Below are 54,855 nucleotides of genomic sequence, written 5' to 3'. Positions count from 1 at the left end.
CCGGAGTCCCCGGAGTCCCCGGTATCGGCCAGCGGTTCGACCGTCACCTGCGCCCACAGGGAGTGGCCGTCGGCCCGCTTCAGCCGTCGGGTGCAGCGCAGCCGGGACCGGTGGCCGCGCAGCACCTCGCGGTAGGCGTGCCAGGTGCCGGCGTCGGAGGCGAGGTCGACGAGGTCGGCCGCCACGCCGCCGGCCAGTGCGGCCGGGTCGGTGCCGAGCAGGGTGCCCAGCGAGTCGTTGGCGCTGACGACCAGGCCCTCGGCGTCGACGACGGCCATGGCGAGCGGGGCCGTGGCGAACACCGACCGGTAGGCCGGGGGCCCCGTACGACCGGTGGACCCGGTACGAGGAGCCAGGTCGTCGTCACTCTCTGTGACCGCCGGGCCGAGGTCTGCCGCGGGCGCCGGCCCTTCGGAGGTTCCGTTCACCGCTCGCTCCCGCAGTGCCTCGATCTCTGTTCGTGCTCTGTTCGTGCAGGAAAGTGTGCCGATCATAGAGGCTGACACCGGGCCCTTCCAGCCGCCGTTCCGCGTTCGGGACCGAGCGACCCCTGAGGCAGATCGTTTCTGCTCACACCTGGACGGGTCCGTTACGCCTCCGACCAGTTGTGACGTTCCGTGAGTGTCTTCGCGATGTCGCCCGGGAGAACTCCGGCGAAATCCCGGCCGGCTCACCCATCCGGTGCAGGCGAACAGGGCGCAATACGACAATCATGCACAAGCTGGGTGCGGTGTCCCGTCGACCGCGTCCGGAGGTTCATGTGCCGCGCCAGCTCCCCCTGAGGCGACTTCCCCGGGAGGCCCTCGCGGGGCTCGGCGCGGGCCGCCGGGCGGCGGGCACGGCTCGGGCGACCCGGACCAGGCTGCGCAGCACCGCCGCGGTGTGCACCACGATGTCGGCGCTCGCCGCGACGTCCCTGATCACCGCGCCCTCGGTCGCCGAGCCCTTCTCCCCGGAGCCCTGCGCGCTCCAGCGCACCGACGTGCACCACTCCGAGGGCGTGGACACCTGGAACGCCGCCTATCCGCGGCCCGCCCGCGCCCTGGACGCGGTGATGGTCTTCCTGTCCTTCCCCGACTCCCAGCCGCTGACGGCCCCGGCCGAACTGGCCGCCGACCACTTCCCCGCCACCGGGGACTTCTTCCGGCGCGCCTCCTACGGCGCCTTCACGCTCCGCCCGCACCCGCTGCGGGACTGGATCCGGATGCCGAGCCCGTCGACGTCGTACGCCATACGGCGCGACTGGAGCCCGGAGCACCGGGCCGCCTATCTGCGCGACGCGCTGGCCGCGGCCGACCGGCACGTCGACTTCTCCCGGTACGACGTCGTCTACTTCGTCGCGGACCCGGACGCGCCCGGGGTGGACTCCGACGCCACGAAGGTCGTCAACCTGGACACCCCCATGCGGGCGGACGGCACCGACATCCGGCGGGTCGTCACGGTCTTCGAGAACCATCCGCCGGACCGGCTGGTCCTGGCCCACGAGACGGGGCACGTCTTCGACCTGCCCGACCTGTACCACCGGCCGGTGGACGACGACGGCGACTGGGACACGCACGTCGGCGACTGGGACCTGATGGGCAGCCAGTTCGGACTCGCCCCCGACCTGTTCGCCTGGCACAAGTGGAAGCTGGGCTGGCTGCACCCCCGGCAGGTGGCCTGCGTGCGGGGCAGCGAGCCGACCCGGCTGACGCTGGAGCCGCTGGGGGCGGGGCCCGGGGTGGTGGTGACGGGCGCCGCCGGCGCACCGGCCTTCGGCCTCGGGCGGGGCACGAAGCTGGCGGTGGTGCGCACCGGCGCGGGCAGCGCACTCGCCTTCGAGGTGCGTACGCCGGTCGGCAACGACGTCACCTCCTGCCGGGCGGGGGTGCTGGTGTACCGGGTGCACACCGGGGCGGAGTCGGGCGGCGGGCCGATCGAGGTGATCGACGCCCACCCGGACACCGAGGCCTGCTGGGCCGACTCGGTCTACCCCCCGCTCGCCGACGCCCCGGTGGCCCTGGGCGAGAGCTTCACGGTGCCCGGCGACCACGTACGGGTGGAGGTGGAGAACCGCACGGAGTCGGGCGCCTGGACGGTAAGAATCAACCCCGGCTGAGCCCCCCACCCGGGGCCACCCAGACATCCCCGCCCACACTGACAACGGGCCACCAGATACCCCCGGCCCGCACCGGCAACGGGCGACCCTGGCATCCCCGGCCCACCACGCATGGGGGTGTGGGTGGCGAAGCCCCCACAACGCGCGGCGAAGCCGCGCAAAAACAACGATGGCGAGGAGGTTCGCGTTTTCCGCGAACACGCCTCGCCATCGCCAACGTGCGCCGCCAGGGACTCGAACCCCGGACCCGCTGATTAAGAGTCAGCTGCTCTAACCAACTGAGCTAGCGGCGCCTGCTGACGTCGTAGACCTTAGCACCCTGGTCGGCGGGAGGAAAAATCGAAATCCGCACCGCCGCGCGGGCCGCCCGTACCGCCGCCCAGAGCATGATCTCCGGGCCGGGCAGCCACGGCTGGCGGGTGTCCGGGGCCACCAGCCAGCGGGACCCGGAGCGCGCGGGCGCACCCGCGGGGGCCGGTACGGTCACCGCGTCCCCGGCGCCGTGGCACAGCAGCGGCGGCACCTCGTCCGCACGGCCGCCCTCCCGGCCGCGGGCGCTCCACTCCTCCCAGTCCAGCAGCGACGGCAGCCGCTGGGCGGTGCCCGGTGCGGCGAACAGCAGCATCCGGCCGCGGAACTCCGCCACCGGGCCCGAACCCGGGCCGTCGTCCCACAGCCGGTCCAGCATCCGGCGGCCGAAGATCGCGGGGGCGCTCACCACGTCGAAGGCGGACCCGCAGGGCAGGACGACCGGGGCGTCGGGGCGCTCCTCCCAGAGCGAGAGCGTGCTGCGCGGGTACGCGCCCGCCGAGGCCAGCCAGGCGGCGCCGTCCGAGGTGACGTCCGAGACGTGGGGCGTGGCGTTGCGTGTGCTGCTCATACCGCACAGGTCTACCGGGCGTGAGGATCCCGCTCCGCCGGGTTACCGGAAACCGGGACACGACGGCGGAGGGGCGAGTATCTTGTCCACCCCCCTGGCATATGCGCCCCGGCTACTCGGCCCGGCCGGTCGGCCCGGCCGGTCGGCCCGGCCGCTCGGCCGCCGGCTCAGTCGCCGGTTCAGTCGGCCGGTTCGCCGCGCATCAGGTCCCGGCCGAACTCCACCATCTTCTTGGCGTAGTCCTCGGTCCACTCGGCACGCTCGGCGATGTCGGCGGTCGTCAGCCGGTCGAACCGCCGCGGATCGGCCAGCTGCGCCGCGGCGACCGCCTGGAACTCCATGGCCCGGTCCGCCGCGGCGCGGAACGCGTGGGTCAGCTCGGTGGCCCGCTCCAGCAGGGCGCGGGGGTCGTCGATCGACTCGAGGTCGAAGAAATGCTCGGGATCGGCGGCCGCCTCCGCCGGCTCGAAGAGCAGGGGCGCGGGGCGTAGCCGCGGTTCGTGCCGACGCGGCGTGGGCTCCGCCATGTCTTCTCCTCCTCGTACGGGACGACGGCCCGTCCCCGGGTGCGGGGGCACTCCGGTGGAGTGGGCCACCGTCCATTGTCCCGCGCCCGCGCAAGAGGGCGGGGTGTGCCCGGAGCCGCGATCCGGTCACACCCCGCCCGCCGGGGCGCGTCAGCCCGCGTATGTCTCGAACTCGGCGATCTTCGGGGTGCCCGAGGCGCCGGTGATCTCGAAGGTGATCTTCTCCAGCGAGACCGGGGAGAAGCCGATCACGCCCGCTCCGCTGCCGGAGGCCAGGACGGCGCCGGTGCCGTGGTCGACGACGCGGTAGGAGCCGACGGTGCCCTCGGAGCCGGCCGCCTCCCGGATGGTGACCTTGGCGACGGTGGTGGCGGAGGACCACTTGACGGAGATGGAGCCGGTCGTACCGGCCGGGGACCAGTACGTGCCGAGGTCACCGTCGCGCACGTTGCCGTAGCTGGTGCCGCTCGCCTTGGACGAGCCGTCGGAGCCGGCGCCGAGGCTCAGGTTGGTCCCGCTCGGCGGATCGGTCGGGTCGGGGTCCGTCGGGTCCGGGTCGGTCGGGTCCGGATCGGTCGGGTCCGGGTCCGTCGGGTCCGGGCTCTGCGGCGTGCAGCTGCCGTCCGACACCTTCAGGCCCTTGTCGGCGCCCGCGGTGGCGCTCACCACGGACGGCACGCAGGAGGCGTCGTCGGGGGTGAAGGAGTACGGGACGGACACCGTGGTGGTGGACCGCGGGTCGGGGCCGGCCGGGTTGTTGTCCTCGCCGGGCTCGGACCAGCTGACGTTGTCGTAGATGTTGCCGCTGACCTGCCAGGTGCCGGCCTGGTCGGTGTAGAAGGTGCCGAGGACGTCCTTGGAGTCCTCGAAGTAGTTGTTGTCCACCTTGGCCTTGGCGCCGGCCCGGGAGTTGATGCCGGACTCGTTCAGGCTCTTGTAGTGGTTGTTGTACATGTGGGCGATTCCGCCGCGCAGCAGGGGCGCCCGGGAGTCGATGTTCTCGTACAGGTTGTGGTGGAAGGTGACGTAGCCGTTGGAGCGGTCGGACTCGCTGGAGCCGATCAGGCCGCCGCGGCCGGAGTTGCGCAGGGTGCTGTAGGACAGGGTCACGTACTGGGTGTTGTCCTTCATGTCGAAGAGGCCGTCGTAGCCCTCCGACTCCCCGCCCGAGGCCTCCAGGGTGGTGTGGTCGACCCAGACGTTGCGGACGTCGCTCTCCATGCCGATGGCGTCGCCGCCGTTGGAGGTGGGCGAGCCGGACTTCTTGACGTTCCGTACGGTCACGTTCTGGATGACGATGTTGCTGGACTCCCGGATGTGGATGCCCAGCTGGTCGAAGACGGCACCGCCGCCGACCCCGACGATCGTGATGTTGCTGACCTGCTTCAGCTCGATCTTGTCGGCCGCGGTGCTGCAACTGTCGCCGGACACCTTGGTGGTGTTGCCGTGGTTGATGGTGCCCTCGACCTCGATGGTGATCGGGGTGCTGCTGCTGGCCCGGCCGCACAGGGCCTGGTGGATCGCGGTTCCGGTGGTGGCCCGCACGGTCTGCCCGCCCGCGCCGCCGGTCGTGCCGCCGTTCTGGGTCGCGTAGCCGGTGGCACCGCCGGCCGCTGCCGCCGCCTCGGGCATCGCCAGCACCACACCGGCCGCGGCCGCGAGGGCCAGCGTGCCCAGTGCCGCTTGGAGTCGCAGCGCGACTGGTCGTCTCATCCTCGGTCTCCCCATTCGCCTTCACATGCCGGAACGGAAAGCCATGTCGTGATCATGTCAATCACACCATGGCGGAAAGCGCTTTCTCGGCGTGAGAATAGGGGGGCGGTCGAGAGCTGACAAGGGTTCAGACGCGTCGTCCGATGTTCAGTATCACGATCGACGTCCATCTACATGGACAGGTGGCGCTCGATGTGCGTCCCGCCCGGACCTGCGGTACGATCATCTTGCCTGATCACGGGGGCCAACTCCCCGCAGCGGGCACTGCGTTGGTGGTCCAAGGAAAGACGCCCCACTTCCCGTGGGGAAATGCAGGTGCAAGGCCTGCCCAGCGCTCGACGAGAACCCCGGTTCCGCTCACGCGGGACCGGGGTTCTTCCGTGTCGCGGGTCTGCCACGACCCGGCGCGGACCTGCCTCAGGCCTGCACCACGGGCTCCCGCGTGAACAGCGCGCCCAGCTCCGGCGCGTTGACCCGGCGGTCGGCCAGGCGCAGGCCCTCCCAGACGGTGACCTGGTTCGCGGTGAGGACCGGCTTGCCCAGTTCCTTCTCCAGGGCCGGGAGGTGGGCCGCCGTGTGCAGCGCCGTGTCCGGCAGGAGCACCGCCTCGGCGTCCGGGCGGTCGGCCGCGCGGGCCAGCGCCAGCACCTCCTCCTCGCTCCAGGTGCCGACCTCCGCCGCCGTGATGATGCCCGAGCTGACGACGTCGGCCACCTCGATGCCGGCGGCGCCGAGGAAGTCCGCGAAGAGCCGCGCCACGTCGTCCGGGTAGGTCGCGCCGATCGACACCCGCCGCACCCCGATCTCCTTCGCCGCGTGCACGAAGGCGAAGGAGGTGGACGAGGCCGGCAGGCCCGCCGCCTGGGCCAGGGCGCGCACCTGTTCGTGGGCGCCGTCCCAGCCGTGCACGAAGCTGCCGCTGGTGCAGGCCCACACCACGGCGTCGGCGCCGGCCAGCCGCAGCTCGGCCACGCCCGCCTCCAGCCGCCGCGGCGAGCCCATCTCGAGGAGCGCGTCCACCCGGTGGGCGTCCTCGCCGATGTCCGTGTGCACCAGGTCCACCCGGATGTCGCTGCCCAGGAGCTGCTCGATGCGTGGGTAGTCGTCCTCGCCGGAGTGGCCCGGGTACAGGAATCCCAGTGCTGTCATGTCCACCCTTCCTGCTGCTGTTCCGTGTCCGGGCCGTCAGCGACGCCCGGCATGTCCGCGGCCGCGGGACCGACCGGGCCCGCCACCGCGGGGTCGACGGGACCGGCCGGTCCCACCACCGCGGGACCGGCCGCACCCGCCGCCGCGGGGCCGAGGCGCGCGGCCGGATCGGTCAGCGCCTGGTACGGCCCCACCGCAGGGGTACCCAGTCGGCGCAGGGCCGCCCACATCGTCACTTGGTTGGCCGAGATCACCGGGATCCGCAGCTCGGCCTCCAGCTGCGGGATGACGTCGTAGGTGGGGAGGTTGGTGCAGGAGATGAACAGGGCGTCCGCGGCTCCCGGCGCGGGCACGGCCTGGCGGGCCATGCCCGCCACGTCGCGGTAGGGGACCTTCCAGATGTGCCGGGTCAGCCCCATGAAGGCGCAGCCGGTGACGGCGACCCCGGCCTCGGCGACGTACGCCTCCAGCGCCCGGGTCACGGACACGGTGTACGGCGTCACCAGCGCGACCCGGCGTACGCCCAGCTCGGTCAGCGCGTCGAGCAGTGCGCCGGAGGTGGTGACGGACGGGACCGCGCCCGCCCAGGTCATCGCCTCGCACATGGCGCGCTCCCCGGCGATCCCGCCGACGAAGCTGCCCGAGGTGCAGGCGTAGGCGACGACCTCGGGCGCGATGGCGTTGAGGGTGCGCACCGCCTCGCCGAGGGTCTCGTGCTCGCTGACCATCCGGGCGAGGTCCAGACTGACCTCGACGGGCACGAAGGGGGTCCGTGTCATGTGCAGTGACACGTCGTCGGGCACCCATCGCCACAGCTCGCGATCGAGTGCGAAGTCGAACGGGGCGACCACGCCGACCCCGCGTTGCGGAGCTGGTCCGCCGAGAAAGGAGATGTCCATGGCACGCACCGGCCTCACACTGAGGAAGGAGAGGGCAACGCACCGTTATGAACGGCCGTGTTGACGAAGGTAGGTTCCGGTGCGAGCGTGGTCAATCCGCTCGCATCACTCCCAGGTCAACAGCCGGTTAACTTCCGCGTCAACACCTGAACCGCCCCCGCTTCCACCGACCGGAGACAGGCCGCCGATGACCACGTCCCCGCCCCCGTCCGCGCCCGCTGCCACGCCCGCGCCGACCTCCCTGCCGACCCTCCTCGTCCTGGACGCCGAGCCGCTCCCCCGGCTGGGCCGGCTGACCGGCCGGGCCAGGATCGAGCACGCTGACGCGGCGACGCTGGCCGAGCGGCTGCCGCACGCCGACGTCCTGCTGGTGTGGGACTTCGCCTCGCACGCGGTGCGCGAGGCATGGCCGGGCGGCGGCCCGCGCCCGCGCTGGGTACACACGGCGAGCGCCGGGGTGGACCATCTGATGTGCCCGGAGCTGGCCGAGTCGGACACGGTGGTGACCAACGCCCGCGGTGTCTTCGACCGGCCGATCGCCGAGTACGTCGCCGCGCTCGTGCTGGCGATGGCCAAGGACCTGCCCACGACGCTGCGCCTCCAGGGCGAGCGGACCTGGCGGCACCGCGAGTCGATGCGGGTGGCCGGAACCCGCGCCTGCGTGGTGGGCTCCGGCCCGATCGGCCGGGCGGTCGTGAGCACCCTGGAGGCGCTCGGCATCACCACCGCGCTGGTCGGCCGCGCCGCGCGCCCCGGAGTGCACGGCCCACAGGACCTGGACCGGCTGCTGGCCGGGGCCGACTGGGTGGTGGCGGCGGCGCCGCTCACCGACGACACCCGCGGCATGTTCGACGCCCGGCGGTTCGCCCTGATGAGGCCCTCCGCCCGGTTCGTGAACGTGGGGCGGGGGCCGCTGGTCGTCGAGGACGACCTGGTCGAGGCACTGACCGCGCGCCGGATCGCGGGCGCCGCCCTGGACGTGCTGAGCCACGAGCCCCTGGCGCCGGACAGCGCCCTGTGGGAGGTGCCGGAGCTGATCGTCTCGCCGCACATGAGCGGGGACACGATCGGCTGGCGGGACGAACTGGGCGCGCAGTTCGTGGAGTTGTTCGAGAGCTGGGCGGCGGGCGGACCGCTGGCCAACGTGGTCGACAAAGAGCGTGGATACGTGCCCGGACACTGACGTCGCCGACGTCACCGACCCGCGGGAGGGTGCCGCATGACCGACCTCACCGAGCTGACCGCCGTACAGCTCGTCGACGGCTACCGCAAGGGCGTGTTCAGCCCCGTGGAGGCGACCCGGGCGGTCCTGGACCGGGCCGAACGGATCCAGCCGGAGGTGAACGCCTTCGTCCGGCTGACCGGTGAAGAGGCGCTGAACCAGGCCCGGCGGGCCGAGGAGCGGTGGCGCCGCGGGGAGCCGTGCGGGCGGCTGGACGGGGTGCCGGTCACGGTGAAGGACATCCTGCTGACGCGTGGTCAGCCGACCCTGCGCGGATCGCGGGCCGTCTCCCCGGACGGCCCCTGGGACGAGGACGCGCCGTCCGTGGCGCGGCTGCGCGAGCACGGCGCGGTGTTCGTCGGCAAGACCACGACGCCGGAGTTCGGCTGGAAGGGCGTGACGGACTCGCCCCTGTCCGGCGTGACGCGGAACCCGCACGATCCCTCCCGCACCGCGGGCGGTTCCAGCGGGGGCGCGGCGGCGGCCGTGGCGCTCGGGGCGGGGCCGCTGGCGCTGGGCACCGACGGCGGCGGCAGTGTGCGCATCCCGGCGTCCTTCTGCGGCATCTTCGGCCTGAAACCGACGTACGGCCGGGTGCCGCTGTACCCGGCGAGCGCGTTCGGCACCCTCGCGCACGTCGGTCCGATGACCCGGGACGCGGCGGACGCGGCGCTGCTGCTGGACGTCATCGGCACCCCGGACGCCCGGGACTGGTCGGCGCTGGGCCCGGCCCCCGGGGCGTACACCGAGGCCCTGTCGGGCGGGGTGCGGGGGCTGCGGGTGGCGTACTCGCCCTCGCTCGGCGGGCAGGTGGCGGTGCGTCCCGCGGTGGCCGGGGCGGTCCGGCGGGCGGTGGAGCGGCTGGCGGGCCTCGGTGCGTACGTGACGGAGGCCGACCCGGACTTCACGGACCCGGTGGACGCCTTCCACGCCCTGTGGTTCAGCGGGGCGGCGCGGGTGGTGCAGCATCTGCGGGCGGGGCAGCGGGAGCTGCTGGACCCGGGGCTGCGGGAGATCGTGGGGGCGGGGGCGCGGTACTCGGCGCTGGACTATCTGGCTGCGGTGGACGTGCGGATGGAACTGGGGCGGCGGATGGGCGTCTTCCACCAGGCGTACGACCTGCTGGTGACGCCGACGCTGCCGATCACTGCGTTCGAGGCGGGGGTGGAGGTGCCGAAGGGGTCGGGGCAGCGGCGGTGGACGGGGTGGACGCCGTTCACGTATCCGTTCAACCTCACGCAGCAGCCTGCCGCGACCGTGCCGGTGGGGGTGGACGGGGACGGGTTGCCTGTGGGGGTGCAGGTCGTTGCGGCTCGGCATCGGGACGATCTGGTGCTGCGGGCTGCGCATGCGCTGTTTGAGGCGGGGGTGGCGGGTACGTCGGTCCAGTAGTGACCGGCGTGGGTGTGGGCGCGGGTGGGAGACGCGGGCCGGCGCCGGCCGGGTGCGCTGCGCCCACCCGTGCCGCCCCAGCGGCACGACTGCCCGCAGGCTGGGGCGGCCGCCCGCAGTTACGAAGCCCGGCGGAAACTGAGCGTCTCTCCCGCCGCGCCCGTGCGCCACAGGTCGTTGCAGGCCTCCGCCATGGCGTCCAGGCCCTCGGTGATGCGGCCCCAGACGGTGCCGGGGACCCAGCCGACGTCGCCGTTGAGGAGCAGGTTGTTGCGCTCGTAGAAGAGGGCGAGGTCGACGAGGGTGGTGCCGGGGCGGACCTCGCGGTCGTAGCCGTACGCCTTCGTGCCCAACTCGGCACCCGCGAAGGCGAAATAGCACAGATCGCCCGGAATGGGCGTTACCGTCAGATTCTCCAGCGGGGGTTCGGATGCCGCGAAGGGCGGGAAAAGGGCGTAGATCTCGTTGCGGGCGTATTTGGCGTGGTACACGTCGCCGCCGAGGGGGAGCGCGTCCCAGACGGCCGCGCAGGTGATCGGGGCCCGGTCGTCGAGCAGTTGGGCCGTGCAGGTGATTCCGCGCTTGACCAGCGAGACTTCGATGTAGCGATCAGCCATGCCCTCCATGGCAGTGCCCCGCGGCCCCGCGGTCAAGGGCGCCGGGCCGATGTATCGGACTGAAAAAGATCGGCATAACCTGCCCCCCTTCGGGTAGCTGCGCGCCCATGGCTCCACCACACAGAACCCCACCAAGGGGTATATCCGACCAAAGGTCCAGGACAGCCGGGCCCACTCGCCGGTCGCTGCTCGCGGGGGTCGCGGCGCTCGGCGCACTGGGGGCGGCCGGCTGCTCGCGGGTGGCCACCGCGTCCGACGTCGAGGGGGGAGACCTGCTCGGGCGGCTGAGGGCCCAGGGCGTCGCCCGGCTCGGCATCGCCGGCGAGATCCCCTTCGGGTACATCGACAAGAACGGCGACTTGACCGGCGAGGCCCCGGAGCTGGCGAAGGTCATCTTCAAGCGGCTCGGAGTGGACCGGGTGCAGCCCGTGCCGACGGAGTTCGGCTCCCTCATCCCGGGGCTGGCGTCCCAGCAGTTCGACGTCGTGGCGGCCGGGATGTACATCAACGCCGACCGCTGCGAGCAGGTCATCTTCTCCGACCCCGACTACCAGATGCTCGACGCGTACATCGTGCGCAAGGGCAATCCGCTCGGGCTGCACAACTACCGGGACGTCGTCAAGAAGAAGGCCAAGTTCGCGACCGGCACCGGCTACGCCGAGATCGCCTACGCGGTGGAGCACGGGTACAAGGAGGACGACATCCTGATCGTCCCCGACCAGGTGGCCGGACTCAACGCCGTCGAGTCCGGGCGCGTGGACGTCTTCGCGGGCACGGCGCTGACCGTGCGCGAGGTGGTGAAGAAGTCGAGCAAGGCGGAGGCGACCGAGCCCTTCGCACCGCTCGTCGGCGGCAAGCCCCACGTCGACGGCGGCGGCTTCGCCTTCCGTCCGGACGAGACCAACCTGCGGGACGCCTTCAACGTCGAGTTGCAGAAGCTCAAGAAGAGCGGCGAACTGCTGCGGATCCTCAAGCCCTTCGGTTTCACCGAGGAAGAGATGACGGATCTGACCGCGAAGGAGCTCTGCGGCGGATGACCTCGGGACTGTGGGAACTCGTACTCCAGGGCGTCTGGGTCACCATCCAGCTGCTCTTCTTCAGCGCGTTGCTGGCGACGGCCGTCTCCTTCGTGGCCGGTATCGCGCGCACCCACCGGCTGTGGATCGTCCGCTTCCTCGCGGGCTTCTACACCGAGGTGTTCCGCGGGACCTCGGCACTGGTGATGATCTTCTGGGTCTTCTTCGTGCTGCCGCCAGCGTTCGGCTGGCAGCTGGTGCCGATGTGGGCGGGCACGCTGGCGCTCGGCCTGACCTACGGGGCGTACGGCTCCGAGATCGTGCGCGGCGCGCTGGCCGCGGTCGACCCGGCGCAGAAGGAGGGCGGCATCGCGCTCAGCTTCACGCCCTGGCAGCGGATGAAGCTGATCCTGCTGCCGCAGGCGGTGCCGGAGATGATCCCGCCCTTCTCCAACCTGCTGATCGAGCTGCTCAAGGGCACCGCCCTGGTCTCGATCATGGGCATGGGCGACCTGGCCTTCAGCGGCAACCTGGTGCGGCTGGCGCTCCAGGAGAGCGCGGAGATCTACACGTACATCCTGCTGATCTACTTCGTGATCGCCTTCCTGCTCACGCGGGTGATGCGCGGCCTGGAGAAGAAGCTCAAGGCGGGCGTCGGCAAGGCGCCGAAGAAGAAGACGGCGGCCGTGCGGGTGCCTGAGGGAAGTGGTGTGTCGTGAAATGGGACTGGAGCGCGGTCTCCGACTTCATGCCGCACTTCTGGGACGGCCTGCTGGTCACCCTGCAAATCCTGGTCCTCGGCTCGCTGGTCTCCTTCGGCCTCGGCCTGGTGTGGGCGCTGCTGATGCGGGTGCCGAGCCGCTGGGTGACCTGGCCGGTCGGGGTGGTCACCGAGTTCGTCCGGAACACCCCGCTGCTGGTGCAGCTGTTCTTCCTCTTCTACGTGCTGCCCGAGTGGAACATCACGTTCTCGGCGCTCACCACCGGTGTGGTCGCCATCGGCCTGCACTACTCGACGTACACGATGCAGGTCTACCGGGCCGGCATCGAGGGCGTGCCGGTCGGCCAGTGGGAGGCCGCGACGGCGCTGAACCTGCCCCTGCGGCGGACCTGGACGGCGGTCATCCTGCCGCAGGCGATCCGCCGGGTGGTGCCCGCCCTCGGCAACTACGTGATCTCCATGCTCAAGGACACGCCGCTGCTGATGGCGATCACGGTGCTGGAGATGCTCGGCGAGGCCCGGCTGTTCTCGCAGCAGAACTTCCAGTTCACCGAGCCCCTGACGGTGATCGGTGTGGCCTTCATCATCATCTCCTACCTGGCCTCCCTTGCCCTGCGAGCCCTGGAGCGACGCCTTGTCCACTGACATCCTCCCCAACCCCGAGAAGAGCCCGGAGCAGAGCGGCGGTGAGCTGATCCGCCTGGAGCAGGTCACCAAGCGGTTCGGGGACAACACCGTCCTCGACCACCTGGACTTCTCCGTGGACGCCGGCAAGCACGTCACGCTGATCGGGCCGTCCGGTTCGGGCAAGACGACGATCCTGCGGCTGCTGATGACGCTGCTCAAGCCCGACGAGGGCACGATCACCGTGGACGGGCAGCAGCTGTTCCCGGCCCCCGAGAAGCAGCGCCGCGAGGTGCGCAAGCAGATCGGGATGGTCTTCCAGCAGTTCAACCTGTTCCCGAACATGACGGTGCTGCGCAACATCACCGAGGCGCCGGTCACCGTGCTCGGCATGTCCAAGGACGAGGCGGTGGAGCGGGCCAAGGGCCTGCTGGACCTGGTGGGCCTGGCCGACAAGTGCGACGCCCATCCCGCCCAGCTCTCCGGCGGCCAGCAGCAGCGGGTGGCGATAGCCCGGGCGCTGGCGATGCGCCCGAAGGTGCTGTTGCTCGACGAGGTGACCTCGGCGCTCGACCCGGAGCTGGTCGCGGGCGTCCTGGACCTGCTGCGGGACATCGCCCGCAGCACGGACATCACCATGCTCTGCGTGACCCACGAGATGAACTTCGCCCGGGACATCTCGGACCAGGTCCTGATGTTCGACTCGGGCCGGGTCATCGAGGCCGGCCCGCCGGAGAAGATCTTCAGCGAGCCGGAGCACGACCGGACGCGGGAGTTCCTGAGCGCGGTCCTGTAATTGCGCGACGCGCCTGCCCCAACGCCCGAGGTCGGAACGTTGGGGCAGGCCGACGGCATATGCCAGTGGGCCTGCGCCGCAGATGGGGGCCCCGAAATCCGGTCAACACCCCCTCACGAGAGGCGTCTTGGCGGCTATCGTGAACGCAGGGATGCACCAGCGAGCGCAGGGGGAGACCACCGTGGCGCTGCAGCACAGGCCGACCGCGCCGCACCACTCGGCCCAGGACGCCCTGCGCGTCCTGGAGACGGTGACGCGGCACACCTCCGGTGTCACCGACACCGAGATCGCCCGCGAGAGCGGCATCGACCCGGAGCGCCTGACCACGCTCCTGCGCATGCTGCGCCGCGAGGCGTACGTCGAGCAGACCGCCGACGGCGCGTACGTCACCGGGGAGGCACTGACCCGCCTCGGCTCGGCCCACGGCCGCGAGCAGGCGCTGCGCGAGAAGCTCCAGCGCACCCTGGACCGGCTGCGCGACTCGGTGGGCGCCGCCGTCTACATCAGCCGGTACGTCGACGGCGAGGTCAGCGTCACCCAGTACGCCGACAGCCCGGCCGCGCCCCGGGTGAACGAGTGGGTGGACTTCCGCGTCTCGGCGCACGCCACCGCGGTGGGCAAGTCCCTGCTGACCCAGCTGGACCACGCGGGCCGCCGCGACCACCTGGCCCGGCACCGGATGGCCCGCCTGACCTCGCGGACGATCACCAGCGACAAGCTGCTGCTGTCCCGGCTGGAGTCGCAGCCGGCCACCGTGCCCGTCCTCGACCTCCAGGAGTACGCGGTGGGCACGGTCTGCGCGGCCGTCCCGATCACCGCCGGTTCCGCCGTGGGCTGCCTGGCCCTGTCGCTCCCGGTCGAGCACGCGCACCGGCTGCGCCGGGCCGCGGACGAGCTGAACCGGAGCGCGGCACCGGTGCTCCTGTCCCTGGCGATCTAGGGTCCGCCCGACGGCCGGTCCGCGACTGGTCACGAGCACGGCCCGGGACCGGGTAGTATTTTCGTCGTCGCCGACCGCGGAAAGCGGACGGCGGGAGTCATGCGCCGCTAGCTCAGTTGGTTAGAGCAGCTGACTCTTAATCAGCGGGTCCGGGGTTCGAGTCCCTGGCGGCGCACAGCGGAAGGGCCCCCTCGCTCCGGCGAGGGGGCCCTTCGCACGTTCGGGGGTCCGTTCGCAGGGCCCCGTTCAGAAGGTGACGTCCGAGCACGCGTAGAACGCGTTGCCCGTGTCGTGGACCGTCCACACCGCGAGGATCACGTGGTGCCCGCTCAGCCCGGACGGCAGCGTGCCGCTGTGGGAGAGGGTGGCCGGGGGCTGCTTGCCGCCGTAGGGCACCGTGAAGAACGGGGTGAGGTTGAGGTCGGACCGGGCTAGGTTGTGGTTCTGGTTCCAGCCCGGCTTGGTGACGTAGTACTTGAAGTCGGTCGTGGCGTGCCGGGCGGTGAACTGCCAGCGGAAGGTGTAGCTCTGCCCGCCGTTCACCCTGGTGGTAGGCCACGCCTGGCCGTTCGGCTGCTTGGGGCTGTCGAGCGCGGCGAACGACCCGTGGCCCGCGGAACAGATCTTTCCGTCGGCCGGCCCGGAGGCCGGGAAGCCCTTGGGCCCCTCGACGCTCTGCGGCTCCCACTGGATGGCGCCGCAGCCGCCGACCGTGCCGTTCTGGCAAACCTTCTGCCGGCTGACGGGCAGGTCGGTGTAGCCGTGACCGCTGGCGCCGCCGGACGAGAGCACGAGGGCTCCGGTGGTCGCCATGCCCAGCGCGGCCGCGTACAACTTGGTCCTTGTGCGCATACTGCTGCTCCCTGTGACGTGTGGGGAAGTTCAGGGGAAGTTCAGTGAGCCGTGCAGGTCTAGACCAAGTTCAGATTATTGCCGTACGTTGAACATGTCCATACCAAAGACGGAACGCGCTGCCCGCCCACGCCGGGCCGCCGTACGGGTCACGCCCCCGTGTCCCCGCGCCCCGCGCAGAACGCCACGGTGAGGTCCTTCACCAGCACCTTGCGCTCGTAGTCGTCCAGTTCGACCAGCCCGCGCATGGTCAGCCGGGTCACCGTGTCCTCCACCGAGTCCACGACCGAGGTGAGCACGCTCGCCCGCTGCGCGGCGTCCAGCGCGGCGATCCGGCGCCGGTGCATCGCGGCCGCGACCTCGGGGGCGTACTCCACCCGGACCGGCCGCACCGAGAACACCTCCAGGCCGACCGGCGCCGCGTCCGCCGCCACCAGCCGGGTCAGCGTGTCGCCGGCCACGTCCGCCGAGCTGCGCACCGTGCCGAGCGGCTCCACCGGAACCCGGGCCAGCGCCGCCTCGACGCACTCGCGCAGATACGTCTCGTGGTCCTCGACGCCCAGCGTGGCCTTCGCGGTGTCCCGCACCCGCCACACCACCAGCGTCACCGCCCTGAGCGCGACCCCGTTGCCGTCCGCCGCGGGCATCGGCTCGCTGCGCCAGTGCCGCAGCCGCACGTCCACCCGGCGGCGCAGCAGCAGCGGGTTCACCCACATCAGGCCGGTGCGCCGCACCGTCCCCCGGTAGCGGCCGAACAGTCCGAGCACCCAGGCCCGTCCGGTCCGGCCCCGGGCGAGCCCGCCGAACCCGAACATCCCCACCGCCCCCGCCGCCGCGTACGCCGCCCACTGCGCGGGGCCGAGTCCGGCACCCGCGGACACCGGCAGCCCCAGCGCCTGGGCCGCGAGCGGCGGCACGAGACCGGCCCACCAGGAGGTGGCCGCGCACCCGGCGGCACCGCACAGACCCGCGGCCACGCCCGCGGCGCCGGGCAGCACCCGGGCCGGACGTTCCGTCAGTTCCGGGTCGACGCGGGGCGCGGGCCGCGGTCGCGCGGCGACCGGGCGCCGTGTGCTCCGCCACTCCCCCGTCCGCTCCCCGGGCACCTGGCGCCGTGCGACGACCGCGGGCCGCACCGCCACCGGCGCCGGGTCGGGGTCGTCGCGGAACAGCAGATGGACCGGGATCTCGGTGGTGGCCTCGTTGTGGATGAGCCGGGCGGACCGCTGACCGGTGGCCGCCGCGGGCTCCTCCGGTGCCGTCGCCGTGGTCTCCGGGTTCGTCGACGATGTCGTACTCATGCGTGCTCCAGCCTCCGCGCCAGACGCGTCATGAACGGGTGATCACCCCGGGTGCGGTCAGGAGAAGAGCCGCCGCCAGGTCTCCGGGCCCGGGTGCCCGTCGGCCGCTCCGCCGCGCCAGCCCTGGGCGCGCTGGAAGGCCTGGACGCCCCGCCGGTCCGCCTCGCCCCAGCGCGGACCCGGCCCCTTCGTGTAGTGCGTGCCGAACCCCTTGCGCACCAGCTGCCTGCCCAGCCGGGTGACGTACGGGTTGTCCGCGCCCGGTCCGAACATCGCCCGTCCGGGGTAACCGGCCACCCCGTGGGAGGCGGGGCCCGCGGCTTCGGGCACCGTCTCCCCGGCGCCGGCCGTGCTCGCCTTGCCCGCCGTGACCCCCTTGTAGCGGTACGGCAGGTACTTGGCGGAGTTGTTCCAGTAGGCGTAGGGCGTGTCGAGCCTGCGGGTGTGCGGCGGGGTCTGCTCGTACGCCGTGTAGGCGGTGTGCGTGCCGTCCGTCCAGCCGCCGAAGATCACCACGTGGGAGCCCTCCTGGGGGTCGGACGCGTTGTGGAAGAGCAGGATGTCGCCGGGCGCCAGCTCCTCCTTGGTGATGCGGTCGGCGACGGTGGCGAGGCTTCCGGTCCACTCGTTGGCGGGCAGCTTCCAGGCCATCGACACGAAGCCCGAGCAGTCCTGCCGGTAACCGTCGGACCAGTAGGCGGTCATGCTGTACGGGACCTTCGCGGCCACCCAGGTCTTGGCCCGGTCGATGATCTCCGTACGGGTGACCGCGGCCGGTTGCGCACCGGCCGGGGGCGCCGCGGGCCGGCCGGCCGCACCGTGCAGCGGAGCCCGGGGGCCCTGCGGGGTGCCGGGCTCGTCGGCCGCGGCCGCGGGAACGCCCGGCCGCTGGGGTGCGTGGGCGGCCGCGGGGAGCGCCGCCGCCTGGCCCGCGCCGAGGGCGGACACGGCGCCGGCCGAAGCGGCGGCGGTGGCCGCGACCAGCGTGCGGTACGCCGCCGGATGGGCGAGCGCGCGGCCCGCCGGGGAGTGCGGCAGCACGCGCCGCCAGTGACGGCAGCCGGCGCAGTCGCAGTCGCTCGCGGGCTCGATCTCCTCGAATACGGGAGTCTCCATGCGATTCCCCTCACACTCCCGGTGGACAGGTCCGCGGCGGTGCACTTCGGTCCATGTCGGTCAGTTTCGCAACTGTCCCCGGTACGCGCATGTTGACGGTCCGAATGATGTACCCGGCCGGGACGGCGGCCCCGCGGGGGCCGGGGCGGTGGTCCGGAGCACCGGCCGGCGTCGGGTAGAGTTGTGCAGGTCAGCAGGCGCCGCTAGCTCAGTTGGTTAGAGCAGCTGACTCTTAATCAGCGGGTCCGGGGTTCGAGTCCCTGGCGGCGCACCGACGGTCGAAGGCCCTCCGTATCACACGGGGGGCCTTCGGCGTATCCGGTGCCGGGACGTCTTGCGATCATGACGAACGCCGTAGAACCCTGGTCCGGTCCGGGGCCGGATGCCGAGGGGATGCCGAGGGGGGCATCATGCAACCGGGGGTCACCATTCCATGTCTATATAAGGTGTGCATGCCGTGGTGACTGTGACCCACCACTGATACGTCCGTGACGGTCGAGGGGGACCGGTGCGGGCGAAGGAAGCGACGAAACACGCATGACCCGCGTGTGGGGGGAATGACTCATGACGTCGACGCCGACGGGCGCCGGGCCAGACCACGACCCGTCCCAGACCACCCAGCTCAGGGTGCCCGGGCACCGGAACTGGAACACCGGTTCGTTCCGCCGGATACAGAAGACGCTGCCGAAGTACGACTACGAGCACTACAGCCGCCTCGCGGGCCCCCTCACCCAGCCCGACCCGAACAAGCCCTACCGGGTGCAGTACCGCTCACTGATCTCGCAGGAGCCGCACCGCCTCCGGGTCGCCCTGATGCTGGCCGCCGCCCCGCTGCTCTCGGTGGTGCTGCTGGTCTGGCTGCTCCAGCCGGAGCACTGGACCGAGCGCGACTACGTGGCCTTCGACTGGCTGCCCGCGCTCGACATCGTGATGCTCGTGGCGATCGGCCTGATCGAGCTGTTCCGCTGCCTGAACGTGTTGTCGAACGCGCACGCCACCCTGGTCGCCCGCGACCCGGTCCCGGTGGTGCCCGAGACGGGCACCAGGGTCGCCTTCCTCACCTCCTTCGTGCCCGGCAAGGAGCCGCTGGAGATGGTGACGAAGACCCTGGAGGCGGCCGTGAAGATCCGCCACCGCGGTCTGATGCACGTCTGGCTCCTCGACGAGGGCGACGACCCGGAGGTGAAGGAGGTGTGCGCGCGCCTGGGCGTGCACCACTTCTCCCGCAAGGGCGTCGCGAAGTGGAACCGGAAGAAGGGCCCGCACCGCGCCAAGACGAAGCACGGCAACTACAACGCCTGGCTCGAGGCGCACGGCGACGACTACGACTTCTTCGCCTCCGTCGACACCGACCACGTGCCGCTGCCCAACTACCTGGAGCGGATGCTCGGCTTCTTCCGCGACCCCGACGTCGGCTTCGTCATCGGCCCGCAGGTCTACGGCAACTACGACAACCCGATCACCAAGGCCGCCGAGTCGCAGCAGTTCCTCTTCCACGCGCTGATCCAGCGCGCCGGCAACCGCTACGGCGGACCGATGTTCGTGGGCACCTCCAACGCGGTGCGCATCAGGGCGCTCAAGCAGATCGGCGGCCTGTACGACTCGATCACCGAGGACATGGCGACCGGCTTCGAGATGCACCGCCACAAGAACCCGGCCACCGGCCGCAAGTGGCGCTCGGTCTACACGCCTGACGTGCTCGCGGTCGGCGAGGGCCCCAACGCCTGGACGGACTTCTTCACCCAGCAGATGCGCTGGTCGCGCGGGACGTACGAGACGATCCTCAAGCAGTACTGGAAGGGCTGGTACTCGCTGCCGCCGAGCAAGCTCTTCAACTACACGATGATGATCATCTTTTACCCGATGTCGGCCCTCAACTGGATCCTGGCGGCGCTGAGCTGCTGCCTGTTCCTGGGCCTGGGCGCCTCCGGCGTCAACATCGACCCGGCGGTCTGGCTGATGCTCTACGGCAACGCCTCGGCGCTCCAGATCGGCCTGTACGTCTGGAACCGCCGCCACAACGTCTCGCCGCACGAGCCGGAGGGCTCCGGCGGTGTGGCCGGCATGGTCATGTCCGCGCTGTCGGCGCCGCTGTACGCGAAGGCGCTCATCGACTCCGTGCTGCGCCGCAAGAGCAAGTTCGTGGTGACCCCGAAGGGCGACTCGGCCAGCCCGGACACCCTGTTCGGGACGTTCCGGTACCACTGGTACTTCATCGTGATCTTCGCCGGCTCGATCACCGCGGGCTTCGTCTACGGCCACTCGCACCCCGCGATGATCATCTGGGCGACCTTCGCGCTGCTGATCACCGCGTCGCCGATGTTCGCCTGGCGCCACGAGCTGAGGAAGGCGAAGAAGCGACCGCCGGTCGCGGCTGCGGAGCCCGAACCGCGGGTCCCGCCGCAGCAGCCGCAGCAGCAGCCGCACGGACGACACGCGGCGCACGCACCGCAGCACAAGCCCAACTGGGCCGCCTCCGCCGACGGGGGCGACGACCAGACCATGCAGATCGCCCTTGGTGGACTTGGGGGACGTAAGGAATGAAAGACCGTGCCGGCCGCCGCCGCGCCCGTCGCTTCGCGATAGGTACGGCGGTGGTAGTAGCGCTGGCCGGGATGAACGGGCCGTGGCTCTACCGCTTCGGAACCGAGAAATACCACCAGTACAAGATCAACCAGCCGGAGTACAAGGCCGCCAACGGCAAGTGGGAGATCATCGAGTTTCCCGAGAAGTACCGGCAGAACACCATCCACGCGGCCCTGCTGCGCACCGGCAAGGTGCTGATGGTCGCCGGGTCCGGCAACAACCAGGACAACTCCGACGACAAGCAGTACGACACCCGGATCTGGGACCCCGTCAAGGGCACCATCAAGAAGGTGCCGACGCCCACCGACCTGTTCTGCACCGGCCACACCCAGCTCGCCAACGGCAACCTGCTGATCGCGGGCGGCACCAAGCGGTACGAGAAGCTCAAGGGCGACGTCACCAAGGCCGGCGGCCTGATGGTCGTCCACAACGAGAACCCGGACAAGCCGATCACCCTCCCGGCCGGCACCAGGTTCACCGGCAAGGAGAACGGCAAGACCTTCGTCTCCAAGGACCCGGTCCTGGTGCCCCGCGCCGAGAAGGTCTTCGACCCGGCGACCGGCGAGTTCCTGCGCAACGACCCCGGCCTGGGCCGGATCTACGTCGAGGCGCAGAAGAGCGGCAGCAGGTACGAGACGGGCACCGAGGACAACTACCGCGTCCAGGGCCTGTCCGGCGCCGACGCCCGCAACACGTACGGCATCGCGCAGAAGCTCGCCCTCGACAAGAAGGACTTCCAGGGCATCCGGGACGCCTTCGAGTTCGACCCGGTCGCCGAGAAGTACATCAAGGTCGACCCGATGCACGAGGCCCGCTGGTACCCGACGCTCACCACCCTGGGCGACGGCAAGATCCTCAGCGTCTCCGGCCTCGACGACATCGGCCAGCTGGTCCCGGGCAAGAACGAGGTCTACGACCCGGAGACCAAGAAGTGGACCTACACCGACAAGGTCCGCCAGTTCCCGACGTACCCGGCGCTGTTCCTGATGCAGAACGGCAAGGTCTTCTACTCGGGCGCGAACGCGGGGTACGGCCCCGACGACGTGGGCCGCACCCCGGGCATCTGGGACGTGGAGACCAACAAGTTCACCAAGGTGCCCGGCATGAGCGACGCGAACATGCTGGAGACGGCGAACACGGTGCTGCTGCCGCCCGCGCAGGACGAGAAGTACATGGTGATCGGCGGCGGCGGGGTCGGCGAGTCCAAGCTGTCCAGCGAGAAGACCCGGATCGCCGATCTCAAGGCGGACGACCCGAAGTTCGTCGACGGGCCGTCACTGGAGAAGGGCACGCGCTATCCGCAGGCCTCGATCCTGCCCGACGACAGCGTGCTGGTCTCCGGCGGCTCTGAGGACTACCGGGGCCGCGGCGACTCCAACGTCCTCCAGGCGCGGCTGTACCACCCCGACACGAACGAGTTCGAGCAGGTCGCCGACCCGCTGGTGGGACGCAACTACCACTCCGGGTCCATCCTGCTGCCCGACGGGCGGCTGATGTTCTTCGGCTCGGACTCGCTCTACGCCGACAAGGCCAACACCAAGCCGGGCAAGTTCGAGCAGCGCGTGGAGATCTACACGCCGCCGTACCTGTACCGGGACTCGCGGCCGGACCTGTCCGGCGGCCCGCAGACCATCGCGCGCGGCGAGTCGGGGACGTTCACCTCGCGTGCGGCGTCGACGGTCAAGAAGGTGCGGTTGATCCGGCCGAGCGCGTCGACCCACGTCACGGACGTGGATCAGCGGTCCATCGCGCTGGACTTCACGGCGGACGGGGACAAGCTGACGGTGACGGTGCCGGAGGGCAAGAACCTGGTGCAGTCGGGGTGGTACATGATGTTCGTGACGGACGGGGAGGGGACGCCGAGCAAGGCGGAGTGGGTGCGGGTTCCGTAGCGCTCCCCGCCTTCGAAGGCGGAGTGGGTGCGGGTTCCGTAGCGCTCCCGCACCCCCGGGGCGGCTATCCCTGCGCCAGTTTCAGGGCGTACTCGGGGTACCACTGCCCCGCCTTCGGGCCGCCCTTGCATTCGCCGTCGGACTCCCCGGGGCGCTTGACCCACAGGTAGGCGTCGACCAGCGGGTCGGCCGTCTTCGTCGTCGGGGTCTCACCGAGGGCGCGGCCCGGGGGGTTGCACCAGCGTTCGTCGGGGGCGCCCTCGGTGTAGGGGCCGTTGCCGTTGCGGCTGGTGTCGATGACGAAGGGCTTGCCGCCCACCTTGGCGGAGAGCTGCTTGCCGTAGGCGAGGGAGTCCTCGGTGGTGTAGAAGTTCGACACGTTGACCGAGAAGCCGTCGGCCTGGTCGATGCCGGCCCGCTTCAGGGGGTCGAAGATCTGGTCGGGGTGGCCCCAGCCGGCGTTGCCCGCGTCCAGGTAGACCTTGGTGTTCTTCAGGGCGCCGAGCTTGGCGATCGCGCCCTTGAGGAGGTCGTAGCGCTCCTCGTGGAACCCCTGCGGGGTGCAGCCGTCGACGAGGTGCAGCACCGCGTCCGGTTCCAGGACGACGGTGGCGGCACGGTCGCCGATGCCCTCGGCCACGCCGTCGACGAAGGAGCGGTAGGCGTCGCCGTCGGCGGCGCCGCCGCCCGAGTACTGGCCGCAGTCGCGGTGCGGGATGTTGTAGAGGACGAGCAGCGCGGTGCGGCCGGCCTCGTCGGCGGCCTCGGTGAAGCCGCGGGCCTGCTCCTCGGGGTTCTCCGGGCTGATCCACTCGCCGGTCGGCTGCTGGGCGATCTTGCGGATCTGTTCGGCCTGGTCCTTCTTGCCCGACTCGGTCAGCGACGCGACCTGCCGGGCCGCGGTGCCGTCGGGGTTGACCCAGAACGGGTCGGTCTCCTTGGGCTGTTGCGTGATCCCGGCGCCGGCGCCCTTGTCGTCCCCGCCGTCGCCGGACGAGGAGCAGCCCGCGAGCAGCAGCGCCGCCGCCCCCAGCGCCGCGGTCGACGCAGCCCGCCTCCTGGACATGTTTCCGGCCGGCTTGCTGCCGTACATCCAACCCCCCTGGGTGCACTGTTCCGAGGCTCAATCCTGACATACGCCGCCTGGGCCCATGCGGTTCCCGGGTGGGGGCCCGGGGTCTGTGCTAGGAGGCGGTTCCGGTCAGGTAGGCGGAGACGACGACGTTGGCCGTGTAGGTGTCGGTCGTGTGGTCGAAGGTGCCGCCGCAGGTGATGAGGCGGAGTTCGGCGCGTTCCGTCTCGCGGGGCCCGTAGGCCTGCTGGGCGTCGAAGCCGTCGCGGGTGAGGACCTGGACGTCGTCGACGGTGAACTCGGCGACCTCGGCGTCGTCGCGGACCACCCGGATCGTCTCGCCGGGTTCCAGGGTGCTCAGTTCGTAGAAGACGGCGGGCCGGGTCTCGGTGTCGACGTGGCCGACCATCAGGGCGGTGCCGGCCGCTCCGGGGGTGACGCCGACCGCGTACCAGCCGACGGCGCCGGGCTGGTCGAAGGGCGGTGGTTCGATGGCGCCCTTGCCGTCGAGGCCGCGGGCCACGACGGGGGCGTCGATGCCGAGTCCGGGGACGTCGAGCCGCTGGGGCGGGGCCGCGCCGAGCGGTGCGTGGGCCGGGGGCAGGGGGATGTCGGGGGGCCGGCCGGCCGCCGCCATGTCGCCGGTGGCGGGCCGGGATATGCCCTCGCGCACGTCGGTGGCCTCGCGGCCCCACAGCCACAGCCCGAGGAGCAGCACCGCCCAGGCGATGCCGGTCACCAGGCGGCCGCCGGGAAGGGCGGTCGGTGCGGTGCCGGGCGCGGTGCGGGGTGCCGGGTCGCGTGGGTCCTGTTCGGACATGGTCAGTCCGTCCCGCGGCTCCGGCTGCGGGCGCTGCGCAGCGCCACGGCGACGGCGGCGATGCCCGCGAGCACCAGGCCGGTCACGGTGTGCGCCGTGCCGGGGGGCGCGGAGCGGGCCTGCTCCCCGCCGCCGGCGGCGGCCAGCCCGGCGGTGCCGCCGCCGCCCGCGTCGACCGGGGCGACGGGCGAGGCGGGCGCGGTGGGCCGGGCGTCCGGGCGCCGGTTGTCCTCGACGGTGATGGTGCCCTTGCGGGCGTGGTCGCCGCAGGTGACCTGTACGGCGTAGGCACCGGCCTGCACGCTGGTGCGGACCCGGGTGGAGCCGACGAGGACGCCGTCACCCGCGGCCAGGCCGAGCCGTACGTCCGACTCGAAGGCCGCGGACACGGCCACGGCCGTCTTCTCGGTGCAGTCGGGCACGCGGAGCGTGACGTCGGTGCCCGGGGCGGGCGAGGACGGTGCCACGGAGACGCCGCCGCCGTCCGCCGCGTAGGCGTGGGCCGCCGGTGCGCACAGCGCGGCGGCCAGCGCGGCCCCGGCACAGAGAGTGACTTTCAGTGAGCCCATCGTGTACCTCCAGTTACCTGGAGGCTGCCCCGCGCACCCCGCCCCCGCATCCCGCGCGGGGCCGGGCTACGCCGTTCGGGTCACGCGGGGAGGGTCCGCGTTTCAGACCCGTTCGACGAGGTCCGCGATGGAGTCGACCACCTGGGAGGGGCGGTAGGGGAAGTCCTCGACCTGCTCGGGCCGGGTGAGGCCGGTGAGGACGAGGAAGGTCTGCATCCCGGCCTCGATGCCGGCCAGCACGTCGGTGTCCATGCGGTCGCCGATCATCGCGCTGGTCTCGGAGTGCGCGCCGATCGCGTTGAGGCCGGTGCGCATCATCAGCGGGTTGGGCTTGCCGGCGAAGTACGGCTGCTTGCCGGTCGCCTTGGTGATCAGGGCGGCCACCGCGCCGGTCGCCGGGAGCGGCCCCTCGGTGGAGGGGCCGGTCTCGTCGGGGTTGGTGCAGATGAAGCGGGCGCCCGCGTTGATCAGGCGCACCGCCTTCGTCATGGCCTCGAAGGAGTAGGTGCGGGTCTCGCCGAGGACCACGTAGTCGGGGTCGTGGTCGGTGAGGATGTAGCCGATGTCGTGCAGGGCCGTGGTCAGCCCGGCCTCGCCGATGACGTACGCCGAACCGCCGGGCCGCTGGTCCTCCAGGAACTGGGCGGTGGCCAGCGCCGAGGTCCAGATGGACTCGATCGGCACCTCCAGGCCCATGCGGCGCAGCCGGGCGTGCAGGTCGCGCGGGGTGTAGATCGAGTTGTTGGTGAGGACCAGGAAGGGCTTGCCGGACTCGCGGAGCCTCTTGATGAAGGCGTCGGCGCCGGGGATCGGCACCCCCTCGTGGATGAGGACGCCGTCCATGTCGGTGAGCCACGACTCGATGGGCTTGCGGTCTGCCATGTGCGGGTCTCCTGCCTGCGCGGTCCTGCGTGCGCTCCAGCCTAGACAGCGCAGGATCTTGAGGGAACGGCCGTCTCGTCCACCGGTCGTCCCGGCAGCGCCCACGGGCCCGGGGCTCAGCTGCCCGTCGCCTCCTTCCAGGCGTCGATGTAGGAGGTGAGGTTCTTCTCGATGTCGTTCCAGTCGGACTCGAAGACCTCCACGCCGTCCATCAGCTTGGTGAGGGCGATGGCGTTGGCGTCGGTGGCCTTGACGTCCTGGCGGGCCGCGAAGCCGCCGCCGATCTTGCTGACCTGGGCCTGCGCCTTCTGCCCCAGCAGGTAGTCGAGGAGCCTCTTGCCGTTCTCGCTGTGCGGGGCGTCGGTGACCAGGCCGGCGGCGTACGGCAGGGCGAAGGTGGTGGGCTTGCCGCCCTCGCGGGCCGGGAACCAGATGCCGAGGTTCGGCATGGACTGGGACTGGGCGTAGTTCATCTGCACGTCGCCGTTGGCGACGAGCAGTTCGCCCTTGTCGACCTTGGGGGCGAGCTTGCCGGTGGAGGCGGACGGGCCGACGTTGTTGGCCTGGAGCTTCTCCAGGTACTCCATGGCGGGCTGCTCGCCGCCGAAGTCGTGCATGGCCTTGATGAGGACGGCGGTGCCGTCGCCGGCGACGCCGGGGGTGGAGTACTGGAGCTTGTTCTTGTACTTCGGGTCGAGCAGGTCCTCCCAGGTGGCGGGGGCCTGCTTCAGCTCCTTGGTGTTGTGGACGAAGCCGAAGTAGTTGTTGACGACGGCGGTCCAGGTGCCGTTCGCGGCCTTGTCGGCGCCGCTGACCCGGTCGGCGCCCTTCGGGGCGTACTTCTGGAGCAGGCCCTTGGTGTCGGCCTGCTGGATGAAGGGCGGGAGGGTGACGAGGACGTCGGCCTGCGGGTTGCGCTTCTCGCGGACGGTGCGTTGCACCATCTCGCCGGAGCCGCCTTCGACGTACTCGACCTTGATGCCGGTCTCCTTCTCGAAGTCCTTGAACACCTGGTCGTACCAGCCGTCGCCGTTCTCGCCCTTGAGGCCGTCGGCGCTGTAGACGGTGACGACGTTCTCGTCGGAGGCGGCGGAGGTGCCGGAGCAGGCGGTCAGCGGGGCGGCGAGGGCGGTGGCGGCGGCGAGGGCGGCGAGCGGCTTGAGGGCGTTCCTGGGCATGGCGAGGTGGACTCCTTGCGGGTCGGGGCGGGGCTGGTTCAGCGGTAGGAGGCTCTGGTGCGGATCCGGGAGACGGCGAGCAGCACCAGCAGGGTGGCGGTCATGAGGACCACGGCGACGGCGGAGCCGGTGAACAGGGCGCCGCGGTCGGTGGCCGCGTAGATCAGGACGGGCAGCGGGGTCCAGTCGGGCGGGTAGAGCATCATCGTGGCGCTCAGCTCGCCCATGGACAGGGCGAAGCAGAGTCCGGCGGCGGCGGTCAGGGACGGCAGCAGCAGGGGCAGCTTCACCCGCCACAGGACGTACGCCGGTGCGGCGCCCAGGGACGCGGCGGCCTGCTCGTAGGCCGGGTCGAGGCGGGCGAGGGCGGCGGACACGGACTGGTGGGCGAAGGCGGTGACCAGGACGGAGTGCGCGATGATCACGATCCAGCGGGTGCCGTTGAGCAGCATCGGCGGCTGGGAGAAGGCGACCAGGGTGGCGAGGCCCACGACGACCGAGGGCACGGCGAGGGGCAGGACGAACAGGGCGTCGAGCGCCTTGCGGTACCGCTGCCTCAGCGCCGCGGCGGCGAGGGCGGCCCAGGTGCCGGCCGCGAGGGCGAGCAGGCTCGCGGTGGTGGCGGTGACCAGGCTGGTGGTGAGCGCCTCCAGGGCCTCGCCGCGGGTGGCCGCCTCGTAGTGGGCGGTGGTGAAGCCGGAGGGCAGGACGCTGGACCAGTTCGTGGCGAAGGAGGCGCCGAGGACCACGAGGAGCGGAAGGGCGAACAGGGGCAGGAAGAGGACGAGGAAGAGGGCCCACACGGCCCACCTCGCCGCCCGGCTATGCACCAGCACGGCGGCTCACCACCCGGTAGAGGCCGTAGAGGCCCACGGAGATCAGGACGTTGACGACGGCGACCACGCAGGCGCCCGGGTAGTCGGACTCCAGGATGGCCTTGCCGTAGACGAGGGTCGGCAGGGTCGTGACGCCCTTGGCACCGGTGAACAGGACGATGCCGAACTCGTTCAGGCAGAGCACCAGGACCAGGCTGCCGCCGGCCGCGAGGGCGGGCAGCGCCTCGGGGAGGACGACCTGCCGGACGATGCGCGGCGCGCGGGCGCCCAGCGAACTGGCGGCCTCCAGCTGCCCGGTGTCGAGCTGCGAGAAGGCGGCGAGCAGCGGGCGCATCACGAACGGCGTGAAGTACGTGATCTCCGCGAGGAGCACGCCCCAGGGCGTGGTGAGGAACTGGAACGGCCCCTCGGCCGCGCCCGTCACGTCGGTCCAGGCGCCGTTGGCCATGCCGACGGTGCCGTAGACGAACAGCAGGGCGAGCGTGATCAGGAAGGACGGGAAGGACAGGAAGACGTCGATGAAGCGGGCCACCGCCTTCGCCCCGGGGAACGGCACGAAGGCGATGACCAGCGCGAGGACGAAGCCGAGCACCAGGCAGCCGACGGTGGCCGCCACCGCCAGCCACACGGTGGTCCACAGCGCCTCGCGGAAGGCGGTCGACGCGAAGACGTCCGCGTAGGGCTGGAGCGAGGTGCCGCCGGTGTCGGGCTGGAGGGACTGCTGGACGACGAGGGCGAGGGGGTACAGGAAGAAGAGGGCGAGCAGGGCCACGGGCGGCAGGGCCCACAGGTATGCCGTTCTAGTCCTCACCGGCGCTCACCCCCGCGGGCAGCAGGACCGCGTCCTCGGGGGCGAAGTGCAGGCTCACCGGCTCCCCGTGCGCCGGCGGGGCCTTGAGCTCGCGCAGGTCGGCCATGACGCGGTGACCGTCCACCTCGACGTAGAGGCGGTGGGTGGCGCCCCGCCACTGGATCTCCCGCACCGTGCCGGTGATCCGGTTGGGGCCGTCGCCGAGCCCGACGAGGTGCGGGCGTACGCACAAGGTGGCCGACGCGCCCCGCGCGACACCCCCCGTGTCCACCGTGATCTCCGCGTCCCCGAAGGACACTCCCCCGGCGCGGACGGTCACCGGCAGCAGGTTGGCGTTGCCGACGAAGGACGCCGTGAACGCGTTGGCCGGTGCCCGGTACAGCTCGCGCGGGGTGCCGCAGGCCTGGAGGCGGGCCCGGTCCATCACGGCGATCCGGTCGGCGAGGGTGAGCGCCTCGACCTGGTCGTGGGTGACGTAGAGGATCGACACGTCGGGCAGTTCGCGGTGCAGGCGGGCCAGTTCGGCGAGCATGCCGGAGCGGAGCTGGGCGTCGAGGGCGGACAGCGGCTCGTCGAGGAGCAGGACGTCCGGCCGGATGGCGAGCGCGCGGGCGATGGCGACGCGCTGCTGCTGGCCGCCGGACAGCTCCCGGGGGTGGCGGCGGGCGTAGGCGCCCATGCCGGTCATCTCCAGCGCCTCGGACACCCGGTCCCGGATCTCGGCCTTGGCCACCTTGCGGGCCTTCAGTCCGAAGGCGACGTTGTCCGCCACCCGCATGTGCGGGAACAGGGCGTACTGCTGGACGACCATGCCGATACCGCGCCGGTGCGGGGGCAGTCCGGTGACGTCGCGGTCGCCGAGGAACACCCGCCCGGAGGCGGGCCGTACGAACCCGGCGACCGCCCGCAGCGCGGTGGTCTTGCCGGATCCGGACGGCCCGAGCAGCGCCATGACCTCGCCCGGTCCGACGGTGAGGTCGAGAGCGTCCAGGACGACGTTGCCGTCGTAGGCGACGGTGACCGAGTCGAAGCGGATGCCGCTGCTTGTGGTGCTCATCAGCCGGCTGCTCCCCGTAGGAGGGCGGGCAGGCCGGCGACGGAGTCCAGCACGTGGGCGGCGCCCGCCTCGCGGAAGGCGTCGTCGCCGTGGGCCCCGGTGCGCACTCCGGCGACCAGGCCCGCACCGGCCCGTACGCCGCTGAGCACGTCGTACGAGGTGTCGCCGACGACGGCGACCTGGCGTACGTCGTCGGCGGCGCCGGTGCGCAGGAAGGCCGCCAGCACCATGTCCGGGTACGGCCGTCCGCGCCCGCCCGCGTCGGCGGGGCACAGGGTGAGCGGCACCAGGTCGCGCCAGCCGAGCGCGTCGAGGATGGCGTCCTGGGTGACGCGGGCGAAGCCGGTGGTGAGGACGACGGTGCGGCCGTCGGCGGCCAGTTCCTCGACGGCCTCGCGGGCGCCGGGGACGGGGGCGATCAGGCCGCCGTCGACGAGTTCGCCGTACGCCTTCTCGAAGGCGGTGTTGGCCCGCTGGGCGCGGTCCTCGTCGCCGAACAGGTGCCGGAAGACGGAGATCTTGGACTCGCCCATGGTGGCGCGGACGTAGGCGAGCTTGTCGGCGTGGTCGGCGGTGCCGGGCTCGACGCCGAGTTCGCGGGCGGCGGTGTCGAAGGCGCGCTCGACGAGGCCGCCGTCGGCGACGGTGGTGCCGGCCATGTCGAGGACGACCAGGCGGATGCGGTGGTCGGGGGAGGTCGTGGTCATCAGTTCACCAGCCCAGTTCGTTCGCGGTGGTCTCGGCTATCGCGGGTGAGCAGGTCATGCCGCGCCCGCCGGGCCCGGTGACCAGCCACACGCCGTCGCGCACCCGCTGCCGGTGCACGACGCGGCTCTTGTCGGTGCACTGCGCGTACACCCCGGCCCAGCGGCGGCGGACGCGCGGCAGCGGGCGGCCCAGGAGGGACTCGACGACGCCGGTGAGGTGCTCGTAGGGGTCCTCGACGGTGTCGAAGGCGAAGGGGTGCTCGTACTCGTGGGTGTCGCCGATGGTCAGACCGCCGTCGGCGCGCTGGACCATCAGCAGCTGCATCCGGTGCTCGGCGGCGGTGGCCGGCTGCGGCTGCCGGGCGTTCAGCTCGTCCAGGGCGGGCGAGCCGTACGCGGGGTAGTAGCGGAAGCTGTCGGCGTCGGCGACCGAGGTGGTGAGCGGTTCACCGAGCGGGTCGGTCTGCATCATCTGGAGCCGCACCCGGCGCACGGGCAGCTCGGGGCCGGCCAGTTCGCGCACGAGGCCGCCGAGCCAGGCGCCGGTGCACAGGACGACGACGTCGCCGGTGTGCGTGTCGCCGTGGTCGTCGCGGACGCCGTGCTCGCCGACGACGTCGCGGACCTCGCGGCCGGGCAGGAAGGTGTAGCGCGGGGACTTCAGCAGCTCGGCGCGCAGGGCGAGCTGGGCGGTGCGCGGTTCGACCGCCGCGTCCCGCTCGCAGTGCAGCGCGGCGTCGAACGCGCCGCGCAGGGCCGGGTTCAGGGCGCGGGCCTCACCGGCGGTGAGCAGCTTGTGCCCGCGGGCGGCGGCGTCCGGGCGGGCGACGGCCGCCTCGGCGACGGCCAGCTCCAGGTCGCCCCGCAAGGGGGTCAGGGAGCCGTTCGGGCGGAAGCCGAGGGCCGGTATCCGGCCGCCGATCTCCTCCCACAGCTCCCGGGCCCGCAGCGCGGTTTCCAGCTCCTCACCGCCCGCGCGGCCACTGACCCAGATCTGGCCGAAATTGCGCAGCGAGGCGCCGCGCGCCTCGGTCTCGCGCTCGATCTGTACGACCTCGTGGCCGCGCTTCACTGCGTGCCAGGCGTGCATGGTGCCCACCACGCCGGCTCCGACGACTATCACTCTCACGACCGCCACGCTCCTTGGCATCGGGGAACCGGAGGAATCCGGCTGACAACGAGAGCGTGAACTGGTCATCACGTTTGGGCTAGACCCGTTATCTTTTCGTTACGACTCCGGGCGGAAGGCGAGGGCGTTTCCCAGCCGCCCCCGGCCGCCCTCAGTCGCCCTCTGCCGCCGCCCTCAGCCGCCGTCCTCAGCCGTGCAGACGGGCCGTGAAGGAGAAGCGGTCGCCCCGGTAGAGCGTGCGCACCCGCTCCAGCGGGCGGCCCCCGGTGTCCCGGGAGACGCGGTGGATGAGCAGCATCGGGAGGGCCGGCGGGGTACCGATGAGAAGGGCCTCGCGCGGGGTGGCGAGCACGGTCTCGATGCGTTCGTCGGCGTCCCCGAAGGCGATGCCCTGCTCGGCGAGGTGGGCGTAGAAGGACGAGTCCGGGTCGAAGGCGGTGTCCAGGTCGGGGATGCGGGCCACGGCGACGTAGGTGCTCTCCAGCCCGACCCGCTCGTCGTCGGCGAGCAGCACGCGCTCCAGGTGCCAGACGGGCTCCCCGCGCGTGAGGCCGGTCTCGGCGGCGAGCGCGTCGGGACACGGGAAGCGGTCGAGGGTGACGAGCGCACGGCCGGGGGTGCGCCCCTGGCGCCGGACGCCCTCGGTGTAGCTGGCGAGGGACAGCGGCTGGGCCAGCTTCGGCCCCGCGACCACGGTGCCGCGCCCCTGCCGGCGCAGCTTGCCCTCCAGCACGAGTTCCCGCAGGGCCTGCCGCACGGTCTCGCGGGCGACCTCGTAGCGCTCGGACAGGTCCCGCTCGGTGGGGATGGCGCTCCCCTCCCCCAGCTCACCGACGAGCCGGTCGATCCGCGCCTTGACGGCGTAGTACTTCGGCACACGCCCGTGCTCGGGAATCCCGGAGCGGACGGGGGCGCCCGGGGCCTGGTCGTTCGGATAGTCCACGCAGGGATGTTCGCAGACGCGGGTGACGCGCCGGGAACCCACCGGCGCCCGGTCAGCCGCCCTCGCCCCGGCCGAACAGCGGGGCGAGGAGGAGTTGGGCCGCGCCCTCCGCCACGCCGCGGGTCCCGGCCGGTGCGAGGCGTACCGGTACGGGGCCGTCGTGGCCGCCCTCGCGGCGGGCGCGGGCCTCGAGGACCGCGCGGACGCCGTGGACGAAGGCCTCGGGCGCGGCGGCGACGGTGCGGCCGCCCAGCAGCACCAGGTCGATGTCGAGCAGCCCGGCGAGGTTCGCGGCACCCGTGCCGAGCACCCTCGCCGCCTCCGCGAGGTCCCCGCGGGCGACGGCGGCCAGGCACAGGGCCTCGATGCAGCCCCGGGCGCCGCAGGTGCAGGGCGGCCCGTCGAGCTGGACTACCTGGTGGCCGAACTCCCCGGCGCCGGTCCTGGCACCCCGGTGCACACCGCCGCCGAAGACGAGACCGGCGCCGAGTCCGGTACCGAGGTGCAGGTACGCGAAGGACCCGCCCACGGCGCCCACGGCGCCCGCGTCACCCGCCCGGCCGCCCGCTCCGCCGACCGCGAGGCCGAGGGCCGCCGCGTTGGTGTCCTTGTCGACGACGACCGGCACGCCCAGCCGCCGCTCCAGCGCGTCCCGCAGCGGGTAGCCGTCCCATCCCGGGAAGCCGGTGACCCGGTGCAGCACACCGCGGACGTGGTCCAGCGGCCCGGGCAGCGCGACACCGAGCCCGAGCAGGGTGGGAGCGGCGGCGAGAACACCGCCGGGCGACCTCACGCCCTCCCCGGCGGCAGGTGCCGGCCCCACCGGCAGCCGCTCCCCGGTGACTGGCGGCTCCAGCCCCTCCGGAACGGAAGCCCGCGAACCGTCGCCGGCCCACGATCCACGACCGTCCACACCCGCTCGCGCCCCGCCCCCGCCCGGTGACCGCACGTCCTCCCCTGCGGCATGCTCCGACCCCACCGGGAACCGCTCCCCCGGCACCGGCGGCTCCAGCCCCTCCGAGGCCGAAGCCCGCGAACCGGCCCCCGCCCACGAACCACGACCGTCCACAGCGTCCGCTCGCGCCCCGCCCCCGCCCCCGCCCGGTGACCGCACGTCCTCCCCTGCGGCAGGTGCCTGTCCCTTCGCGGTGGGAGGCCGCGGGCCGTCCGCGCCGGGGGGCCCGCCCAGCCCCTCCGTCGCGAGCTCCTCCGCCGCCCGTGCCACCTCCTCCAGTACGGTCTCCGCCCCCGCGCCCAGGTCCAGGGGTGAGCGCCGTTCCGCCACCACCGTGCCGTCGAGGTCGACCAGCACCGCCCGCAGCTCGTCGCGGTCCAGGTGGACGCCGAGGGCGTGGCCCGCCCCGGGCACCAGGCGCAGTACCGTGCGCGGCTTGCCGCCGGTGGACGCGCGGCGTCCGGCCTCGGCGGCCAGGCCCTCGCCCCGGAGCCGGGCGGTGATCTTGCTGACCGCCTGCGGGGTGAGGCCGGTGCGCTCGGCGAGTTCCAGCCGGCTGATGCCCTCGCCGCCGGCGGTGCGCAGCAGGTCGAGCACCAGGGCGGTGTTGTGGCTGCGCAGGGCGCGCAGGTTGGCGCCGCCCGCCGCGCCCCGCATGCCGCCGCCGGTCCCCGCTCCTGCGCCGTTGCTCCTGTTCACGCCCACCATTGTCCCCGGCGCTTGCACTTTGGCAACACCGTTGCGAAAGTGGAGGGCATGACTGGTACTCCTCCCGGCAATCCCCCTCTGCGCGTCGGCCTCGTCGGCTACGGCCTCGCGGGTTCCGTCTTCCACGCCCCGCTGATCGCCGCCACCGAGGGCCTGGCCCTGGACACGGTCGTCACCTCGAACCCGGAGCGGCAGCGGCAGGCCCGCGCCGAGTTCCCGGACGTGCGCACCGTCGACACGCCCGACGAGCTGTTCGACCGGGCCGCCGAGCTGGACCTGGTCGTCGTCGCCTCCCCGAACAAGACGCACGTACCGCTCGCGACACGCGCCCTGGAGGCCGGTCTGCCGGTCGTGGTGGACAAGCCGGTGGCGGGCACGGCGGCCGAGGCGCGCGCGCTGGCGGCGCTGGCCGGAGAGCGCGGCCTGCTGCTCTCCGTCTTCCAGAACCGCCGCTGGGACAACGACTTCCTCACCCTGCGCCGCCTCCTCGCCGAGGACGCGCTGGGCGAGGTGTGGCGCTTCGAGTCCCGCTTCGAGCGCTGGCGACCGCAGCCGAAGGGCGGCTGGCGCGAGTCCGGCGACCCGGCGGAGATCGGCGGCCTGCTGTACGACCTCGGCAGCCATGTCGTCGACCAGGCCCTCGTCCTGTTCGGCCCGGTCACGCAGGTGTACGCCGAGTCCGTGGTCCGGCGGGCCGGCGCGGCGGCCGACGACGACACGTTCCTCGCGCTCACGCACGCGAACGGCGTCCGCTCCCACCTGTACGTCTCCTCCACCGCCGCCCAGCTCGGCCCCCGCTTCCGGGTGCTCGGCTCGACGGCGGGCTACGTCAAGCACGGCCTCGACCCGCAGGAGGCGGCGCTGCGCGAGGGCAAGCGGCCGGGCCCCGGCTGGGGCGAGGAGGACGAGTCGCTGTGGGGCCGCGTCGGCGCCGGGGACTCCCCGCTGACCGGTGGCGGACAGGTGGCGCGGACCGACGCGGGCGACTACCCCGCGTACTACGCGGCCGTGGCGAAGGCCCTGCGCGAGGGCGGCCCGAACCCGGTGGACGCGCTGGAGGCGGCCGCCGCCCTGGACGTACTGGAGGCGGCCCGCCGGTCCGCCCGCGACGGAGTGGTGGTGTCCCTGTGAGCACGGCACCGACGCCTCCCACCGTCGCGGAGCTGGAGGAGCAGGAACGCCGCCTGGTCTTCCGCCGGTTCACCCACGACGACGCGTGGGCGCTGGGCTCCCTGCTGGTCGAGCTGGCCCGGGAGCGCGAGGCCCCGGTCGCCATCGACATCCACCGCGCCGGACAGCAGCTCTTCCACGCCGCGCTGCCCGGCTCCACCCCCGACAACGACGCCTGGATCGCCCGCAAGCGCCGCGTCGTGGAGCGGTACGGCGCGGCGTCGTACCTGGTCGGCTCGCGGTTCCGGGCCAAGGGCACGACCTTCGAGGAGTCCTCCCGGCTCGACCCCGGCACGTACGCGGCGCACGGCGGCTCCTTCCCCCTCACCGTCGCCGGGGTCGGCGTCGTCGGCGCCGTGACGGTGTCCGGGCTGCCGCAGGTGGAGGATCACCGGCTGGTCGTCGAGGCGCTGGAGCGGTTCCTGGGCGAGTAGCCCGACCGGCCCCGGGTGGGCGTGGTCGGGGAATCGGCGGTGGGTACCCGTGGTTGTCTGGCAGACACGCAGATGATCACGGTGCCCACCGGAGGGATCGCAAACGATGAACGAGGCGACGGTTTCGCTGAAGGAATCGGTCGGACGGTACGGCGTCTGGAGCGGCGGGTTCCGCTCCGAGGACCCGGAGGGCGCGGCCGAACGCACCGAGGCGGTCGCCGAGTTGGAGCAGCTCGGCTTCGGCGCCCTGTGGCTCGGCGGCAACACCGCCGCCCGGTACGCCGCGCCGCTGATCTCGGCGACCGAGCGGATCGTGGTCGGCACCAGCATCCAGAGCATCTGGGAGCACAAGGCGTCCGAGGCGGCGGCGGGCTTCGCCGAGCTGGAGGTGTCCCACCCGGGCCGCTTCGTACTCGGCCTCGGGGTCAGCCACGCCCCGATGGCGGAGGGGTACCGCCGCCCGTACTCGACGATGGTCGGCTACCTGGACGACCTGGACCGGGCCGGGATGCGCTCCGGTCACCGGGTGCTGGCCGCGCTCGGCCCGAAGATGCTGGACCTGTCCCGGGACCGGGCGGCGGGCGCCATCCCGTACCTGGTCACGCCCGAGCACACCGCGCAGGCCCGCGAGCGGCTCGGCGACGGCCCGCTGCTGGCCCCGGAGTTCAAGGTCGTCCTCGACCCGGACCCGTCCCGCGCCCGCGCGACGGCCCGCGCCTACCTGGCCATGTACCTGAAGCTGCCGAACTACACGAAGAACTTCCTCAACCTCGGCTTCACGGACGACGACGTGACCGGCGGCGGCAGCGACCGCCTCATCGACGCCGTCTTCGCCTGGGGCGACGAGGCCGCGGTCCGTGCCCGCATCGACGCCTTCCACGACGCGGGCGCGGACCACGTCGCCCTCCAGCTGGTGGAGGACGACATGACCCGCCTCCCGCGGGAGGGCTGGCGCAGGCTCGCCGCGCTGCTGGCGTGACGGCGGGCGCGAGTGAACGCGCGAACGCCGGCCACGGGGTGAGGTCCTCGCGGCCGGTGTGGTGCGGGGTCCGGGTCGCGGCGCCGCCAGTCGGCCCCGTGACCGGAGCCGTGCCGTCGCCGTCGTCCTGCCCGCAGCCGCCGTCGGGCCCGTCGTCACCGCCGTAGCCGCAGTGGCCGCCGCCGTCGCCCTCGCGCACGTCGTCGCCCACAGGCTTCCCCGTGGGCGCCCGCGTCCCCCGGACACCATTCGAGTGTCGGATGACGGCGGACGACAGCGGACTACAGCGGACTACGGTCACACGAACGGACCCGGACTTGGGCCCCCACCTGTCTCGCCGTCGACGCACCGCCCGCCGCCCGCACCGCCCGGCCGCGGTGCGCTACCCGGCCGCGGGCGGGCCACCCGGCACCGGCCGCTGCACCGGCGCCGACGGGCCCCGCGCTCAGGCCCCCTTAAGTTCCTGCCGCTGCCGCCCCAGCCTCTCGACCTCCAGCTCGACCACGTCCCCGGCCCGCAGATACGGCTTCGGCTCGGGCTGCCCCATCGCCACGCCCGCCGGCGTCCCGGTGTTGATGACGTCACCGGGCCGCAGCACCATGAACCGGCTCACGTACCGCACGACCTCCCCGACCGGGAAGATCTGCTCCGCGGTCGTCCCGTCCTGCTTCAACTCGCCGTTCACCCACAGCCGCAGCGACAGCCGCTGCGGGTCGGGCACCTCGTCGGCGGTCACCAGCCACGGGCCCAGCGGGTTGAACGTCTCGCAGTTCTTGCCCTTGTCCCAGGTCCCGCCGCGCTCGATCTGGAACTCCCGCTCGGACACGTCGTGCGCGACCGCGTATCCGGCGACACACGCGAGCCCCTCCTCCGCCGACTCCAGGTAGCGGGCCGTACGCCCGATGACGACCGCCAGCTCCACCTCCCAGTCGGTCTTGGTGGAACCGCGCGGCACGAGCACCGTGTCGTGCGGCCCGACCACCGTGTCCGGCGCTTTGAAGAACACGACCGGCTCGGCGGGCGGCTCGGCCCCGGTCTCGCGGGCGTGGTCGTGGTAGTTCAGCCCGATGCACACGATCTTGCCGATGCGTCCCACCGGCGGTCCGACGCGCAGCCCGGTGCCGTCCAGGGCGGGCAGTTCACCGGCCGCGGCGGCGGACCGTATCCGGCCGAGCGCCCCCTCGTCGGCGAGCAGCTCGCCGTCGATGTCCGCCACGACGCCCGACAGGTCTCGCAGGGTCCCGTCGGCGTCGAGCAGCGCGGGCCGCTCGGACCCCGCCGTACCGACTCGCAACAGCTTCATGATCCCCAACTCCTCGATCGCGGGCAGCCCGCCCGATGCGGCGCGACCTGAGTGCGGCAGTACCGCGGCAGCCATCGGAGGACTGGTCGATCGTCCAAGGCCGGGTTCCACTCCGCAAGACCCCGTTCACGTACTGGACCGTAGCCACGCGCGCCGCGGCCGGACCCCTACGGGCCCGCTCAGCGGTAGAGCACGGCCCGCTCGACGGCGCTCCACGCCGTACTGGTGACGACGTACAGCGCGGCGGCCAGCGGCACCACGGCCACGGTGACGAGGGTGAAGAAGGACATGAACGGCATGACCCTGGTGATCGCGCCGACCCCCGGTACGGCCTGGCCGTCACCGGCGGGCAGGACCGGCCGGTCGGCCATCGTCCGCCGGGTGAGCCGGTAGCTGAAGGTGGCGACCGCGGCGACGACCGCGAACAGGGCCACGTACACGAGCCCGGTCCCGCCGAGGGGACCGCCGTCCCCGAAGGTGTCGGCCCACCGCCCACCGAGCGGGGCGGACAGGAGCCGGTGGGAGAGGAGCCGGTTGACCTCGCCGCCGATCGTCGAGCTGGAGAAGAGGTGGTAGAGCAGGAAGAAGGCGGGGATCTGGCACAGGCTGGGCAGGCAGCCCGACAGCGGGGACACCTTCTCCTCGGCGTGCAGTTCGAGCACGGCCCGCTGGAGCTTCTCGGGGTTCTTCGCGTGCTTGCGGCGCAGCTCGGCGATCCGCGGCTGGAGTTCGGTGCGCGCCTTCTGCCCGCGGGCGGCGGCCCGGGAGAGGGGGTGCACGAGGAGCCGTACGAGGGCGGTGAACAGGACGATGGCGGCGGCCGCGGCCGAGGCGCCGAACAGGGGCTGGAGCAGGTCGGCGAGGTGCTCGACCAGGCTGGCGAAAACGGACATGGGCGGATGAACCCTCCGGGGGTCTCGTCGTGCCGGGATGAGGTGCGGCGGCATGACGACACGACCCGCGCGGGGCCAAGTGCGGAGAAGGAGCCGGGCCCTACGCGGTGGTCGCCGGGAGGGCGTGTCCGGGCGCTCGGGGCCGGCGGCGGCCGGGCGCGTCGGGGTCGCGTTGCGGCAGGAAGGCCGTCCGCAGGTCCCGGTCCCTGATGGCCGTACGCACCCGGGTGGGCGGCACGGCGGGCGCGCAGCGGGCGGCGATGACGGCGCACACGGCGAGCGCGGAACCGACCGCGGCGGTCGCGGCGAGCGCGACGGTGGCGGAGAGGCTGCCCACGTCGACGAGCGCGACGGGCAGGAGGACCAGCAGCAGGACGAGGAGAGAGCGCGGAACGGCCCGTTCCCGGATCATCGGCCACTCCCCCTCTCGTACGCGCGTTTGCCCCAGTTATACAGGACGACTATTCATGCGGGACCACGCTGTGCGGACCCCTGCTGCTCGGTCTCGATCGGCTGGAGCAGCCGCCGCGGACCGAGCAGCGCACGGCTGACCGGGTCCGCCGGGTCGGGGTCGAGCCCGGGGCCCGGCCGCATGTCGATGTCGCGGACGGCGACGAGGGCCCCGCAGGCGGGGCAGGCGCCGTAGGGGCTGAGTTCGGTGCCGCAGTCGGCGTGCCAGAAGGTGCGCATCGGCTCGCCGCCGAGCTGCTCGCGCCCCCAGAGGCCGAGCGCCCGCAGGGCGGGCCACAGGGCGATGCCGCGCTCGGTGACGACGTACTCGTCCCGGGGCGGCGACTCCTGGTACCTGCGCTTCTCCAGGATCCCCTCGGCGGTGAGCGCCTGGAGGCGGTTGGCCAGGACGGCGCGCGGGATGCCGAGGTGGACGAGGAAGTCGTTGTACCGCCGCACGCCGTACAGCGCGTCGCGGATCACCAGCAGCGTCCACCGCTCGCCGACGACCTCCAGCGCGCGGGCGATCGAGCACTCCTGCGTCGCGTAGTCCTTGCCCAGTGCCATGGGCTCCACTGTAGCCACTTTCCGACACTCGGTTCATTCACCGAACTGATAGTGCTAGGTTGAGTCGCCCGAGTCAGTTCATTGACCGAACCGACCGAACCAGCTGAGCCAACCGAATCAACCGGACCGACCCCACCACCCCCGAGCGGAGCGGACAGGCAGCCATGACCGACACCGGCACGGATTCCCCGACCACCGCGACACCGGCACCCCCGGCCGCCACCGCGGAACGGGCCTCGCCGCCCCCGCACCCCGGCCGCACCCTCGCGCTGACCAGCGCCGCGACCGCGGTGGCGCTGATGACGTACACCGCACCGCTGGTCACGCTCCCCGAGACGGCCGCCGACCTGCACACCTCGCTGTCCGCCCAGGCCTGGCTGCTGAACGGCACTCCGCTGGGCCTGGCCGCCCTGCTCCTGGTGGCCGGCAGCCTGGCCGACGACTACGGGCGCCGCCGGCTGTTCGTCTCCGGCACGCTGGCCCTCGGCGTGACCACCGTCCTGGGCGCCTTCGCGTCCACGACCTGGCTGTTCACCCTGGCCCGGATCGCGCAGGGCGCGGCGAGCGCGGCGCTGCTGGCCAGCAGCCTCGGCCTGCTCGTGCACGCCTTCCCGACCCCGGCGGGGCGGCTGCGCGCGACCGGCGTGTGGGGTGCCTTCGTCAGCGGCGGGATAGCCGTGGGCCCCGTACTCGTCGGGGCGTTCCCCGACTGGCGGCCGGCGCACGGCGTGCTGGGCGCCGCCGCGCTGGTGGTGGCCGGACTGGGCGCGCGGTCCCTGTCGGAGTCGCGCTCCCCGCGGGAGGGCCGGCCGGACCTCGCCGGGGCGTTGACGTTCGGACCGGCGCTGGTCGCGCTGGTGGCGGCGCTGACGCTGGGGCGCGAGGGGTGGCTGCGCGCACCGGTGGGCCTGCTGCTGGCGGCGGCCGTGCTCCTGGGTGCCCTGTTCGTCGTACTGGAGCGCCGCGCGGCCACTCCGATGATCGACCTGTCGCTGCTGCGCCGCCCGCTCTTCCTGGCGTCCTCGGCGGGCGGCCTGTTCACGGGCCTGTCGGTGATCGGCTTCTTCAGCTTCCTGCCGACGGTGCTCCAGCGGGCGCTCGGCCTGTCCCCGATGGACACGGCCCTGCTCTCCCTGCTCTGGGCCGGTCTCGCCTTCGCGGTGGCCCTCCAGGCCCGCCGCATCGCCCACCGTGTCTCCGCACGCCACCAGTTGGCCGTCGGTTTCGCCCTGCACGCGGCCGGCGTCCTGACCATGCTCGGCGCGGTCGGCGCGGGCTCCTGGCCCCGGCTGCTGCCCGGCCTGGTCGTGGCGGGCGTAGGCAGTGGCCTGCTGAACGCCGCGCTGCCGCTGCTCGCGGTGGAGTCGGTACCGGCGGCCCGCGCGGCGATGGGCTCGGGCGCGCAGCAGACGTTCCGCTACATCGGCTCGTGCGCCGGGGTCGCCCTGACGATCGCCATCGCGACGTCGGCGGGGAGCCCCGGGGCGGGCACGGACGCCGCGCTGTGGGTGTCGGCGGGGCTGGCCGTGGCGGCGGCGGTCGCGGTGGGGACGCTGCGGGAACGGCACTGACCGGCACGCCCCGGACCTGACGCCCTCCCTCGACCCGCTCCCCTCCTCCGCCCCCGGGGTGGCTGACCCTCGTCACCTCTCGGCAGTACGGTGTCCCCCATGCGCCCCGACACGCCCGCCGAAAACGTCGACCACGCCGCCGAGGCGGCCCGCCTGGAACGGACCGCCGGCCTCTACCCCGAGGACGCCGAGGCCCTGCTGCTGCGCGCGGCGGCCCACCTGGAACTGTCCGGCGACCGCCCCGCCGCGACCAAGCTGTACGACCGCCTGCTGTCCTCCGGCGCCTCCGCCTCCCTGGACAACCCGTCCCTGGTCCGCGCCCTGAAGGCGTCGAACCTGTGGGAGTACGACCACGAGGCGGAGGCCAGGGCGATCATCGACGGCGTGCGCGCGGCGTCGCCGCGGGACCCGGCCCCCTGGGTGATCGTGGCGGAGGCCCTGGAGTCCCACGACGAGCTGGAGGCGGCGCACGAGACGTTCACGGAGGGGGCCCGCCTGCTCCTGACGGACGTGCCGGAGCCCCCGTACACCACCCACCCCCTCCTCTACGGCCGCCACCGCGTCCGCCGCATGCTGGGCCTGCCCCACGACGAGTGGGACGCGCTGGCCGACACCCTCCACACCATGCCGGTCTCCCTGGACGAGCTGCACGACCCGAAGCGCGTCTGGTCCCTGGGCTCGGACGACCCGGCGGACCTGGAGGCGGAGATCTCCCGCCTGCGCGCCGAGCTGGGCGCCTACCGCGAGGCCCTGTCCCGCCCCTTCCCGGTGGCCATGCTCCACTGGCCGGCGGGAGAACTGGCGGAACTGATCGAGGCGTATCCGGCCCTGTCCTCCGAGTACCCCTCCTACGAGGAGCACCTGGCGTCGATAGAGGCGGCCCTGCGCGAGCTGGCGGCGTCGGGCACCCCGAACCTGGGCGTGGTCCCGGGCACGGTCCCGTCCTACGAGGCGTTCGCGGCGTCGGAGGGCGCGTCCCCGGCCGACCCGACCCTGCTCCCGCAGTACGCGACGACACTGGCGGCCCGCGGACTCGCGGTGGCGTGGCCGCCGCAGCGCGGGGCGGCGTGCTGGTGCGGCTCGGAGCGGCCGTACGGCGAGTGCCACGGTGTGCGGTAAACCGTCGCGACGGACCGATGAGTTCGGGGACCGCCGGGCGTCCATAGGTACGAGAGCCCGACGCGGAACGCAGTGCTTCGGGCGAGCCGACCCGAGGAGACACACGCCATGAGCACCGAGCAGACGCCCACCGCGGCCGAGAACGGCTTCTCCTACACCCTCACCCGCACCCTGGACGCCCCCGCCTCCCAGGTCTGGCAGGCCTGGACCATCCCCGACCAGTACGCCCAGTGGGCCTACGCCGTCCCCGGCTCCGTGGAGATGGACGTCCGCCCCGGCGGCGCCTGGAAGGCCACGATGCGCACCCCGGACGGCGCGGAGTTCCCGTTGACCGGGTCCTACATCGAGGTCGCCGAGCCCCGCCGGCTGACCGTCGGCATGGACGTCCCGGGCCGCCCGGACCCGGCGGCGATGACCGTCGAACTGGCGGAGCAGGGCCCGCGCAACACCGTGATCACCCTCCACCAGACCTGCGACACGGCGGCGGAGCGGGACGGCGCGGAACAGGGCAGCAACATGCTGCTCGACGGACTGACGGGGTTCCTGGCGGGCGGGGCGCGGAGCTGAGCGCATCCGCCCGCCCGCACCCACTGCCGGGGCACCGACGCGGCGAGGCGTGAACACTTCCCGGTGGAGTGTTCACGCCTCGCCCATGCACCTCAGTTGATGATCTCGGCCCGCCCCTCCTGATTCATCGCGGCCAGCCGGTCCCGCCACATCTGGAGGGCTTCAGGCGTCTGCCGCGTCCAGTCAGTGACTTCGCCGACGATCCGGAGCGGCTGCGTGCTGCGGTAGGAGCGAGTGGGATTGCCGGGGAACTTCTTGTCGGTCACGTTCGGGTCGTTCTCGAACTCCCCGGTCGGCTCGACGGCATACACCCGCGGCTCCCCGTCCCCGGCGGCAAGCTCGGCGGCGAGCCCCGCGCCGTCACGCAAGGCGGTGAAGTAGACGTGGTTCATCACGATCTCGGGCCGGTAGTTCGAAGGGAAACCGGCGGTGAGGTGATCGCCGACCCGCAGATCGGCCTTCGTACCGTGGAAGAACGGCCCCTCGTCCAACACCTCGTCCATCGCGGCAGGTTATCAACGCGCGCCGTGACCGACGAGAGTTCACCCCGGGAGCGCTTTGAAGGGACCGCTTCCGCCGGTCGTCCCACCCCTCGTGTCAGTGCCTGCTGCTAGAACTGCATCCACAACAACATGGTGGGGAAAGGGGTCGGGGTGGAGCAGCCGGGGAGTCGGGAGCAGCCGGTCGCGGGGGTCTACGAGCAACTGGTCACGGATCGCGTACGTGGCGAGCTGGAGCGTCTTGAGGCCGCGGGCTGGAAGGCCATCGACGCCGAGGTCGGCGCAGAATCGTCACCGCATGTGCTGGCTCGCCACGTCGGTGCCATGGTGGCCCACCACCTCAGCCAACTCCGGCCCGAACACCGAGTTCCCTTCGCCAACCGCGTCCTCGAGTCCCTGGCGGCAGAGGTCGGTGGGCAAGGCGGCGCCGAGCCCGTCAGCGCCATCGTCGAGGGCCCGCGGCAGTTGCTGGCTCTGGCGGAACAGGAGGCACCGGGCGCCTATGCGATCCGTCCGCTCACGCCCCTCTCCGAGACCTCGCTTCTCACCAACTCCCCCGAGGACCTGAACCTGGGCTCGGAGTTGCGGGCCGAGTTGGCCACTGCGGATCGGATCGATCTGCTCTGTGCCTTCGTGAAGTGGTATGGCATCCGCGTGCTGGAGGACTCACTCCTCGCGGCCAAGGAGCGGGGCGTCCCGATCCGTATCATCACCACGACCTACATGGGCGCCACGGACCGGCGCGCGCTCGACCGGCTCGTGCGCGAATTCGGCGCCACCGTGAAGGTGAACTACGAGACCCGCTCGACCCGGCTGCACGCCAAGGCGTGGCTGTTCCGACGCGGAACCGGATTCGACACGGCGTACGTCGGCAGTTCGAACCTCTCCCGTGCGGCACTGCTCGACGGCCTGGAATGGAACGTACGACTGTCGTCGGTGGCCACACCGGCGGTGATGGAGAAGTTCGAGGCCACCTTCGAGGCGTACTGGAACGACGCGGCGTTCGAGACGTACGACCCGGACGAGGACGGCAAGCGCCTCGACGCGGCGCTTGCCCAGGCGGGTGGGACGGCGTCGACCACAGACCTGAAGATCAACCTTTCCGGTCTTCAGGTGCACCCCTTCCCGCACCAGCGGGACATGCTGGAGCGCCTCAGCGCAGAGCGCGAGATCCGCGGGCGGCACCGCAACCTGCTGGTCGCGGCGACCGGCACGGGGAAGACCGTGATGGCCGCCCTGGACTACCGCGATCTGAGCAATCGGGCGGCCTCCGGTCGACCGAGGCTGCTGTTCGTGGCGCATCGCAAGGAGATCCTCAAACAGTCCTTGCGTACGTATCGCGAAGTGCTGGACGACGCCTCGTTCGGCGAGTTGCTGTACGGCGGGGCCGATCCACAGGAGTGGACCCACGTCTTCGCCAGCGTCCAATCGCTCAACGTCCAGAGGCTGGAGCAGCTCGCGCCAGACCACTTCGACGTCATCGTCATCGACGAATTCCACCACGCCACGGCCGGTACGTACCGCCGAGTGATCGAACACTTCACGCCGAAGGAACTGCTGGGACTCACCGCCACCCCGGAGCGGATGGACGGGCTCAACGTCCAGGACGAATTCTTCGACGGCCGCATCGCCGCCGAGATGAGGCTCTGGGAAGCCCTGGAGAACGACCTGCTGTCTCCTTTCCACTACTTCGGCATCCCTGACGGGACCGATCTCACGAATCTCGGCTGGCAAAAGGGCTCGTACGCCGATCAAGAGCTCGGCAACCTGCTGACCGGCAACGACGCGCGAGCGCGCATCATCGTCAAGCAGGTCCGGGACAAGCTCTCCGACCCCGGCACCATGCGGGCGCTCGGCTTCTGCGTCACCAAGGCGCACGCCCATTTCATGGCCGACTACTTCCGCAAGGCCGGTTTCCAGGCTGCGGCCCTGGACAGCGACTCGCCATCCGAGGTGCGCGCTCAAGCGCTGCGTGACCTCCAGGACGGCAAGCTCCAGGTCATCTTCTCGGTGGACCTGTTCAACGAGGGTCTCGACATCCCGGACGTGGACACCCTCCTCTTGCTGCGGCCCACCAACAGCGCCACCGTCTTCCTCCAACAGCTGGGCCGGGGGCTACGGCGTACCGACACGAAGCCGGTCCTCACGGTCCTGGACTTCATCGGACAGCACCGAGCGGAGTTCCGCTTCGAGGAGCAGTTCCGGGCCATGACCAACCTGTCGCGCAACCGGCTGGTCGAGCACATCGAGCGCGGCTTTCCGCAGTTGCCGTCGGGCTGCCAGATCATCCTGGAGGGCAAGGCCAAGAGCCTGGTCCTCGACAACATCAGGACGCAATTGGCCGCCACGGTGAAGACGCTGGTGAAGGAGGTCAAGGAGTACAGCACTCCTCTCCTCGCCGACTACCTCCGAGAGAGCCGCAGAGAAATCAAGGAGCTCTACAAGAACGGCAACTCCTGGACGCTCGTGCTGCGTCGTGCCGGCCTGGTCGCCGAACCGGCTACGCCGGGCGAGGAAGCCCTGCTCAAGCGAGTCCACGCGTTCCTGCACGTGGACGATCCCGAGCGTGCGCGAGCGTATCTGAGCCTTTTGGCGGACGACGCCCCTCCGTACGAGGAACTCGACCGGACCGGCCAGGCCTACGCCCGCATGCTGTTCTTCAACCTGTGGGACAACGCGGGCGGGTTCACCGGCTATCCGGAGGGGCTCGCGACGCTGCGCCCGCAGCAAGCCCTGAGGGATGAACTTCGGCAGGTGCTGTCCTACGTCATCGACCGCGCCGACCATGTCCCGATCCCGCTGTCCGACGACCTCGGCCCTGTACCGCTGAAGGTCCACAGCTCGTACAACCGGTCGGAGATACTGGCCGCGCTCGGCGTCGCCCGGTTCGGTGGACAGATGCCGAGATCCTTCGCCCAGGGCGTGCAGTGGGCGGAAGAGTTCCAGACGGACGCGCTGCTGATCACGCTGGAGAAGGACGAGAAGGACTTCTCGCCCACCGTCCGGTACAAGGACTACGCGATCAGCCCGCACCTCTTCCACTGGGAGTCCCAGAACGCGATTTCCCCCGATTCCGCCACGGGCAAGCGCTACCAGCAGCACGCCGGGCGCGGCTCCCACGTCCTGCTGTTCATGCGCCGCTACGCGACCACGGACACGGGCAAATCCCAGCCGTGGATGCTTCTGGGCCCGGCAACGTACGTGGAGCACACCGGCAGCAAGCCGATGGCGATCACCTGGCACCTCGATCACCCGCTCCCCGCCGATGTGTGGTCCTACTCGGCGGCGATCCAGGCGAGTTGATCCACGGGTACGTCGGTCCTGGCCCGGAACGACTCAGGACAGTCGCACTTCGCACTCCGCCTCGAAGTGCGACTGCGCCCGGTCGAGCGCGTCGTCCACGTCCCATCCGTGCGCGTGGAACCAGTGGAGCAGATCGGCAATGGCGTTGATCGCCGCATCTTCCGCCGTAGCCGTCACCAACCGGCCGGGATCAACGGACTCCTGCGCCGACTGCGAACCGTCGTAAAGACTCAGTACGTCCGCGGCTCGCGCCAGCCGCGGCATCGGCATGCTCTGCCGATCGACCCGGGCGGCGTCCAGGCGGAACTCGCACCAGGTGATTTTGCGATCACCGGTGAGCTCCACGCCCCAGCGATCACTCACGGCGTCGACCAGCATCATCCCCCGACCCGTCTCCGTATCGAGGGTCGCGCACGTGAGCGTCGGCAGGGCGCGAGCATCGGGATCGTGCACCTCGATGCGCAGGTGGGAGCTCCCGAGTGAAACGACCAGCGTGGTCGGCGTCGCCGGTCCGACGTGCTTGATCACATTGGCGACGAGTTCACCTACGCAGAGTTCGGCACCATCCGTCAGCTCACGCAGCCCCCAGTACTCCAGGTGGATCCGCAGAGCGCGTCGAAGAGCCCGCACCTACGCAAGGGACTGACACTCGAGGAGGCAGGGTCCCGCGTCGGCATCTTGAAGGCGACGTTGAGCCGCTACGAGACGAAGGAGGGCACGGTCAAGTGGCCGGCCGTGGACGCCCTGTGCCGTGAGTACTCCGCAACGGACGAAGAGCGCCTCGCTCTCGTGGAGTTGGCGAAGGGCGCCAGGATCCAAGGATGGTGGCGATCACTCGCCGACCCCATTCCCGACTCCATGAACCTGATGTTGACCTTGGAAGACGAGGTCGTACGCGAGGACCACTACGCGTGCATGTACGTCCCGGGGCTCCTCCAAACACGCGCCTACGCGGAGGCGGTTCATCGCGCTTCAGAGGTGCAGTGCGACGAACGCGAAGTCCAGCACATGGTCGACATCCGCATGAAGCGCCAGGAGTTGCTGGAGCGCGAGGAGCCTCCGCATATCTGGTGCGTGATCGACGAAGCCGCTGTCCGACGCCGGGTCGGAGGCCGTGACGTCATGCGCGAGCAACTCACCCACCTGTTGGCCTGCGCGGAGCGACCGCACATCACCATTCAGGTTCTTCCGTTCTCCTTGGGAGCACATGCCGCCGCAGTCGGAAGCTTCGTCACACTTCGCGGCCAAGCCCGTGAGCTGGACGTTGTCTATGTGGACCTCCTCGGCGGCGGCGTGTTCATGGAGAAGCCGGAGGAACTGGAGCGATATAGGTTGGCCTTCGACTACCTCAGCGCCCGGGCGCTCGACCTCGAGTCCTCGGTCGAACTCATCGACCGGGTCAGCAAGGAGTGAGTCTTGATAGCAGCCAGCCCGGAGCCCCGCTGGTTCAAGTCCTCGCACAGCGGGGGGAGCGGCACTGAATGCGTTGAGTGCGCGTACGTCCCACACGGCGCGTTGATACGCGACTCCAAGTGCGCCGATGGCCCCACACTGGACGTGCGGCTGAGCAGTTGGCGTCTGTTCGTCGACTCAGTACGCCACGGCTCGCAGCCGTCCGCCTGACCGACCGAGGCGGGTACGGCCTGGTCACCCCGACAGACCTCAATGCCACCGGCGGGCATCATGGCGCTGCACCGCCTGGGCAAGGCCCCCGAGAGTCCCAACAACGGGTCTCCGAGCGAAGACTATCGGGAGTGGTCGGCGGGGCACCGGAGCCCGTTCACCGGGGTGAGGGCGGGTCGGCCGTGGTGGTGGGCTCGCCCACGCGGGCCTCGAAGCACTCCCGTTCGCCGTCGGCCGACGCGGGCCGGAAGCAGGCCCGTACGGTGCTGCCGAGGTGGACCTCGGTCATCTCGGTGTAGACGAAGGTCGCCGCGTCGTCCTCGTTCCTGATGCGCACGTCGTGGGTCGGGCCGCCCGCCGTGACGTCCACCCGGTCGCCGATCTCGGTGGCCCAGGTCCGGGCCCAGCTCGCACCGCACTTCTCGCTGTGGCGCAGTTCGACGCGGGCGCCGGTGGCCGTGCGGTACGAGGCGAGGGTGTCGGGGCCGACGCCGCAGATCAGGCGCATCGGGTCCTGGCCCTCGCAGGCGGCTCCCTGGCACAGGGGAGCGAAGGAGAACGGCACGGAGGCCGGCAGCGACTCGGCCTCGCGCGCCTCCGAGTCCGGCAGCAGGAGGAACAGCAGAGCGGCGACACCGCCGACGATCACCGTGTACGCCGCCGCCAGCACCACCAGGAGCCTGCTGCGGCCGAGTCGCCACCGCCGGGTCCCGTCGGGCGGCGGCTCCTGGGGACGCGGCCGTGGCGACTCGTCCGGGGCAGAGGCGGACGCGGGGGCCACCGCGCGTCCGCTCCAGTGCGACTCGGCGATCTCCCACAGCGCGAGCAGTCGCCCGTCGGGTTCGTTCGCGAGCCGGCACAGGTCCCGTACGGCCTGGCGCGGGGGCAGGCTCTTGCCGTTGAGGTAGCGCTCCCAGGAGGACTTGCTGTACGGCGTGCGCTCCGCCAGCGCCGCCAGGCTCAGGCCCGCGCGGGCCCGCGATTCCCGCAGCGCCGCCACCAGCCGCGTGTGTTCCGAGGTCACTTGGGAGCCACCTCCCGAAGGGCCTGCCAGGTGGGCGGGTCGATGACTCCGTTCACGATCAGTCCGTTCTGCTTCTGCATGCGTTCGACCGCGCGCCGCGTCTTCGGGCCGAAGATGCCGTCGATCTCTCCCGGCTCGGTGCCCGCCCGGCGCAGCAGGCACTGGGCCTCGGCCACTTCGAGCCCCACCTGGGTGTTGGACAGGAGGAGGTCCGTGGTGCGGCTCAGGCCCGCGTACCAGCGGGCGTCACGCTGCTCCAGCCGGCAGGTGTAGATGACCGGCACCAGGGTCTCCGACACGGTGGCCGGAGTGGTGACTTCGGCGTCGCCGCGGTCGCGCGCGAGCTGGGCGCGGGCCTCGGTGAGCCGAACGGCCAGCAGGAGGGCCACGGAGACGGACAGCACCGTGACCACCGCTCCCGCCGCGACCGCGACGCGCAGGACGCGCCCGTACGGCTGCCGCTCGGTGGGGGTGGGTTCCGGTGTCGCGGAGGAGTCCTCGGGGGTGCCCGCGCCGGCCGTCCGGCCCTCCGCCCAGCGTTGGGCGGCGATCTCGTGCATCACCAGCAGCCGGGCCGGATCCTCACCGCCGATGCGGGCCATCGCCTCGACGGCTTCCAGGGGCGGCAGGGACCTGCCGTTCAGATAACGCTGCCACGACTTGGCGCTGTATCCGGTCTTCACCGCCAGTCGCCGCGTGCTCAGTTCGCTGTGGTCCTTCAGCCTGCGCAGACGCACGATCAACTGGTGTACCTGCGGATGCAGTTCTGCGGGCAGTTCCTTCCAGCGCGACACGCTTCCCCCACTCGCGTCCCGGACCTCGGGCCCGGTCCCTGTCTCCCGGTCTCATTCTGCACCAGCCGTCAGGGGCCCCGTTCCTGCCGCCGACCCCGCCCGGACGCGACCCCGGCCGTCCCCCTGTCGTCGCGGTCCCGCCGCAGGGACCCGGTGGTCGGCATCCGCGCAGGTCATCGTGTGGGACGTCTCGGGACGGGGTCACTTCCGCGTCGCCGGTGGCCGGGCATCCCGCCGGGCCCGCAGTCTCGTTGCGGAGCCGGCCGATGGGGTCGGCTTCTCCTAGCGCACGTCATAGCGAGGAGCACAGCATGCGAGCTCTCACCAAGACACTGGTCGGTGTCGCCGCCGCGGTCGGTATCGCCGCCGGCGGCCTCGCGACCGCGGGCCCGGCCATGGCGGACCCCGCACCCGCCCCGGGGTCCGCGGTCGCGGCCTCGCCCGCGGCGGTGGCCGCGTACAACAACCTCGGCCTCACCAAGACCCAGGCCTACGGCGTCCAGTGCTTCCTCAACACCTCGGTCTACGTCGACATCGACGTGGACGGATACCTCGGCCCCGAGAGCTGGAAGGCGATGCAGGGCTTCCTCAACAGGAGCTGGGACCAGAATCTCGCCACCGACGGCGTCGTCGGCCCGGCAACGATCAAGGGACTCCAGTACTTCCTCAAGCACGGCGGCTGGAAGTACACCGGCAAGATCGACGGTATCGCCGGCGAGGGAACGCGTGCGGCGTTCGCCAGGTTCGGTCAGACGACCCTGGAGCAGTTCTGCGAGTAGGCACGCGCCGCCTCCCGTACGAGGGGGCGCTCGGAAGTCACCTGCTTCGAGCCGGTCGCCGAGCAGGGGGCGGAGCGCGCTGGTAGCAGTTCGCGGGGCTGCACGGGGTGCGGTGCCCGGTCGGTGCGGCACGCACCGGAGCGGATGACGGGCGCGGCCGGGGAGGCCTTCCGCCAGCGCCTCCTCGGCCACCGTGCCGTACCGGACGCGCGGACGGCCACCGTCGGCGGGGTGCCGCACTTCGTCGACGTGGTCAGAGGCTCTTCAGCGCGGTGGCGCTGGGGCTGCCTGCTTCTGCCGTGTACATCACGAAGGAGAAACCCGAGCCGGGCAGAGCGAGCGTGTGCCGGTCGATCTCCAGCTCGCCCAGTGTGGGGTGGTGGAGGTTCTTTCGCACGCTGGGTATGGGGCGCACAGCGTGATTCCGCCAGCTGTTCGCGAATTCCGGATCGTGGGTTGCGAATTCGTTGATCAGCGCCGCGAGCGCGTTGTCCGTGGGGTGCACAACGCGGGCCGCGCGCAATTGTGCGGCCACCTGCTGAGCGAAACCGGGCTCGGAACCGGGGGCGGCGTTGCAGAGGGTGTCACGGAATCTCGTCGAGAGGCGCGTGAGGTTGCGCTCGTCGGGGGTGAGACGAGAGAAGTCGGTGATCAGAGCCGCGGCTGCCGCGTTCCAGGCGACGATGTCCTGCCGGTCGTTGACGACGTAGGCGGGGATGCCGTCGAGTCGGTCGAGCAACTGCCGGGCGTCCGCGGGTACGTCCTGCGGCGCGCCGTCGTTGCCCGCCGGCAGCACTTGTCCGGCCAGGCGGGCCAGATGGTCGCGCTCTGCTTCAGTGAGCTGGAGTGCCGTCGCCAGCGCGGACAGCACCTGGAGGGAGGGCCGGGGTGCCCGTGCCCGTTCCAGTCGTTCGTAGTAGCTCACCGACACCTGCGCCAGGGCGGCCACCTCTTCGCGGCGCAGGCCGGGTGTGCGACGGGCGCGTCGGCCAGGTGGAAGTGCCGCTTCGGCCCGCACGTCTTCCGGCCGCAGGCTCTCGCGGCGGCGGCGGAGGAAATCCGCGAGTTCCTGGCTGCTCACCGCTCCATGCTGCCACGGGAGGGGACGGCCGAGCCTCGCACTGCCGGTCCGGGGCTCGGCCGTCCGTTCCACGCCGGCGAGTGCGCTGTGCATGGTGGTCCGGCCGGTTTGTCGACCACGAGGAGAAACGGTGACCAGGACCCCTGAGGAAGTTTTCCGCCGCATGATCGATCTGATCGCGGCCAAGGACATGAATGCCGTGGCAGAGCTGTGGGCGCCTGACGGAATCGCCGAATTCCCTTTCGCGGCCGGGAACTCCCCTCGTGTGCTGCGCGGACGTGAGGAGGTGCGTGCCTACCTCGCCCGCTATCCGGATCTGATGGACATGAAGGAGGTGGCCGCGCTGACCGTGCGGCCGACGGATCAGGCGGACACCGTCGTGGTGGAGTGGACGGCCACCGGCCTCACCGTGGCCACTTCCCAGCCCTACCGCCTGGACTACATCGTGGTTCTCACGGTCCGCGACGGGCTGATCACTCTGTACCGGGACTACTGGAGCCCGCTGTCGGCGGCGGCCGCCGCCGGGGGCCTCGCCGGACTGATCGACTCGCTCGAACGGCAGAACACCTGATGTCCGCGGTGCTCGTGACCGGAGGGACCGGCAGGACGGGCGGGGCGCTGGTGCGGGCGCTCCGCGGCGCCGGTGTGCGGACACGGGTCGCCGGCCGGAACCCGGCCGCGGCCGATCCCGACGCAGTCCGCTTCGACTGGAACGACCCGACCACGTTCGGCCCCGCGCTCGACGGGACGGACCGGGTCTTCCTGCTTCCGCCGGTGGAGAGTGTGGACCCGCTGCCGCTGGTCGAGCCCTTCCTGCACCAGGCGCAGCGGGCCGGTGTCCGGCGTCTCGTGCTGCTCGGCTCGGCCATTGTGCTGCCGAACGCACCCGGCGCCGCGGAGCTGGCCGCGCGGGTCCGGGACCGGCCCGGAGGTGTCGTACTGCGCGCGTCCGGCTTCATGCAGAACTTCCTGCGCCCGCACCCGCTGGCCGAGCGCATCCATCGGCACGGTGAGATCCGCACCGCTGCCGGTGACGGCAGACTGGGGTGGGTCGACGCTCGGGACATCGCGGCCGGCGCCGCCGCGCTGCTGGCCGACCCGGGGGTGGCGGCTCGAAGCGACTACCTGATCACCGGGCCGCACGGGATGAGCTATCCACAGGCCGCGCGGATCATCACCGCGCGGACCGGCCGACGGGTTCGCGTGGAGCCCGTCACGGAGGAGGAACAGGCTGCCGCCTACCGTGCCTCCGGAATGCCGGCCGAGTTCGCTGCCGCCCTTGCCGCCGTCGAGCGCGGAATCAAGGAGGGACGCGAAGACCGGGTCAGCACCGCGGTGCTCGAACTGACCGGCCGTCCGCCGCGTACGTTCGCCGAGTTCGTCGCTGACCACGCGTACGAGTGGGCTCGGTGACCGTACGCCCGTGCCGACCCTCCTTGCCGCATCGGAGCGGGGCGGCTACCACTTGACCTGCGAGACCCGCACGGCGTCGGCGACGCACAGCAACTCCGGCAACGGCAGGGCATCGGTGGGGCGCTCCATGAGGGACCACCTTAGGACTCCGGCGGCAGGCCGGGACTCCGGCGGCAGGCCGGGACTCGGCCGGCTAGCCGGGACGCGGGCGGCAGGCCGGGACTCCGGCGAGGCGAGGAACTGGAGGCGCCGGGCGGAAAAGCGGTGTCCCGCCCGCCCCATGAGGGCGCAGGATGACGGCCATGACGCTGGCCACTCCCGCCCTGAGCACCGCACGCCTGCGGCTGCGGCCCTTCACCGAAGCCGATGCGGACTTCCTCCACGCCATGCACAGCAGCGCGCACGTGATGCGCTACTGGGACTCCCCGCCCTGGACCGACCGGGCCCGTGCCGACCGTTTCCTCTCGGTGTGCCGGACGATGGCAAAGGAGGGCACCGGCGTGCGGGTGGCCGTCGAGCGGGCATCCGACGGGGCGTTCGTCGGCTGGGTCTGCCTGGTCGAGTGGAACCCGGTCCACCGCAGCGCGTCGCTGGGTTACTGCCTCCACGAGGCGATGTGGGGCCACGGCTACGCGACGGAGGCCGCGCACGCCCTGCTGCGGTGGGCGTTCGACACGCTGGACCTGAACCGGGTGCGGGCCGAGGCCGACACGCGCAACGCGGCGTCCGCCCGGGTGCTGGAGAAGATGGGCTTCGTGCGTGAGGGCACGTTGCGGGAGGACTGCGTCGTGGACGGCGAGGTGTCCGACTCCTGGGTGTTCGGGCTGCTCAGGCGGGAGTGGCGGCCGTCGGACGGGCCGGGCCGCGCTCGCTGAGCGGCGGGCGGGGCGGACGGCAGACGCGCCGCCCGCACGAGAACGGGCCCGGTACTCGCCGAGTACCGGGCCCGCCGCTCGCATCCGCCCCGTCCCCACAGGTGGGTGCGAGCCTCCACATGCCGCTTACATGTGGACGGTGGGGGCGGCGTCGGGGTCCGCCGCCGCGGGGACGCCGGGGCGGTAGAGCAGCGCCGCGATCAGCCCGCCCGCGGCGAAGAAGGCGGCCGACCACAGGAAGCTCGTGGAGTAGGACTCCATCGACGCCTGGGCCTGGACCAGCTTGTCGGCGGGGTTGCGGCCGACGAGGTAGGACGTGGCGGCACTGGCGGCGAGGGTGTTGAGCAGGGGCGTGCCGATGGAACCGCCGATCTGCTGCATCGTGTTGACGGAGGCGCCGGC

General features: G+C 71.9%; 55 protein-coding genes and 3 tRNA genes (2 of these 58 cut by a window edge). 25 read left to right on the top strand and 33 right to left on the bottom strand.

Annotated features, from left to right (window positions below; genetic code table 11):
* On the bottom strand, positions 1-428 hold the beginning of the coding sequence (locus B9W62_RS24490) for a putative bifunctional diguanylate cyclase/phosphodiesterase (RefSeq protein ID WP_087809169.1). It extends 1,489 nt beyond the left edge of the window; only the first 428 of its 1,917 coding nucleotides appear in the window; the start codon lies at positions 426-428; its stop codon lies off the left edge, out of view.
* Positions 429-712: 284 nt separating this feature from the next.
* Between B9W62_RS24490 and B9W62_RS24485 the strand changes: the two genes are divergently transcribed.
* On the top strand, positions 713-2,098 hold the full coding sequence (locus B9W62_RS24485; RefSeq protein WP_087809168.1) for a M6 family metalloprotease domain-containing protein: 1,386 nt from the start codon (positions 713-715) through the stop codon (positions 2,096-2,098).
* A gap of 219 nt (positions 2,099-2,317) precedes the next feature.
* On the opposite strand, the gene B9W62_RS24480 is transcribed toward B9W62_RS24485, so the two are convergent.
* The 6 genes from B9W62_RS24480 to B9W62_RS24455 form a co-directional block, all read right to left on the bottom strand.
* Positions 2,318-2,391 (bottom strand) — tRNA-Lys (locus B9W62_RS24480).
* A complete protein-coding gene (locus B9W62_RS24475) occupies positions 2,382-2,978 on the bottom strand; it encodes a bifunctional DNA primase/polymerase (RefSeq protein WP_087809167.1) in 597 nt (198 codons plus the stop codon). Before B9W62_RS24475 ends, B9W62_RS24480 begins: the two co-directional genes overlap by 10 nt.
* A 179-nt stretch (positions 2,979-3,157) precedes the next feature.
* Entirely contained in the window at positions 3,158-3,505 is a 348-nt protein-coding gene (locus B9W62_RS24470) for a hypothetical protein (protein ID WP_087809166.1), read from the bottom strand.
* Between the two features lie 150 nt (positions 3,506-3,655).
* On the bottom strand, positions 3,656-5,218 hold the full coding sequence (locus B9W62_RS24465; RefSeq protein ID WP_087809165.1) for a pectate lyase family protein: 1,563 nt from the start codon (positions 5,216-5,218) through the stop codon (positions 3,656-3,658).
* A 417-nt stretch (positions 5,219-5,635) separates the two neighbouring features.
* A complete protein-coding gene (locus tag B9W62_RS24460; protein WP_087809164.1) occupies positions 5,636-6,367 on the bottom strand; it encodes a maleate cis-trans isomerase family protein in 732 nt (243 codons plus the stop codon).
* On the bottom strand, positions 6,364-7,266 hold the full coding sequence (locus tag B9W62_RS24455; protein WP_087809163.1) for a maleate cis-trans isomerase family protein: 903 nt from the start codon (positions 7,264-7,266) through the stop codon (positions 6,364-6,366). The genes B9W62_RS24460 and B9W62_RS24455 overlap by 4 nt, the downstream gene beginning before the upstream one ends.
* 187 nt (positions 7,267-7,453) lie before the next feature.
* Here B9W62_RS24455 and B9W62_RS24450 point away from each other — a divergent pair, with 187 nt between their 5' ends.
* Positions 7,454-8,449 (top strand): D-2-hydroxyacid dehydrogenase, encoded by a 996-nt coding sequence (locus tag B9W62_RS24450; RefSeq protein WP_087809162.1) that lies wholly within the window; start codon positions 7,454-7,456, stop codon positions 8,447-8,449.
* A gap of 36 nt (positions 8,450-8,485) precedes the next feature.
* The gene (locus tag B9W62_RS24445) at positions 8,486-9,880 is read left to right on the top strand and encodes an amidase (protein ID WP_087809161.1); all 1,395 of its coding nucleotides are present in this window, start codon (positions 8,486-8,488) and stop codon (positions 9,878-9,880) included.
* A gap of 119 nt (positions 9,881-9,999) precedes the next feature.
* Here the strand turns inward: B9W62_RS24445 and B9W62_RS24440 are convergent, their stop codons facing one another.
* Positions 10,000-10,497: a DUF3830 family protein gene (locus B9W62_RS24440; protein ID WP_179235645.1), complete on the bottom strand. Its 498-nt coding sequence runs from the start codon at positions 10,495-10,497 to the stop codon at positions 10,000-10,002.
* Between the two features lie 107 nt (positions 10,498-10,604).
* On the opposite strand from B9W62_RS24440, the gene ehuB reads away from it, so the two are divergent.
* The 6 genes from ehuB to B9W62_RS24410 all read left to right on the top strand — a co-directional run bounded on the left by ehuB (position 10,605) and on the right by B9W62_RS24410 (position 14,769).
* Positions 10,605-11,534: an ectoine/hydroxyectoine ABC transporter substrate-binding protein EhuB gene (gene ehuB, locus B9W62_RS24435; RefSeq protein ID WP_087809159.1), complete on the top strand. Its 930-nt coding sequence runs from the start codon at positions 10,605-10,607 to the stop codon at positions 11,532-11,534.
* The gene (gene ehuC / locus B9W62_RS24430; RefSeq protein WP_087809158.1) at positions 11,531-12,232 is read left to right on the top strand and encodes an ectoine/hydroxyectoine ABC transporter permease subunit EhuC; all 702 of its coding nucleotides are present in this window, start codon (positions 11,531-11,533) and stop codon (positions 12,230-12,232) included. Before ehuB ends, ehuC begins: the two co-directional genes overlap by 4 nt.
* Positions 12,229-12,879: an ectoine/hydroxyectoine ABC transporter permease subunit EhuD gene (ehuD, locus tag B9W62_RS24425; RefSeq protein ID WP_087809157.1), complete on the top strand. Its 651-nt coding sequence runs from the start codon at positions 12,229-12,231 to the stop codon at positions 12,877-12,879. Before ehuC ends, ehuD begins: the two co-directional genes overlap by 4 nt.
* Positions 12,869-13,654, top strand: coding sequence for an ectoine/hydroxyectoine ABC transporter ATP-binding protein EhuA (gene ehuA, locus B9W62_RS24420; RefSeq protein ID WP_087809156.1), 786 nt, complete (start codon positions 12,869-12,871; stop codon positions 13,652-13,654). Before ehuD ends, ehuA begins: the two co-directional genes overlap by 11 nt.
* Positions 13,655-13,835: 181 nt before the next feature.
* Positions 13,836-14,594, top strand: coding sequence for an IclR family transcriptional regulator (locus tag B9W62_RS24415; protein WP_179235644.1), 759 nt, complete (start codon positions 13,836-13,838; stop codon positions 14,592-14,594).
* Between the two features lie 101 nt (positions 14,595-14,695).
* Positions 14,696-14,769: transfer RNA gene (locus B9W62_RS24410), tRNA-Lys, on the top strand.
* A 71-nt stretch (positions 14,770-14,840) separates the two neighbouring features.
* On the opposite strand, the gene B9W62_RS24405 is transcribed toward B9W62_RS24410, so the two are convergent.
* The 3 genes from B9W62_RS24405 to B9W62_RS24395 form a co-directional block, all read right to left on the bottom strand.
* Positions 14,841-15,446, bottom strand: coding sequence for a lytic polysaccharide monooxygenase auxiliary activity family 9 protein (locus B9W62_RS24405; protein WP_087809154.1), 606 nt, complete (start codon positions 15,444-15,446; stop codon positions 14,841-14,843).
* Positions 15,447-15,595: 149 nt separating this feature from the next.
* Positions 15,596-16,747 carry an SPFH domain-containing protein gene (locus B9W62_RS24400; protein ID WP_087809153.1) on the bottom strand — a complete coding sequence of 384 codons (1,152 nt, stop codon included), beginning with the start codon at positions 16,745-16,747 and terminating at the stop codon, positions 15,596-15,598.
* Positions 16,748-16,804: 57 nt separating this feature from the next.
* On the bottom strand, positions 16,805-17,863 hold the full coding sequence (locus B9W62_RS24395; RefSeq protein WP_087809152.1) for a peptidoglycan-binding protein: 1,059 nt from the start codon (positions 17,861-17,863) through the stop codon (positions 16,805-16,807).
* A 197-nt stretch (positions 17,864-18,060) separates the two neighbouring features.
* Between B9W62_RS24395 and B9W62_RS24390 the strand changes: the two genes are divergently transcribed.
* The 3 genes from B9W62_RS24390 to B9W62_RS24380 all read left to right on the top strand — a co-directional run bounded on the left by B9W62_RS24390 (position 18,061) and on the right by B9W62_RS24380 (position 22,341).
* A tRNA-Lys gene (locus tag B9W62_RS24390) sits at positions 18,061-18,134 on the top strand.
* Positions 18,135-18,427: 293 nt separating this feature from the next.
* Positions 18,428-20,407 carry a glycosyltransferase family 2 protein gene (locus B9W62_RS24385; protein ID WP_087809151.1) on the top strand — a complete coding sequence of 660 codons (1,980 nt, stop codon included), beginning with the start codon at positions 18,428-18,430 and terminating at the stop codon, positions 20,405-20,407.
* The gene (locus B9W62_RS24380; protein ID WP_087809150.1) at positions 20,404-22,341 is read left to right on the top strand and encodes a radical copper oxidase GlxA; all 1,938 of its coding nucleotides are present in this window, start codon (positions 20,404-20,406) and stop codon (positions 22,339-22,341) included. Before B9W62_RS24385 ends, B9W62_RS24380 begins: the two co-directional genes overlap by 4 nt.
* Positions 22,342-22,405: 64 nt before the next feature.
* Here B9W62_RS24380 and B9W62_RS24375 read toward each other — a convergent pair whose 3' ends face one another.
* The 12 genes from B9W62_RS24375 to B9W62_RS40830 form a co-directional block, all read right to left on the bottom strand.
* Positions 22,406-23,434, bottom strand: coding sequence for a glycoside hydrolase family 6 protein (locus B9W62_RS24375; RefSeq protein WP_179235643.1), 1,029 nt, complete (start codon positions 23,432-23,434; stop codon positions 22,406-22,408).
* A 91-nt stretch (positions 23,435-23,525) separates the two neighbouring features.
* Positions 23,526-24,233 carry a class F sortase gene (locus B9W62_RS24370; protein WP_087809149.1) on the bottom strand — a complete coding sequence of 236 codons (708 nt, stop codon included), beginning with the start codon at positions 24,231-24,233 and terminating at the stop codon, positions 23,526-23,528.
* Between the two features lie 2 nt (positions 24,234-24,235).
* On the bottom strand, positions 24,236-24,802 hold the full coding sequence (locus tag B9W62_RS24365; protein ID WP_087809148.1) for a hypothetical protein: 567 nt from the start codon (positions 24,800-24,802) through the stop codon (positions 24,236-24,238).
* A gap of 102 nt (positions 24,803-24,904) precedes the next feature.
* On the bottom strand, positions 24,905-25,684 hold the full coding sequence (locus tag B9W62_RS24360) for an HAD-IIA family hydrolase (RefSeq protein ID WP_087809147.1): 780 nt from the start codon (positions 25,682-25,684) through the stop codon (positions 24,905-24,907).
* Between the two features lie 116 nt (positions 25,685-25,800).
* Positions 25,801-26,862 (bottom strand): 2-aminoethylphosphonate ABC transporter substrate-binding protein, encoded by a 1,062-nt coding sequence (locus B9W62_RS24355; RefSeq protein ID WP_087809146.1) that lies wholly within the window; start codon positions 26,860-26,862, stop codon positions 25,801-25,803.
* 38 nt (positions 26,863-26,900) lie between these two features.
* A complete protein-coding gene (locus B9W62_RS24350; RefSeq protein WP_179235642.1) occupies positions 26,901-27,698 on the bottom strand; it encodes an ABC transporter permease in 798 nt (265 codons plus the stop codon).
* A complete protein-coding gene (locus tag B9W62_RS24345) occupies positions 27,685-28,509 on the bottom strand; it encodes a 2-aminoethylphosphonate ABC transporter permease subunit (protein ID WP_087809144.1) in 825 nt (274 codons plus the stop codon). Before B9W62_RS24345 ends, B9W62_RS24350 begins: the two co-directional genes overlap by 14 nt.
* Positions 28,499-29,566 (bottom strand): ABC transporter ATP-binding protein, encoded by a 1,068-nt coding sequence (locus B9W62_RS24340; RefSeq protein WP_087809143.1) that lies wholly within the window; start codon positions 29,564-29,566, stop codon positions 28,499-28,501. The genes B9W62_RS24345 and B9W62_RS24340 overlap by 11 nt, the downstream gene beginning before the upstream one ends.
* Positions 29,566-30,273: a phosphonatase-like hydrolase gene (locus tag B9W62_RS24335; protein ID WP_087809142.1), complete on the bottom strand. Its 708-nt coding sequence runs from the start codon at positions 30,271-30,273 to the stop codon at positions 29,566-29,568. Before B9W62_RS24335 ends, B9W62_RS24340 begins: the two co-directional genes overlap by 1 nt.
* Before the next feature lie 4 nt (positions 30,274-30,277).
* Positions 30,278-31,423: a TIGR03364 family FAD-dependent oxidoreductase gene (locus B9W62_RS24330; protein WP_179235641.1), complete on the bottom strand. Its 1,146-nt coding sequence runs from the start codon at positions 31,421-31,423 to the stop codon at positions 30,278-30,280.
* 166 nt (positions 31,424-31,589) lie between these two features.
* The gene (locus B9W62_RS24325) at positions 31,590-32,345 is read right to left on the bottom strand and encodes a GntR family transcriptional regulator (protein WP_087812074.1); all 756 of its coding nucleotides are present in this window, start codon (positions 32,343-32,345) and stop codon (positions 31,590-31,592) included.
* Between the two features lie 52 nt (positions 32,346-32,397).
* Positions 32,398-33,579, bottom strand: coding sequence for an ROK family protein (locus B9W62_RS40830; RefSeq protein ID WP_373433744.1), 1,182 nt, complete (start codon positions 33,577-33,579; stop codon positions 32,398-32,400).
* A 477-nt stretch (positions 33,580-34,056) separates the two neighbouring features.
* Here B9W62_RS40830 and B9W62_RS24310 point away from each other — a divergent pair, with 477 nt between their 5' ends.
* The 3 genes from B9W62_RS24310 (at position 34,057) to B9W62_RS24300 (ending at position 36,591) form a co-directional block, all read left to right on the top strand.
* A complete protein-coding gene (locus tag B9W62_RS24310) occupies positions 34,057-35,139 on the top strand; it encodes a Gfo/Idh/MocA family oxidoreductase (protein ID WP_087809140.1) in 1,083 nt (360 codons plus the stop codon).
* Complete coding sequence (locus tag B9W62_RS24305) at positions 35,136-35,612, top strand: heme-degrading domain-containing protein (protein ID WP_087809139.1); 477 nt, start codon at positions 35,136-35,138, stop codon at positions 35,610-35,612. Before B9W62_RS24310 ends, B9W62_RS24305 begins: the two co-directional genes overlap by 4 nt.
* A gap of 106 nt (positions 35,613-35,718) precedes the next feature.
* The gene (locus B9W62_RS24300) at positions 35,719-36,591 is read left to right on the top strand and encodes an LLM class F420-dependent oxidoreductase (RefSeq protein WP_087809138.1); all 873 of its coding nucleotides are present in this window, start codon (positions 35,719-35,721) and stop codon (positions 36,589-36,591) included.
* Positions 36,592-37,036: 445 nt separating this feature from the next.
* Here B9W62_RS24300 and B9W62_RS24295 read toward each other — a convergent pair whose 3' ends face one another.
* From B9W62_RS24295 to B9W62_RS24280, 4 genes are all read right to left on the bottom strand, one after another.
* Positions 37,037-37,894 (bottom strand): fumarylacetoacetate hydrolase family protein, encoded by an 858-nt coding sequence (locus B9W62_RS24295; protein ID WP_087809137.1) that lies wholly within the window; start codon positions 37,892-37,894, stop codon positions 37,037-37,039.
* A 179-nt stretch (positions 37,895-38,073) separates the two neighbouring features.
* A complete protein-coding gene (locus B9W62_RS24290) occupies positions 38,074-38,787 on the bottom strand; it encodes a YidC/Oxa1 family membrane protein insertase (RefSeq protein ID WP_087809136.1) in 714 nt (237 codons plus the stop codon).
* A 100-nt stretch (positions 38,788-38,887) separates the two neighbouring features.
* Positions 38,888-39,199 (bottom strand): DUF6412 domain-containing protein, encoded by a 312-nt coding sequence (locus B9W62_RS24285; RefSeq protein ID WP_087809135.1) that lies wholly within the window; start codon positions 39,197-39,199, stop codon positions 38,888-38,890.
* Positions 39,200-39,252: 53 nt separating this feature from the next.
* On the bottom strand, positions 39,253-39,804 hold the full coding sequence (locus tag B9W62_RS24280; protein WP_179235640.1) for a winged helix-turn-helix transcriptional regulator: 552 nt from the start codon (positions 39,802-39,804) through the stop codon (positions 39,253-39,255).
* Positions 39,805-39,968: 164 nt separating this feature from the next.
* On the opposite strand from B9W62_RS24280, the gene B9W62_RS24275 reads away from it, so the two are divergent.
* From B9W62_RS24275 to B9W62_RS24265, 3 genes are all read left to right on the top strand, one after another.
* Entirely contained in the window at positions 39,969-41,375 is a 1,407-nt protein-coding gene (locus tag B9W62_RS24275) for an MFS transporter (RefSeq protein WP_087809133.1), read from the top strand.
* 99 nt (positions 41,376-41,474) lie between these two features.
* A complete protein-coding gene (locus tag B9W62_RS24270) occupies positions 41,475-42,494 on the top strand; it encodes an SEC-C domain-containing protein (protein ID WP_087809132.1) in 1,020 nt (339 codons plus the stop codon).
* Between the two features lie 108 nt (positions 42,495-42,602).
* Entirely contained in the window at positions 42,603-43,061 is a 459-nt protein-coding gene (locus tag B9W62_RS24265; protein ID WP_087809131.1) for an SRPBCC family protein, read from the top strand.
* Positions 43,062-43,153: 92 nt separating this feature from the next.
* On the opposite strand, the gene arr is transcribed toward B9W62_RS24265, so the two are convergent.
* A complete protein-coding gene (arr, locus tag B9W62_RS24260) occupies positions 43,154-43,564 on the bottom strand; it encodes an NAD(+)--rifampin ADP-ribosyltransferase (protein WP_087809130.1) in 411 nt (136 codons plus the stop codon).
* Between the two features lie 129 nt (positions 43,565-43,693).
* Between arr and B9W62_RS24250 the strand changes: the two genes are divergently transcribed.
* Positions 43,694-46,864: a DEAD/DEAH box helicase gene (locus B9W62_RS24250; protein WP_179235639.1), complete on the top strand. Its 3,171-nt coding sequence runs from the start codon at positions 43,694-43,696 to the stop codon at positions 46,862-46,864.
* A gap of 33 nt (positions 46,865-46,897) precedes the next feature.
* Here the strand turns inward: B9W62_RS24250 and B9W62_RS24245 are convergent, their stop codons facing one another.
* Positions 46,898-47,494, bottom strand: coding sequence for an ATP-binding protein (locus B9W62_RS24245; protein WP_087812072.1), 597 nt, complete (start codon positions 47,492-47,494; stop codon positions 46,898-46,900).
* Here B9W62_RS24245 and B9W62_RS24240 point away from each other — a divergent pair.
* Together B9W62_RS24240 and B9W62_RS24235 are read left to right on the top strand one after the other, a co-directional pair.
* Positions 47,462-48,277 (top strand): helix-turn-helix domain-containing protein, encoded by an 816-nt coding sequence (locus B9W62_RS24240; protein ID WP_107424248.1) that lies wholly within the window; start codon positions 47,462-47,464, stop codon positions 48,275-48,277. The two genes, B9W62_RS24245 and B9W62_RS24240, sit on opposite strands and share 33 nt — an antisense overlap.
* Before the next feature lie 3 nt (positions 48,278-48,280).
* Positions 48,281-48,487, top strand: a complete 207-nt coding sequence (locus tag B9W62_RS24235) for a DUF397 domain-containing protein (protein WP_306426457.1) — start codon at positions 48,281-48,283, stop codon at positions 48,485-48,487.
* Positions 48,488-48,644: 157 nt separating this feature from the next.
* On the opposite strand, the gene B9W62_RS24225 is transcribed toward B9W62_RS24235, so the two are convergent.
* The gene (locus B9W62_RS24225) at positions 48,645-49,511 is read right to left on the bottom strand and encodes a helix-turn-helix domain-containing protein (RefSeq protein ID WP_087809129.1); all 867 of its coding nucleotides are present in this window, start codon (positions 49,509-49,511) and stop codon (positions 48,645-48,647) included.
* On the bottom strand, positions 49,508-50,305 hold the full coding sequence (locus tag B9W62_RS24220) for a peptidoglycan-binding protein (RefSeq protein ID WP_087809128.1): 798 nt from the start codon (positions 50,303-50,305) through the stop codon (positions 49,508-49,510). Before B9W62_RS24220 ends, B9W62_RS24225 begins: the two co-directional genes overlap by 4 nt.
* Before the next feature lie 311 nt (positions 50,306-50,616).
* Here B9W62_RS24220 and B9W62_RS24215 point away from each other — a divergent pair, with 311 nt between their 5' ends.
* The gene (locus tag B9W62_RS24215) at positions 50,617-51,084 is read left to right on the top strand and encodes a peptidoglycan-binding domain-containing protein (RefSeq protein WP_087809127.1); all 468 of its coding nucleotides are present in this window, start codon (positions 50,617-50,619) and stop codon (positions 51,082-51,084) included.
* A gap of 253 nt (positions 51,085-51,337) precedes the next feature.
* Here the strand turns inward: B9W62_RS24215 and B9W62_RS24210 are convergent, their stop codons facing one another.
* Positions 51,338-52,165 carry a helix-turn-helix transcriptional regulator gene (locus B9W62_RS24210; RefSeq protein ID WP_087809126.1) on the bottom strand — a complete coding sequence of 276 codons (828 nt, stop codon included), beginning with the start codon at positions 52,163-52,165 and terminating at the stop codon, positions 51,338-51,340.
* Between the two features lie 163 nt (positions 52,166-52,328).
* On the opposite strand from B9W62_RS24210, the gene B9W62_RS24205 reads away from it, so the two are divergent.
* The 3 genes from B9W62_RS24205 (at position 52,329) to B9W62_RS24195 (ending at position 54,453) form a co-directional block, all read left to right on the top strand.
* On the top strand, positions 52,329-52,736 hold the full coding sequence (locus tag B9W62_RS24205) for a nuclear transport factor 2 family protein (RefSeq protein ID WP_179236098.1): 408 nt from the start codon (positions 52,329-52,331) through the stop codon (positions 52,734-52,736).
* On the top strand, positions 52,736-53,578 hold the full coding sequence (locus B9W62_RS24200) for an NAD(P)H-binding protein (protein ID WP_087809124.1): 843 nt from the start codon (positions 52,736-52,738) through the stop codon (positions 53,576-53,578). The genes B9W62_RS24205 and B9W62_RS24200 overlap by 1 nt, the downstream gene beginning before the upstream one ends.
* 302 nt (positions 53,579-53,880) lie before the next feature.
* Positions 53,881-54,453 (top strand): GNAT family N-acetyltransferase, encoded by a 573-nt coding sequence (locus B9W62_RS24195; RefSeq protein ID WP_087812069.1) that lies wholly within the window; start codon positions 53,881-53,883, stop codon positions 54,451-54,453.
* A 126-nt stretch (positions 54,454-54,579) separates the two neighbouring features.
* Here the strand turns inward: B9W62_RS24195 and B9W62_RS24190 are convergent, their stop codons facing one another.
* Positions 54,580-54,855, bottom strand: partial view of an MFS transporter gene (locus B9W62_RS24190; RefSeq protein ID WP_087809123.1) — the 3' portion only. Its footprint extends 1,239 nt past the window's final position; the window shows 276 of its 1,515 coding nt (coding positions 1,240-1,515); its start codon lies off the right edge, out of view; it ends in the stop codon at positions 54,580-54,582.

It is taken from the genome of Streptomyces sp. CS113 (assembly GCF_002188365.1).
Lineage (GTDB): Bacteria > Actinomycetota > Actinomycetes > Streptomycetales > Streptomycetaceae > Streptomyces > Streptomyces tendae.
Note: the sequence above shows the minus strand (reverse complement) of the source record. Positions and strands in the feature narration are given on the sequence as shown.

Excerpts from the sequence above, each read along its gene's own strand:
- B9W62_RS24375 (WP_179235643.1), bottom strand. The coding sequence starts at position 23,434 with ATGTACGGCAGCAAGCCGGCCGGAAACATGTCCAGGAGGCGGGCTGCG.
- B9W62_RS24465 (WP_087809165.1), bottom strand. The coding sequence starts at position 5,218 with ATGAGACGACCAGTCGCGCTGCGACTCCAAGCGGCACTGGGCACGCTG.
- B9W62_RS24310 (WP_087809140.1), top strand. The coding sequence starts at position 34,057 with ATGACTGGTACTCCTCCCGGCAATCCCCCTCTGCGCGTCGGCCTCGTC.
- B9W62_RS24395 (WP_087809152.1), bottom strand. The coding sequence starts at position 17,863 with ATGGAGACTCCCGTATTCGAGGAGATCGAGCCCGCGAGCGACTGCGAC.
- B9W62_RS24485 (WP_087809168.1), top strand. The coding sequence starts at position 713 with ATGCACAAGCTGGGTGCGGTGTCCCGTCGACCGCGTCCGGAGGTTCAT.
- B9W62_RS24300 (WP_087809138.1), top strand. The coding sequence starts at position 35,719 with ATGAACGAGGCGACGGTTTCGCTGAAGGAATCGGTCGGACGGTACGGC.
- B9W62_RS24285 (WP_087809135.1), bottom strand. The coding sequence starts at position 39,199 with ATGATCCGGGAACGGGCCGTTCCGCGCTCTCTCCTCGTCCTGCTGCTG.
- B9W62_RS24200 (WP_087809124.1), top strand. The coding sequence starts at position 52,736 with ATGTCCGCGGTGCTCGTGACCGGAGGGACCGGCAGGACGGGCGGGGCG.
- B9W62_RS24335 (WP_087809142.1), bottom strand. The coding sequence starts at position 30,273 with ATGACCACGACCTCCCCCGACCACCGCATCCGCCTGGTCGTCCTCGAC.
- B9W62_RS24270 (WP_087809132.1), top strand. The coding sequence starts at position 41,475 with ATGCGCCCCGACACGCCCGCCGAAAACGTCGACCACGCCGCCGAGGCG.
- B9W62_RS24340 (WP_087809143.1), bottom strand. The coding sequence starts at position 29,566 with ATGAGCACCACAAGCAGCGGCATCCGCTTCGACTCGGTCACCGTCGCC.
- B9W62_RS24355 (WP_087809146.1), bottom strand. The coding sequence starts at position 26,862 with ATGCCCAGGAACGCCCTCAAGCCGCTCGCCGCCCTCGCCGCCGCCACC.
- B9W62_RS24290 (WP_087809136.1), bottom strand. The coding sequence starts at position 38,787 with ATGTCCGTTTTCGCCAGCCTGGTCGAGCACCTCGCCGACCTGCTCCAG.
- B9W62_RS24250 (WP_179235639.1), top strand. The coding sequence starts at position 43,694 with ATGGTGGGGAAAGGGGTCGGGGTGGAGCAGCCGGGGAGTCGGGAGCAG.
- ehuC (WP_087809158.1), top strand. The coding sequence starts at position 11,531 with ATGACCTCGGGACTGTGGGAACTCGTACTCCAGGGCGTCTGGGTCACC.
- ehuB (WP_087809159.1), top strand. The coding sequence starts at position 10,605 with ATGGCTCCACCACACAGAACCCCACCAAGGGGTATATCCGACCAAAGG.
- B9W62_RS24195 (WP_087812069.1), top strand. The coding sequence starts at position 53,881 with ATGACGCTGGCCACTCCCGCCCTGAGCACCGCACGCCTGCGGCTGCGG.
- B9W62_RS24470 (WP_087809166.1), bottom strand. The coding sequence starts at position 3,505 with ATGGCGGAGCCCACGCCGCGTCGGCACGAACCGCGGCTACGCCCCGCG.
- B9W62_RS24205 (WP_179236098.1), top strand. The coding sequence starts at position 52,329 with ATGATCGATCTGATCGCGGCCAAGGACATGAATGCCGTGGCAGAGCTG.
- B9W62_RS24330 (WP_179235641.1), bottom strand. The coding sequence starts at position 31,423 with ATGCCAAGGAGCGTGGCGGTCGTGAGAGTGATAGTCGTCGGAGCCGGC.
- B9W62_RS24370 (WP_087809149.1), bottom strand. The coding sequence starts at position 24,233 with ATGTCCGAACAGGACCCACGCGACCCGGCACCCCGCACCGCGCCCGGC.
- B9W62_RS24460 (WP_087809164.1), bottom strand. The coding sequence starts at position 6,367 with ATGACAGCACTGGGATTCCTGTACCCGGGCCACTCCGGCGAGGACGAC.
- B9W62_RS24455 (WP_087809163.1), bottom strand. The coding sequence starts at position 7,266 with ATGGACATCTCCTTTCTCGGCGGACCAGCTCCGCAACGCGGGGTCGGC.
- B9W62_RS24265 (WP_087809131.1), top strand. The coding sequence starts at position 42,603 with ATGAGCACCGAGCAGACGCCCACCGCGGCCGAGAACGGCTTCTCCTAC.
- B9W62_RS24445 (WP_087809161.1), top strand. The coding sequence starts at position 8,486 with ATGACCGACCTCACCGAGCTGACCGCCGTACAGCTCGTCGACGGCTAC.
- B9W62_RS24440 (WP_179235645.1), bottom strand. The coding sequence starts at position 10,497 with ATGGCTGATCGCTACATCGAAGTCTCGCTGGTCAAGCGCGGAATCACC.
- B9W62_RS24380 (WP_087809150.1), top strand. The coding sequence starts at position 20,404 with ATGAAAGACCGTGCCGGCCGCCGCCGCGCCCGTCGCTTCGCGATAGGT.
- B9W62_RS24450 (WP_087809162.1), top strand. The coding sequence starts at position 7,454 with ATGACCACGTCCCCGCCCCCGTCCGCGCCCGCTGCCACGCCCGCGCCG.
- arr (WP_087809130.1), bottom strand. The coding sequence starts at position 43,564 with ATGGACGAGGTGTTGGACGAGGGGCCGTTCTTCCACGGTACGAAGGCC.
- B9W62_RS24475 (WP_087809167.1), bottom strand. The coding sequence starts at position 2,978 with ATGAGCAGCACACGCAACGCCACGCCCCACGTCTCGGACGTCACCTCG.
- B9W62_RS24405 (WP_087809154.1), bottom strand. The coding sequence starts at position 15,446 with ATGCGCACAAGGACCAAGTTGTACGCGGCCGCGCTGGGCATGGCGACC.
- B9W62_RS24280 (WP_179235640.1), bottom strand. The coding sequence starts at position 39,804 with ATGGCACTGGGCAAGGACTACGCGACGCAGGAGTGCTCGATCGCCCGC.
- B9W62_RS24385 (WP_087809151.1), top strand. The coding sequence starts at position 18,428 with ATGACGTCGACGCCGACGGGCGCCGGGCCAGACCACGACCCGTCCCAG.
- B9W62_RS24365 (WP_087809148.1), bottom strand. The coding sequence starts at position 24,802 with ATGGGCTCACTGAAAGTCACTCTCTGTGCCGGGGCCGCGCTGGCCGCC.
- B9W62_RS24275 (WP_087809133.1), top strand. The coding sequence starts at position 39,969 with ATGACCGACACCGGCACGGATTCCCCGACCACCGCGACACCGGCACCC.
- B9W62_RS24295 (WP_087809137.1), bottom strand. The coding sequence starts at position 37,894 with ATGAAGCTGTTGCGAGTCGGTACGGCGGGGTCCGAGCGGCCCGCGCTG.
- B9W62_RS24215 (WP_087809127.1), top strand. The coding sequence starts at position 50,617 with ATGCGAGCTCTCACCAAGACACTGGTCGGTGTCGCCGCCGCGGTCGGT.
- B9W62_RS24400 (WP_087809153.1), bottom strand. The coding sequence starts at position 16,747 with ATGAGTACGACATCGTCGACGAACCCGGAGACCACGGCGACGGCACCG.
- B9W62_RS24360 (WP_087809147.1), bottom strand. The coding sequence starts at position 25,684 with ATGGCAGACCGCAAGCCCATCGAGTCGTGGCTCACCGACATGGACGGC.